Source organism: Nitrosomonas sp. Nm58 (assembly GCF_900107335.1).
Lineage (GTDB): Bacteria > Pseudomonadota > Gammaproteobacteria > Burkholderiales > Nitrosomonadaceae > Nitrosomonas.
Window position 1 is genome coordinate 1 of sequence record NZ_FNPQ01000013.1, and the last position, 57,671, is coordinate 57,671.

General features: G+C 45.8%; 54 protein-coding genes, 1 tRNA gene and 2 pseudogenes. 39 read left to right on the top strand and 18 right to left on the bottom strand.

From position 1 onward, the window contains the following. Nucleotides 1-141: 141 nt before the first annotated feature. From BLW34_RS15550 to BLW34_RS06815, 6 genes and pseudogenes are all read left to right on the top strand, one after another. Nucleotides 142-342 (top strand): hypothetical protein, encoded by a 201-nt coding sequence (locus BLW34_RS15550; RefSeq protein WP_143037879.1) that lies wholly within the window; start codon nt 142-144, stop codon nt 340-342. After that, entirely contained in the window at nt 308-658 is a 351-nt protein-coding gene (locus tag BLW34_RS06785; protein ID WP_090577328.1) for an IS66 family transposase, read from the top strand. The genes BLW34_RS15550 and BLW34_RS06785 overlap by 35 nt, the downstream gene beginning before the upstream one ends. 97 nt (nt 659-755) lie before the next feature. Beyond that, nucleotides 756-1,109 (top strand): annotated as a pseudogene (locus BLW34_RS16845) (transposase); the annotation flags it as partial. A gap of 692 nt (nt 1,110-1,801) precedes the next feature. Beyond that, entirely contained in the window at nt 1,802-1,918 is a 117-nt protein-coding gene (locus BLW34_RS17350) for a transposase (protein WP_090577337.1), read from the top strand. After that, nucleotides 1,899-2,183, top strand: a pseudogene (locus BLW34_RS17355) (transposase). Before BLW34_RS17350 ends, BLW34_RS17355 begins: the two are co-directional and overlap by 20 nt. A gap of 132 nt (nt 2,184-2,315) precedes the next feature. Next, nucleotides 2,316-3,464 carry a class I SAM-dependent RNA methyltransferase gene (locus BLW34_RS06815; RefSeq protein WP_090577347.1) on the top strand — a complete coding sequence of 383 codons (1,149 nt, stop codon included), beginning with the start codon at nt 2,316-2,318 and terminating at the stop codon, nt 3,462-3,464. Nucleotides 3,465-3,503: 39 nt separating this feature from the next. Here the strand turns inward: BLW34_RS06815 and hpnA (BLW34_RS06820) are convergent, their stop codons facing one another. The 6 genes from hpnA (BLW34_RS06820) to BLW34_RS06840 form a co-directional block, all read right to left on the bottom strand. Further along, the gene (gene hpnA, locus BLW34_RS06820; RefSeq protein WP_090577350.1) at nt 3,504-4,490 is read right to left on the bottom strand and encodes a hopanoid-associated sugar epimerase; all 987 of its coding nucleotides are present in this window, start codon (nt 4,488-4,490) and stop codon (nt 3,504-3,506) included. 43 nt (nt 4,491-4,533) lie between these two features. Next, complete coding sequence (locus BLW34_RS06825) at nt 4,534-5,595, bottom strand: phytoene/squalene synthase family protein (RefSeq protein ID WP_256203651.1); 1,062 nt, start codon at nt 5,593-5,595, stop codon at nt 4,534-4,536. Between the two features lie 65 nt (nt 5,596-5,660). Continuing rightward, complete coding sequence (lysA, locus tag BLW34_RS06830) at nt 5,661-6,914, bottom strand: diaminopimelate decarboxylase (protein WP_090577353.1); 1,254 nt, start codon at nt 6,912-6,914, stop codon at nt 5,661-5,663. Further along, the gene (locus BLW34_RS15555) at nt 6,911-7,054 is read right to left on the bottom strand and encodes an LPS translocon maturation chaperone LptM (protein WP_143002242.1); all 144 of its coding nucleotides are present in this window, start codon (nt 7,052-7,054) and stop codon (nt 6,911-6,913) included. Before BLW34_RS15555 ends, lysA begins: the two co-directional genes overlap by 4 nt. 64 nt (nt 7,055-7,118) lie before the next feature. After that, on the bottom strand, nt 7,119-7,733 hold the full coding sequence (locus tag BLW34_RS06835; protein WP_090541275.1) for an ABC-type transport auxiliary lipoprotein family protein: 615 nt from the start codon (nt 7,731-7,733) through the stop codon (nt 7,119-7,121). Then, nucleotides 7,730-8,638: an MlaD family protein gene (locus BLW34_RS06840; protein ID WP_090577356.1), complete on the bottom strand. Its 909-nt coding sequence runs from the start codon at nt 8,636-8,638 to the stop codon at nt 7,730-7,732. The genes BLW34_RS06835 and BLW34_RS06840 overlap by 4 nt, the downstream gene beginning before the upstream one ends. A gap of 229 nt (nt 8,639-8,867) precedes the next feature. On the opposite strand from BLW34_RS06840, the gene BLW34_RS06845 reads away from it, so the two are divergent. The 5 genes from BLW34_RS06845 (at nt 8,868) to BLW34_RS06865 (ending at nt 15,602) form a co-directional block, all read left to right on the top strand. Then, entirely contained in the window at nt 8,868-11,192 is a 2,325-nt protein-coding gene (locus BLW34_RS06845) for an acyl-CoA dehydrogenase (RefSeq protein WP_090577359.1), read from the top strand. Nucleotides 11,193-11,256: 64 nt separating this feature from the next. Continuing rightward, on the top strand, nt 11,257-13,077 hold the full coding sequence (locus tag BLW34_RS06850; RefSeq protein ID WP_090577362.1) for an AMP-dependent synthetase/ligase: 1,821 nt from the start codon (nt 11,257-11,259) through the stop codon (nt 13,075-13,077). Between the two features lie 50 nt (nt 13,078-13,127). Next, the gene (locus tag BLW34_RS06855) at nt 13,128-13,550 is read left to right on the top strand and encodes an acyl-CoA thioesterase (RefSeq protein ID WP_090577365.1); all 423 of its coding nucleotides are present in this window, start codon (nt 13,128-13,130) and stop codon (nt 13,548-13,550) included. Between the two features lie 163 nt (nt 13,551-13,713). Further along, the gene (locus BLW34_RS06860; protein ID WP_218138802.1) at nt 13,714-14,499 is read left to right on the top strand and encodes an LEM-3-like GIY-YIG domain-containing protein; all 786 of its coding nucleotides are present in this window, start codon (nt 13,714-13,716) and stop codon (nt 14,497-14,499) included. 182 nt (nt 14,500-14,681) lie between these two features. Continuing rightward, a complete protein-coding gene (locus BLW34_RS06865) occupies nt 14,682-15,602 on the top strand; it encodes a sulfotransferase domain-containing protein (protein ID WP_090577371.1) in 921 nt (306 codons plus the stop codon). A 249-nt stretch (nt 15,603-15,851) separates the two neighbouring features. Here the strand turns inward: BLW34_RS06865 and BLW34_RS06870 are convergent, their stop codons facing one another. Next, nucleotides 15,852-17,084: a CAP domain-containing protein gene (locus BLW34_RS06870; RefSeq protein WP_090577374.1), complete on the bottom strand. Its 1,233-nt coding sequence runs from the start codon at nt 17,082-17,084 to the stop codon at nt 15,852-15,854. Between the two features lie 812 nt (nt 17,085-17,896). Here BLW34_RS06870 and tpiA point away from each other — a divergent pair. The 17 genes from tpiA (at nt 17,897) to nuoN (ending at nt 33,992) form a co-directional block, all read left to right on the top strand. Continuing rightward, nucleotides 17,897-18,652 (top strand): triose-phosphate isomerase, encoded by a 756-nt coding sequence (gene tpiA, locus BLW34_RS06875; protein ID WP_090577376.1) that lies wholly within the window; start codon nt 17,897-17,899, stop codon nt 18,650-18,652. 18 nt (nt 18,653-18,670) lie between these two features. Beyond that, complete coding sequence (gene secG / locus BLW34_RS06880) at nt 18,671-19,045, top strand: preprotein translocase subunit SecG (RefSeq protein WP_090577379.1); 375 nt, start codon at nt 18,671-18,673, stop codon at nt 19,043-19,045. Between the two features lie 73 nt (nt 19,046-19,118). Then, nucleotides 19,119-19,203, top strand: a tRNA-Leu gene (locus BLW34_RS06885). A 68-nt stretch (nt 19,204-19,271) separates the two neighbouring features. Then, nucleotides 19,272-19,628, top strand: a complete 357-nt coding sequence (locus BLW34_RS06890; RefSeq protein ID WP_090542579.1) for an NADH-quinone oxidoreductase subunit A — start codon at nt 19,272-19,274, stop codon at nt 19,626-19,628. Nucleotides 19,629-19,632: 4 nt separating this feature from the next. After that, nucleotides 19,633-20,103: a NuoB/complex I 20 kDa subunit family protein gene (locus tag BLW34_RS06895; RefSeq protein WP_090577382.1), complete on the top strand. Its 471-nt coding sequence runs from the start codon at nt 19,633-19,635 to the stop codon at nt 20,101-20,103. Nucleotides 20,104-20,111: 8 nt separating this feature from the next. After that, nucleotides 20,112-20,738: an NADH-quinone oxidoreductase subunit C gene (locus BLW34_RS06900; protein ID WP_090577384.1), complete on the top strand. Its 627-nt coding sequence runs from the start codon at nt 20,112-20,114 to the stop codon at nt 20,736-20,738. Between the two features lie 47 nt (nt 20,739-20,785). Further along, entirely contained in the window at nt 20,786-22,039 is a 1,254-nt protein-coding gene (locus tag BLW34_RS06905; protein WP_090577387.1) for an NADH-quinone oxidoreductase subunit D, read from the top strand. Between the two features lie 9 nt (nt 22,040-22,048). Further along, on the top strand, nt 22,049-22,525 hold the full coding sequence (gene nuoE, locus BLW34_RS06910) for an NADH-quinone oxidoreductase subunit NuoE (RefSeq protein ID WP_090577391.1): 477 nt from the start codon (nt 22,049-22,051) through the stop codon (nt 22,523-22,525). Further along, the gene (gene nuoF / locus BLW34_RS06915) at nt 22,522-23,799 is read left to right on the top strand and encodes an NADH-quinone oxidoreductase subunit NuoF (RefSeq protein ID WP_090577394.1); all 1,278 of its coding nucleotides are present in this window, start codon (nt 22,522-22,524) and stop codon (nt 23,797-23,799) included. The genes nuoE and nuoF overlap by 4 nt, the downstream gene beginning before the upstream one ends. A gap of 59 nt (nt 23,800-23,858) precedes the next feature. Continuing rightward, the gene (nuoG, locus tag BLW34_RS06920; protein ID WP_090577397.1) at nt 23,859-26,267 is read left to right on the top strand and encodes an NADH-quinone oxidoreductase subunit NuoG; all 2,409 of its coding nucleotides are present in this window, start codon (nt 23,859-23,861) and stop codon (nt 26,265-26,267) included. 21 nt (nt 26,268-26,288) lie between these two features. Beyond that, nucleotides 26,289-27,389, top strand: a complete 1,101-nt coding sequence (nuoH, locus tag BLW34_RS06925) for an NADH-quinone oxidoreductase subunit NuoH (RefSeq protein WP_090577400.1) — start codon at nt 26,289-26,291, stop codon at nt 27,387-27,389. A 13-nt stretch (nt 27,390-27,402) separates the two neighbouring features. Next, nucleotides 27,403-27,891 (top strand): NADH-quinone oxidoreductase subunit NuoI, encoded by a 489-nt coding sequence (gene nuoI, locus BLW34_RS06930; protein ID WP_090542557.1) that lies wholly within the window; start codon nt 27,403-27,405, stop codon nt 27,889-27,891. 19 nt (nt 27,892-27,910) lie between these two features. Continuing rightward, on the top strand, nt 27,911-28,516 hold the full coding sequence (locus tag BLW34_RS06935; RefSeq protein ID WP_090542555.1) for an NADH-quinone oxidoreductase subunit J: 606 nt from the start codon (nt 27,911-27,913) through the stop codon (nt 28,514-28,516). Between the two features lie 66 nt (nt 28,517-28,582). Further along, nucleotides 28,583-28,888 carry an NADH-quinone oxidoreductase subunit NuoK gene (gene nuoK, locus BLW34_RS06940; protein ID WP_090542553.1) on the top strand — a complete coding sequence of 102 codons (306 nt, stop codon included), beginning with the start codon at nt 28,583-28,585 and terminating at the stop codon, nt 28,886-28,888. A 72-nt stretch (nt 28,889-28,960) separates the two neighbouring features. Further along, nucleotides 28,961-30,907: an NADH-quinone oxidoreductase subunit L gene (gene nuoL, locus BLW34_RS06945; protein ID WP_090542551.1), complete on the top strand. Its 1,947-nt coding sequence runs from the start codon at nt 28,961-28,963 to the stop codon at nt 30,905-30,907. Nucleotides 30,908-31,009: 102 nt separating this feature from the next. Then, on the top strand, nt 31,010-32,494 hold the full coding sequence (locus BLW34_RS06950; RefSeq protein WP_090577403.1) for an NADH-quinone oxidoreductase subunit M: 1,485 nt from the start codon (nt 31,010-31,012) through the stop codon (nt 32,492-32,494). 52 nt (nt 32,495-32,546) lie between these two features. Further along, nucleotides 32,547-33,992, top strand: a complete 1,446-nt coding sequence (gene nuoN / locus BLW34_RS06955; protein WP_090577406.1) for an NADH-quinone oxidoreductase subunit NuoN — start codon at nt 32,547-32,549, stop codon at nt 33,990-33,992. A gap of 205 nt (nt 33,993-34,197) precedes the next feature. Here the strand turns inward: nuoN and BLW34_RS06960 are convergent, their stop codons facing one another. Further along, complete coding sequence (locus BLW34_RS06960) at nt 34,198-35,301, bottom strand: PQQ-dependent sugar dehydrogenase (RefSeq protein WP_090577409.1); 1,104 nt, start codon at nt 35,299-35,301, stop codon at nt 34,198-34,200. A 156-nt stretch (nt 35,302-35,457) separates the two neighbouring features. Between BLW34_RS06960 and htpG the strand changes: the two genes are divergently transcribed. The 3 genes from htpG (at nt 35,458) to xerD (ending at nt 38,895) form a co-directional block, all read left to right on the top strand. Further along, nucleotides 35,458-37,380: a molecular chaperone HtpG gene (gene htpG / locus BLW34_RS06965; protein WP_090577412.1), complete on the top strand. Its 1,923-nt coding sequence runs from the start codon at nt 35,458-35,460 to the stop codon at nt 37,378-37,380. Nucleotides 37,381-37,480: 100 nt separating this feature from the next. Beyond that, on the top strand, nt 37,481-37,987 hold the full coding sequence (locus BLW34_RS06970; RefSeq protein WP_090577415.1) for a methylated-DNA--[protein]-cysteine S-methyltransferase: 507 nt from the start codon (nt 37,481-37,483) through the stop codon (nt 37,985-37,987). Beyond that, nucleotides 37,984-38,895, top strand: a complete 912-nt coding sequence (gene xerD, locus BLW34_RS06975; protein WP_090577418.1) for a site-specific tyrosine recombinase XerD — start codon at nt 37,984-37,986, stop codon at nt 38,893-38,895. Before BLW34_RS06970 ends, xerD begins: the two co-directional genes overlap by 4 nt. Nucleotides 38,896-39,000: 105 nt before the next feature. Here the strand turns inward: xerD and BLW34_RS06980 are convergent, their stop codons facing one another. The 4 genes from BLW34_RS06980 to xseA all read right to left on the bottom strand — a co-directional run bounded on the left by BLW34_RS06980 (nt 39,001) and on the right by xseA (nt 42,608). After that, nucleotides 39,001-39,477: a disulfide bond formation protein B gene (locus BLW34_RS06980; protein ID WP_090577421.1), complete on the bottom strand. Its 477-nt coding sequence runs from the start codon at nt 39,475-39,477 to the stop codon at nt 39,001-39,003. Nucleotides 39,478-39,551: 74 nt separating this feature from the next. Continuing rightward, nucleotides 39,552-40,748, bottom strand: coding sequence for a THUMP domain-containing class I SAM-dependent RNA methyltransferase (locus BLW34_RS06985; RefSeq protein ID WP_090577425.1), 1,197 nt, complete (start codon nt 40,746-40,748; stop codon nt 39,552-39,554). 32 nt (nt 40,749-40,780) lie between these two features. Beyond that, nucleotides 40,781-41,155, bottom strand: coding sequence for a DUF423 domain-containing protein (locus tag BLW34_RS06990; RefSeq protein WP_090577428.1), 375 nt, complete (start codon nt 41,153-41,155; stop codon nt 40,781-40,783). Nucleotides 41,156-41,264: 109 nt separating this feature from the next. Continuing rightward, nucleotides 41,265-42,608, bottom strand: coding sequence for an exodeoxyribonuclease VII large subunit (gene xseA / locus BLW34_RS06995; protein ID WP_090577431.1), 1,344 nt, complete (start codon nt 42,606-42,608; stop codon nt 41,265-41,267). Between the two features lie 416 nt (nt 42,609-43,024). On the opposite strand from xseA, the gene BLW34_RS07000 reads away from it, so the two are divergent. The 5 genes from BLW34_RS07000 to BLW34_RS07020 all read left to right on the top strand — a co-directional run bounded on the left by BLW34_RS07000 (nt 43,025) and on the right by BLW34_RS07020 (nt 48,532). After that, complete coding sequence (locus BLW34_RS07000) at nt 43,025-43,633, top strand: MotA/TolQ/ExbB proton channel family protein (RefSeq protein WP_090542529.1); 609 nt, start codon at nt 43,025-43,027, stop codon at nt 43,631-43,633. Between the two features lie 141 nt (nt 43,634-43,774). Further along, entirely contained in the window at nt 43,775-44,791 is a 1,017-nt protein-coding gene (gene hpnA / locus BLW34_RS07005) for a hopanoid-associated sugar epimerase (RefSeq protein WP_090577434.1), read from the top strand. 196 nt (nt 44,792-44,987) lie between these two features. Continuing rightward, nucleotides 44,988-45,677 carry an MlaA family lipoprotein gene (locus BLW34_RS07010; RefSeq protein ID WP_256203652.1) on the top strand — a complete coding sequence of 230 codons (690 nt, stop codon included), beginning with the start codon at nt 44,988-44,990 and terminating at the stop codon, nt 45,675-45,677. 159 nt (nt 45,678-45,836) lie between these two features. Continuing rightward, nucleotides 45,837-47,813, top strand: a complete 1,977-nt coding sequence (gene shc, locus BLW34_RS07015) for a squalene--hopene cyclase (protein ID WP_090577440.1) — start codon at nt 45,837-45,839, stop codon at nt 47,811-47,813. Then, nucleotides 47,813-48,532, top strand: a complete 720-nt coding sequence (locus tag BLW34_RS07020) for a phosphorylase family protein (RefSeq protein ID WP_090577443.1) — start codon at nt 47,813-47,815, stop codon at nt 48,530-48,532. The genes shc and BLW34_RS07020 overlap by 1 nt, the downstream gene beginning before the upstream one ends. A 4-nt stretch (nt 48,533-48,536) precedes the next feature. Here BLW34_RS07020 and BLW34_RS07025 read toward each other — a convergent pair whose 3' ends face one another. After that, nucleotides 48,537-49,721: a class I SAM-dependent methyltransferase gene (locus BLW34_RS07025; RefSeq protein ID WP_090577446.1), complete on the bottom strand. Its 1,185-nt coding sequence runs from the start codon at nt 49,719-49,721 to the stop codon at nt 48,537-48,539. Nucleotides 49,722-49,805: 84 nt separating this feature from the next. On the opposite strand from BLW34_RS07025, the gene BLW34_RS07030 reads away from it, so the two are divergent. Further along, nucleotides 49,806-50,546, top strand: a complete 741-nt coding sequence (locus tag BLW34_RS07030) for a pteridine reductase (RefSeq protein ID WP_177165979.1) — start codon at nt 49,806-49,808, stop codon at nt 50,544-50,546. Nucleotide 50,547: 1 nt separating this feature from the next. On the opposite strand, the gene BLW34_RS07035 is transcribed toward BLW34_RS07030, so the two are convergent. Next, complete coding sequence (locus BLW34_RS07035; protein ID WP_090542517.1) at nt 50,548-50,886, bottom strand: YraN family protein; 339 nt, start codon at nt 50,884-50,886, stop codon at nt 50,548-50,550. A gap of 84 nt (nt 50,887-50,970) precedes the next feature. Here BLW34_RS07035 and rsmI point away from each other — a divergent pair, with 84 nt between their 5' ends. Continuing rightward, entirely contained in the window at nt 50,971-51,831 is an 861-nt protein-coding gene (gene rsmI / locus BLW34_RS07040) for a 16S rRNA (cytidine(1402)-2'-O)-methyltransferase (RefSeq protein WP_090577452.1), read from the top strand. Between the two features lie 18 nt (nt 51,832-51,849). Then, nucleotides 51,850-52,893, top strand: coding sequence for a dihydroorotase (pyrC, locus tag BLW34_RS07045; protein WP_090577455.1), 1,044 nt, complete (start codon nt 51,850-51,852; stop codon nt 52,891-52,893). A gap of 94 nt (nt 52,894-52,987) precedes the next feature. Here the strand turns inward: pyrC and BLW34_RS07050 are convergent, their stop codons facing one another. Genes BLW34_RS07050 through BLW34_RS07065 form a run of 4 tightly spaced genes read right to left on the bottom strand, consistent with a single transcriptional unit; the run spans nt 52,988 to nt 57,429 of the window. Then, complete coding sequence (locus tag BLW34_RS07050) at nt 52,988-54,502, bottom strand: efflux transporter outer membrane subunit (protein ID WP_090577458.1); 1,515 nt, start codon at nt 54,500-54,502, stop codon at nt 52,988-52,990. Continuing rightward, nucleotides 54,477-55,565 carry an HlyD family secretion protein gene (locus BLW34_RS07055; RefSeq protein WP_090577461.1) on the bottom strand — a complete coding sequence of 363 codons (1,089 nt, stop codon included), beginning with the start codon at nt 55,563-55,565 and terminating at the stop codon, nt 54,477-54,479. Before BLW34_RS07055 ends, BLW34_RS07050 begins: the two co-directional genes overlap by 26 nt. Then, a complete protein-coding gene (locus BLW34_RS07060; protein WP_090542506.1) occupies nt 55,562-56,257 on the bottom strand; it encodes an ABC transporter ATP-binding protein in 696 nt (231 codons plus the stop codon). The genes BLW34_RS07055 and BLW34_RS07060 overlap by 4 nt, the downstream gene beginning before the upstream one ends. 35 nt (nt 56,258-56,292) lie before the next feature. After that, on the bottom strand, nt 56,293-57,429 hold the full coding sequence (locus tag BLW34_RS07065; RefSeq protein WP_090542504.1) for an ABC transporter permease: 1,137 nt from the start codon (nt 57,427-57,429) through the stop codon (nt 56,293-56,295). Between the last annotated feature and the right edge of the window lie 242 nt (nt 57,430-57,671).

A 57,671-nucleotide genomic window follows, 5' to 3' on the forward strand; every position in this document is an offset into this window, starting at 1 on the left:
TCAATTCTATCAGGAGCGAACTTCTGACTGTTGATGTGAATACTCGGCATGCTAAATCTATATTAGCAGCCGGGTGAATTTTGCAGGGCCGACTATTTATTGTATCCTCACTGCAGTCATGGACTGTGCGGATCACATTTATTGCGTGAACTGACTTTTATCGTTGACACGCATAACTATGCCTGGGCACACAATATGAAATGCCTGCTACAGGCGGCCTGCAAAGAAGCCTCCAAAAGCACGGAAAAGCGTTTGAGCGACAAAACGTTCGCCAATCTGCAAAGACGTTACCGGAATATCTTAACGCGTGCTGAAAAGAACTCTGCCGATCAGCCTACCTAAACCCCATGGTAAACGCGGTAAGTTTGCCAAATCTGATGCACATAATCTTTGGGAAAGACTGAAAATTCATGAAGCAGCGGTGCTACTGTTTGCTAAAGACCCGCATGTATCGTTTACCAATAACAGAGCAGAGCGTGACTTGAGAATGTCAAAGGTCAAACAAAAGATCTCGGGTTGCTTCAGCGTCAGCGAATACGCTCATACCTGTTGCCGAATTTCGAGCTACCTGCAATCCATGGCCAATAGAGGATATAACCCTCTTATCGCTATTCAAATAGCGTTGGCTGGCGAAGCTCATAAAATATGGGGTAAGTAGTTACGGATAGATTACCATAATAGAGAATCTTTTTGCGTTCACTCGGTTTGATTCTAAGAGCCTGTTCACGATCGTGTGAATGTCGTAGACTCTGGGGATGACGAAGAGATACCCAAGCGATATTAGCCGAGAGGCATTTGAAGATGTCCGGCCTCTGTTGGAGAGCGTGCGCAAGCAGGCGAAGCCAAGAACGGTTGATTTATATGAAGTATTTTGCGGCATCCTGTATTTGCTGAAAAATGGGTGCCAATGGCGAATGCTGTCTAGTGAGCGAGCTTTTTGACCGTGTCTACGCATAAAGTGTAAAAAAACACGGATAGTGCTAATGTGAAGGGCTATAATGTAGGAAAGAAAGTGTTGGGGATCAAGCTCCACATTGCGGTCGATACACAAAGACTTCCCCATGCGATTGCCGTCACAACCGCTGAGGTAACGGATCGTCTGGGCGCTCTTCTTGTGCCCGGAGGCTGTGCAGCAGAATTGCGGCAAATGCAATGTATTCTGGCCGAGGCTGGAACCAAGGCCAACCTTTCGCTAAGGTGGTAGAGGCGCTACTCGGAGCTAAGGTACAGATCCATTCGTTGTGAAATGTGACGCTGCATCGGGTACGTTGTCTAGCGCACTCTCTCAAACAGGATATCGTCCCTGCGGCTATAAACCGCCGAGCCAATTCACCAATGTCGATAACGTCACCCATGACCACGCTATTCTGCGGGCAATATGCACCATCGCTATATCGGTCTTCTGCAGCGCCACATCTCACTTTGTTATAATCTAGCTACTTTGTGTTTCTTCGGCACGATTTGCGGCATCCGGCCGATTACTTCGCTATTCTTGAACAGCGAAAATGCCTCTATGATATGAGAATGCAAAAAAGAAACATCCGAAACGTTGGCCGGGAAAAACCAGAGACTGGTTGTACGTGCCTACAGTCAGGCTTAATCCCAGTAATGCGCAACCAGAAACTACGATGAAAAAAGTGGCTTAAATGATGTATTCAGGCGAAAAGTACGTTGACACCTACCGCTGGCGCCCTTGAGCTGTTTTCTGATCAGCCGCTTTGGGCGCTGCAGTGGGATAAGCTTCATTGATTCGACCAGAATCAGTGCATGTCACAATCGCCGCATTTAGTCATATAAAGTGATGGCGGCGTTTGCTGCCAGGGGAAAGACCAGCGTGGATTGGTTTTATGGATTCAAGCTGCACTTAATCATTAATCACCAGGGGGGAATTACTGAGCGTGAAAATAACGGCAGGTAATGTCGATGATCGTGATCCGGCGCCAGAGCTGGCACGTTCCTTATTTGGGAAACTATTTGGTGACCGGGGCTACATCTCCCAGCCGCTCTTTGGGTAACTCTGGGAGGAGGGCATGCAACTCGTCACCAAGCTGCTGCCGCTGTTTGACAAACTTTTGTTGTGTAAGCGTTCGATCATGGAGACTGTCAACGACCAACTGAAAAACATCTCGCAAATCGAGCATTCTCGTCATCGCCGCGCCTATTTAACTTTTTTGTTAATCTGATAGCTGGACTGATAGCTTACGCATTCCGGGAGAAAAAAACCTCACTTAATATCAGACCCTCTCAAGCTTTTCCAGTCGTGCTGATGTGATCCTTATGTCGAACTCACGTTAAATAGAAACTCATAAGCAATAATGAAATTTACAAGTGAAGTAACTCATTTATCACAAAAAGGGCTGGGTGTGGCCAGAAATGAAGAGGAAGGCATTTCCTATTTTGTGTTTGGTGCATGGCCAGGAGACAGGGGTGAATTTGAGATCATCAATCGACCGCTGAACAATAAGAAATATGGCTATGCCAAACTGCTTCAACTCATTAGTGCATCTGCTCAGCGGCAACAACCGGAATGTACTTTTCTTGGCTCCAATGAGGATTCTTGTTCGGGTTGTCCCTGGATGATCGCCAATTATGAAAGTCAGCTTGAGCAAAAGCGAAATCGCCTGATTTATGCAATGAAGAGAATCGGATTCGAGACGAGACAATTGAATGTGTCTAATGTACAACCTTCTCCCCATCTGTATGGTTATCGTAATCGTTTCCAAGTTAAAACTGATGGTGAGAAATTAGGTTTTGTAGTTGAAGGCTCCCACAATATCGCGCCGGTGGGAGATTGCATGGTGCTCAATGATACCTGTAGGAATCTTTTGAAAGGGATGCTGGCGAGTTTGCCGCGCGAAGATTGGTTACCTGGCACTGGCTATGATTGGAATTTCATTGATCTGGATGATGATTTTCCGGCTGAGCTCATTCGACTCAATCAAAAGAGACCTTTCAAGCAGGGTAATACCACACAAAATGAATGGATAAAATCTTGGCTGCGTGCCAAGCTCAAGGAAAATTCCAGAGTAGGTAAGGTCGTTGAGTTATTTTGCGGCTCCGGAAATTTCACCGAAGTAATTGCAGAGTCGGCATGTAGCGAAGTGATTGCTTATGAATCGGGACTTGATGCCATCAAACTGCTCAGAGCAAAGAATTTGGCCAAAGTGGATGCCCGACCGGTTGATTTGTTCAAGCCCTTTATCTGGAAGATCCTGCGAAAGAGGATTGCAGATGCGGATACATTGGTGCTTGATCCCCCGCGCGCTGGACTCAAAAACATGAAAGGTTTTTTTGAGCATTTTATTGCATTGAAAACGATTTACTACATTTCTTGCGATCCTGAGACGTTTGCCCGCGATGCCTGGGCTTTTTCAAAGAAAGGCTGGTCGATCACTGAGATTCAGTTGGTTGATCTTTTTCCGCATACACCCCATGTTGAAACGCTTGCGGTGTTGAAAAAATAAAGAGCTTGATTTCGGCCAGAGGAAGTTTTCTGACAAATCTTAGCAATAACCGGCACGCCTAAACCAGTCTATTGCATCTTTAATGGCATCTATGGCTGGTCGGGATTGATATCCCAATTCACGAGCCGCTTTGGCGCTAGTGAAAAACATTTTCTTTTTTGCCATCCGAATACTATCAACGGTGGCGCGAGGTTCAGTATTGGTAATTTTTGCGACTATCTCCATCGTATGAGCGATCGGTAGCATGACTTTGACCGGAATGTTTTTTCGCTTAGTTGGTTTACCAGTGATTTCATCGATGGTCTGGAGTATTTGCAGCAATGTCATATTGTCACCACCCAGAATATAACGTTCGCCAGGTTTTCCGTATTGATGTGCAAGTAGGTGGCCATAGGCGATGTCATCAACATGAGCGACATTTAACCCGGTATCGACGTAGGCAGGCATTCTCCCGTGCAGCGTGTCAAGCACAATGCGTCCTGTCGGGGTGGGTTTGACATCGCGCGGACCAATTGGCGTGGATGGATTGACCGTGACCAATGGCAATTGATGTTCACGCACGAGTTCTTGTACGGTTTGTTCAGCTAGAAATTTTGAACGCTTATAGTGCCCGGCTATTGAGGCAAGGTTGGAGGGTGTCTCTTCGTCTGCCGGTAAGCTGTTTGGATTCAATCCCAGGGTGGCAACACTGCTCGTATACACCATACGGTTCATGCCCGCTTCTGCGCCGGCGAGTATCAATGCTCTGGTACCGCTGACATTTACGTCGTACATGATGGCTGGATTGGGTACCCAAAGACGGTAATCGGCTGCGACATGGAACAGGCTATCGCAGCCTGTTACTGCACGCTTTAATGAAGTGACATCGCGCAAATCACCTTCCACAGTCTCAATAGGGAGTTTCGTGAGATTTTGCTGATCACTCCCCGGTCTGACGAATGCACGTACTTCATGGCCAGCGGCTAATAAGCATCTTATAACTGCTGAGCCAACGAAACCATTTGCGCCAGTTACCAGAGATTTCATAGTAGTTATAAGCAAATATGAAGTTAATAGTATAGTTTAGAGCTTATACCTCATTGCCTAAAATATCTACTTCGGGGAGTTGTCTTGAGGTAAATGTAAAGATTTGTTGCAACGCCCAGTCTTGACTGGCCAGTGCGCTGGTAATTAGAACAGTTGCTTTGACACTCCGGCGTGAAATCTTGACTTGAGTGCCTTCGATGAAAGAGCGGTTTTGGTTGATTTTATTCAGAGTCAGAATGGCCATACCCAGTGCCCACAGGCAGAAGCGGCGTATTCCCGTTTCCCTTGGGGGGATCATGCAGGTATAAGTAAGCGCATTGCGCAAATGGGCTTTAGCAATTCCAATCAATACGCCAAGACCATCATGAAATCGATGGTCAGTGCACCCTGGCTGCAAGTCATTGAGATCAAAACCCTTTTTCTTAAAAATGTCTTGTGGCAACCAGCATGCTCCGCGCTTTCTATCTTCCCAGATATCTTTCAGGATATTGGTCATCTGTAATCCTTGGCCAAACGAAACGGCTAATTTCATGAGAGTAGGCTTGTTGCGATTGATTTCTTCCGAATAATCACAGAATAATTCGGTTAACATTTCACCCACAACACCTGCAACATGGTAGCAGTACCGATCAAGCGCCGCTAAATCCTTTAATCCTGCCAGCGATTCAGTGTCCTGATAATCAGCCATGCCTTGTCCCATGATGCGAACACAGCGTTCTAATACCTTGCGCTGAATAGGATTGAAGCTATGAGTAATGCGTATCACCGCAGGCGTATTTTTGATCAGATCCTGCTCGGCAGGAATCGTATGCTCAGAGAGCAATGGAAATAATTCTTTTGAAAATGCTTCTGCAGTAACATTTCCACCAACAACTTGTATAAACATTTCAGCAAACTTGCGGGTTTGCTCAGACGATAAACCATTATCATCTTCCACGGTATCGACAATACGACATAATAAATAAGCATTGCCGATGACTTGATAGAGTGAGAGGGGAAGTTGTGGGATCGTTAGTGCAAAAGTACGTGAAACCCCCTGCAGAATGCGCTCCTGATAATGATTATCTTCAATGCTGGCAGGGTTAGTCATAGTATGGGTTGTCATAAATCAATGCAGCTTTTTGTCACAAATACAACAGGGGATTTATTTATACTGATTCATGGCTGGTTTCAGTCCAGTATCTTTTCAGAGGCAATAAGCTGTTCTATTGTTTCACGTGCACGAATCAAATGGGCTGTGTCACCATCCACCATGACTTCCGCTGCACGTGGGCGTGTATTGTAATTCGAGCTCATACTCATTCCATAGGCGCCCGCAGACATGACGGCCAGCAAATCCTCTTTTGTTAAGTTTAGCTTACGGTCGTGTCCAATGAAATCACCGGTTTCACAGACAGGACCTACAACCTGATAAGTGTTGACATCGCCTGGTTTTTTAACGACCGGTAATATCTCATGGTAAGCATCGTACAGAGCTGGGCGCATCAGATCGTTCATCGCAGCGTCCACAATGGCAAAATTCCGGTGGGGAGCATGCTTAAGGTATTCGACACGAGTCAGTAATAGACCTGTATTGCCGATTAACGATCGGCCAGGCTCAATGAGTATGCGTTGTTTACGTTGACCAACGCTGTTACATAACGCCGTCACATAATCTTTGATTGATGGTGGCGATTCTTGGCTATAGCGTATGCCCAAACCTCCTCCCAGATCCAGATGCTCAATGTGTAATCCCTGTTTTTCCAGATGATCCAGTAAATTCAGCATTTTATTGCTGGCTTCAATAAATGGATCGATTGCAGTGAGCTGCGAGCCGATATGGCAATCCAAACCGGTGATGTGAACATGGGTGAATTCGTGGGCTGCTGCATAAATTCGTTCGGCTTCAGTCATGGGAATACCGAATTTATTTTCCTTGAGGCCCGTTGAGATATAAGGATGGGTTTTAGCATCGACATCAGGATTTACCCGTAGACTTACCGGCGCAACTTTATTCATTTCCTTTGCAAGCTGGTTAAGACTCAATAATTCCATTTCTGATTCGACATTGAAGCAAAGGATGCCTGCAGCTAATGCCGCACGCATCTCATCCTGATTTTTCCCTACCCCCGAAAACACGATTTTTCGGGGATCACCGCCAGCTTTCAATACACGCAGCAATTCACCACCCGAAACGATATCAAAGCCACTACCCAGACGGGCAAGCATATTGAGAATGGCGAGATTGGAGTTGGCCTTGACTGCGTAGCAGATGAGATGATCATGGTCTGCAAAGGCGCGGTCGAATTCCTGGTAAGCAGCAATCAATGCTGCACGCGAATAAACATAGCAAGGCGTGCCGAATTCCTTGGCAATATCGACCAAGGAAGCTGCTTCAGCGTAAAGCTGGCCATGTTGATATGTAAATGATGTAAACCCGCTCATTGATTTGTTTGTTCATCCTGAGACGATTGTGATGCTGGAGGGGCTTCGTTTTGTGGAAGGTAAAGCGGCCCTTTTAGACCGCAAGCAGTCAACCAGAGAGGCAATAAAACAACGATATAAAGTAGGTGCACGTGATGCATATAGAAAAATAAGGAAGTAATGGATATTATCACAAGAGCGTCACTGAAACGCGATAGGCGACCATTATTTCTTGACAGAATTCTTCTCTGCTAGGTTGTCTATAAGCCATTTGATTAACTCATTCGATATCGTATCGCTTGCTGAGATCAATGCGGCAACTGCCCCAGCAGCATCTGCGGAAGGAGCCTCTTGTATGCTGGAAAACTTTTCTTGAGCGAGTAACATGCGTGTATTTCGTTCGATTAGGCTTGCACGCAATCGAATAATGACCCGGCTATTGTCTGGATGATCAAATACCTGAGTAAATTCCTCAAGCTCAGTGAGCAAAGCATAGTCTGCTTTTAAACCATCGTGACTACTAGTAATACCTTGATGAGTAACAAGGTAGTCTTTGATTCGTCGGGTGAGCAGTTTTGCAGGTGAAGCAGCCCAGCGGCTGTTGGCGTAGGCATAGGATCGTGCCGGATCATGATAGGTCAGGCGATACTGTATTGCTTGATTATCCAGCCATATGGGGGCGGTTACGTCTGCTACCAGAATACTCGTGTTAAAGGGGATTGAGCTATGATGTTCGGTAGATTGCTGCAGGCCTAAATCATAGATGGCCATTGGAAGATTCTGTTTAGGTGTTAACGTACAGCCAGCAAGCAACAAGAACACGATAACGAATTTGATCATGGCGCTATTTTCCGAGGTGGCACAAAACCGCTTTCTCCTGGACCAGGCAAAGCGGGAGGGCTGCCGAATAGCAAGCTTTGCGGTTGCTCTTCTAGTTTAAGCAGCATACGGTCGATGTGGTGGGTACTTTGCATAATGGCGGTGCTGATCTCTCGTAATTTCGGCAAAGTATCAGCGATTTCTTGGCTATTTTGTGTCAATCCATCTACCAGACCATCTTGTTGATTGATTTTTACTACGGCCTGATTGATATCTGAGAGGAGTTGATGGGTCTGCTTCAGTGCCAGGCTTGCTTCGGTGGCTAGCTCAGGTAGAGATTTGATGCCTGAGTGCAACTGATCTGCCAAACTGTCGTAACGGCGGATAGCTTGTGCAAGATTTGTCAGAATAGCGTTGATTTGTGTTTGGTTTTTTTCACTTAATAGTGAATTGATGCGCTCGATTGCCCGGTTGGAATTTTTGACTAAATCCTCGAATGAACTGGATAATTCCTTGATAAAAGAAGGACGCAAAGGGATGCGCACATCAGGGGATAGCCGTTCGTCATGTGGTTCTTTGCCCTCGATATTTAATTCGATGAAGGCTAGTCCGGTAAATCCTTGAGTGGCTAATTGTGCATAGATATTTTTAGGGAAGACAATATTGCTGCTTACGGCAATGCGGATCAAGATTAGATTTGGATTATTCGGGTCGAACCAAATGTCTTCGACTTTACCCACGGGCACACCACGATAGCGGACCGATGATTCAGGATTCAATCCCGCCACGGATCCCTCTTCCGATACCAGTAAATAGTGGTCATGCAGGATCTTCTGGTCACTAAACCACATGACAGCAGCTGCCACTGCCATGCCAAGGATAATTACGAATAAACCCGCTGCAAGCGCATGGGCTCGATTTTCCATTTACAGTCCTAATGAAATGAATACTGAAGTATGTAGGTATTATGACGCTAGGTCAGGGGGTAAATCAGACATTGATACTTACTACTTACTTGTGTTCTTGGTCTGAGTTGATTCTACAATACCTCAGTAGAATTTTATAGATTATTGAAAACTTCTATGCAGTGAGGCTTGACACAAGCATTTTCTACGGTAGTGTAGTCAGAATCTTAATCCTTACAGGAAAAAAATGATGCTCCTGTCTTTTTTATTGCTGATTCTTTCGCTGATTGCGATCGTAGTGGCTATTCTGGTGATTCCCTTCTTGCGTCGTCACATTTTTTCCAATCTTATAATGAGAATTTTCCGGAAAATTCTTCCTCAGATTTCGCAGACTGAGCAGGAAGCGCTTGATGCGGGTACGGTATGGTGGGAAGGAGATTTGTTTAGCGGTAAACCAGACTGGCACAAATTACTGGCTTATCCCAAACCTGTACTCAGTCCAGAGGAGAAGGCATTTCTGGAAGGGCCTGTCGAGCATCTCTGTGCGATGCTGGATGAATGGCATATTACCCATGAGCGCTATGATTTGCCACCGCAAGCCTGGCAATTTATAAAGGATAATGGATTCTTCGGTTTGATCATTCCTAAGGAGTATGGAGGATATGGATTCTCAGCACTCGCACATTCCGAGGTGGTGATGAAAATCAGTTCGCGTAGCAACACGGCAGCAATAACGGTGATGGTGCCCAATTCACTGGGCCCAGCTGAATTATTGTTGCATTATGGAACGGAGGAACAGAAAAATCATTATCTTCCTCGTTTGGCAAAAGGATTGGAGGTGCCCTGTTTCGCTTTGACAGGACCTGAAGCAGGTTCTGACGCTGGATCAATACCTGATCTGGGTATCGTATGTCGAGGTGAGTACAATGGCCAGCAAGACGTGCTAGGCATGCGTGTTACGTGGGAAAAGCGCTACATTACATTGGGGCCGGTCGCGACCATCCTGGGGTTGGCATTCAAGTTACGTGATCCAGATAGACTACTCGGTGATGAAGAAGATCTCGGCATTACGCTGGCGTTGATTCCTACCAATACACCAGGCGTCAATATCGGTCGTCGTCATTTTCCGTTAAATGGGGCATTTCAGAATGGGCCGAATTCTGGCAAGGATGTGTTCATTCCAATGGACTGGGTAATTGGTGGACGTGAGGGAGTGGGTAGCGGCTGGCGGATGTTGATGAACTGTCTGGCTGCAGGACGTTCGATTTCTCTGCCTGCTACCAGTACTGGTGCGGCTAAGCTGGCTGCACGTACGAGTGGTGCTTATGGGCGGGTGCGTGTGCAATTCAAGATACCCATTGGTTTTTTTGAAGGCGTAGAGGAAGCACTGGCGCGAATTGCTGGCAATACCTATATGATGGATGCTGCCAGAGTCATGACCGCAGGTGCAGTCGATCTGGGTGAAAAGCCTTCGGTGATTTCAGCCATCGTTAAATACCATTTGACTGAGCGCAGCCGCCAGGCAATCAATGACGCCATGGATGTGCTGGGTGGTAAAGGCATTTGTATGGGGCCGGGTAATTATTTAGCCCGCACTTACCAACAGACTCCGATTGGGATTACGGTTGAAGGCGCCAATATCCTGACGCGAAACATGATTATTTTCGGCCAAGGTGCGATTCGCGGCCACCCTTATGCGTTGCAAGAAATCAATGCGGCTAATGATCAAGACAAGAAGCGTGCTTCGATTGCATTCGATCAGGCATTGATGGGACACATCGCTTTTGGTATTCGCAACGTTTTCCGTAGTTTCTTTTTTGGTCTAACCAGCCGGTATATTAAAGAGATACCAGAGGGTGTTCTGAGTGATACGGTTGATTATTACCGGCAATTAACCCGATTTTCTGCTGCGTTTGCTTTAGTGACTGATATTGCCATGCTGAAGCTGGGAGGATCGCTCAAGCGCAAGGAGAGATTATCCGCAAGACTCGGCGATATTCTCAGCATGTTGTATTTGTGCTCTGCCACATTGAAGCGTTTTGAAGATGATGGGCGTCCTGTTTCAGATCTGCCGCTGCTGCATTGGTCTATTCAGGATGCACTGTATCGCATACAGCAAGCCTTCGATGAATTTCTGAGAAACTTCTCTGGTCACTTTTTAATGCGTGGTTTGATGCGTTTCCTGATATTCCCATTGGGTAAACGATATTCGCTTCCTGCAGATGAGCTCTCGCATAGAGTTGCCCGATTAATCCTGGAGCCTGGAGAGGTGCGTAATCGTCTGACAGCAGGGATTTATATTCCAACTGCTGACAATGAACCATTAGTTGTTCTGGAGCAGGCGCTGGAATGTGCTATTGCATGTGAGGCGATCGAAGCTAAGTTGCGTAGCGCTGCCAAGGCGGGACAGCTTGTCGCACGGAACGAGGAAATAATCACCGAGGCGTTAGAACGAGGCATTCTCCTTCAGGAGGAAGCGGTATTGCTTGAGAAAATGAAATTATTACGACGCCAGGTCATCATGGTTGATGATTTTCCGCCAGATTTTGGAAAAACGGCAAAGGCAACATCATAGAAACAGGAGGCGAGATCGGGCTCCTGTGAATATCGCAGTTAGTTAATAGAGGCAGGGAGAAAACGTGAGGGGTAGTCAGCATACGAATGTCATTCCAGTGGAGGTTGCTAAAACACTTGATGGTTTATTCGGAGAGCGGGTGCGTCGTTCTCCTGAATCAGTGGCGTATCGTGACTACGATGATACTACTGAAGAATGGCGTGATTATACCTGGGCTGAGATGGAAAGAGCTGTCGCAAGGTGGCAAGCTGCGTTGTCACGAGAAAATTTATCTCTCGGTGATCGGGTTGCAGTGATGTCCAGAAACTGCTCACAATGGGTAATGTTTGAGCAGGCAGCTTTAGGGTTGGGCCTGGTTGTTGTGCCGCTTTATACCGAAGATCGCGCTGAGAATGCAGCTTATTGTCTGCAGAATGCGGGTGTCAAATTGCTGCTGGTGGAGAAACTGGCCCAGTGGGAGGTGTTTTCGTCAGTACAGGATCAGCTCACAGCGCTGTCGCGCATCGTAATCATGACTTTATTGGAGGAAAATAGGTATAAAGCGGAGGATGATCGAGTGATTGCATTGAGTAAATGGTTGCCGGAGCAGGGGAGCGATGCTCAGCATCTGAATACGGATCCACATGCCCTGGCAACAATCATCTATACCTCCGGAACGACTGGTCGCCCCAAAGGTGTCATGCTTAGTCACCATAATATCCTGACCAATGCATATGGTTCTGCCCAGGTTGTCATCGTGACACCTGATGATCTCCTGCTTTCGTTTCTGCCGCTCTCGCATACTTTCGAGCGTACTTCTGGTTATTATGTGCCAATGATGTGCGGCGCCACAGTTGCTTACGCTCGTTCAATTCAATTATTGCAAGAAGATTTACTCACGATTCATCCAACCATTCTTGTCTCCGTTCCCCGCATCTATGAACGCGTGTATGCGGGGATACGCGCGAAACTGGCAGAAGGGCCGGCGCTGGCTAGAAAGTTATTCGATTTGGCAGTAGAAGTAGGTTACAGCCGGTTTGAGTATCAGCAAGAGCGTGATTCCTGGCATTTATCCCATTTGCTGTGGCCACTGCTGGACAAGCTGGTGGCGCGTAAATTGATGGATAAACTGGGGGGGCGTTTACAGCAGGCGATGAGTGGGGGAGCAGCATTATCGCCTGAAATTTCGCGTGTCTTTATTGGTCTAGGATTGCCGATATTGCAGGGCTATGGAATGACTGAAAGTAGCCCGGTGGTCTGTGCCAATCGCTTGGATAATAATCTTCCTTCCAGCGTGGGTCAGCCTATTCCGGGTGTGGAAGTTAAGCTGGGTGAACATGGTGCCTTGCTGGTTCGCGGCCCTAATGTCATGCTGGGCTACTGGAATAATCCGGAAGCCACTCGAGCGATCATCTCCGATGATGGTTGGTTGAATTCGGGGGATATTGCCAGTATCGATGAGCAAGGGCGAATCACGATTACCGGACGCTTGAAAGATATCATCGTGACGTCCACAGGTGAGAAGGTGCCGCCAGCAGATATGGAGGCAGCTATTCTGCAGGATCCAATGTTCGAGCAAGTCATGATTATAGGGGAAGGACGCTCTTATTTGAGCGCATTGGTGGTATTGAGTAAGCGTGGCTGGGAAAGGGTTGCTGCACAATGCCAAGTGGCGGCAGACCCAGAGCAGCTGGCGAAAAATGAGCAGGCAAAAGAAGTCGTGCTGGAAATAATTACCCGGAAAATTCATGAATTTCCCGGGTATGCCAAAATATATCGTGTTGCTTTAATCCCTGAACTATGGACAGTGACGAATGAAATGCTGACACCTACCTTGAAATTGAAGCGATCAAAAATTCTGGAGCACTATAAGGATGAGATAAAGCATCTATATGCTGGGCACTGATAGAAAATGGACGATTTTCCGAATCATATTGAGTGAGTTTTAAGCCAACAATGCACAACTTTCCGAATGACCCGGCACTGCATGTTTCTTTACCAGAAGGTCAACCCATATTGCGTACGGTACCGATGCCAGCGGATACCAATTATGCAGGTGATATTTTTGGCGGCTGGATTATGTCGCAAGTCGATATGGCTGGCAGTATCCCCGCTATTCGGCGCGCGCACGGACGCGTCGCAACCGTGGCCGTCAATTCCTTTGTGTTCGCACAGCCTGTGTTTGTGGGTGATATCGTCAGCTTTTACGCCGATATCGTTAAGATAGGGCGCACCTCGATCGCTGTCGCTGTGTCGGTCTATGCCCAGCGCGGTGCACGGGAAGGGGGGGAAGAGATTTGCATCAAAGTGACCGAAGCGGTGCTGACTTACGTGGCTATCGATGATAATCGGCGACCAAGAGTGGTGCCGAGGGAATAATTTGGCTTGTTCATCGTATCTGTGGATCTAACAAGATTTGTTATTGAAAGTTAATTCGACTCATTGTTATAGGAAAATAAGGAAATATCATGGAATTTGCTGTAATAGATTGCGTCATTTCGGACGTTTATTCGCTCGGCGGGCAAGGAATATGAGGACACGAGTGACTGACTCCTTTCCTGCGGACGTGGCTGCCGAGCTGAAGACTTACGTCTACAGACTGATCGACCCGCGCAACGGTGAGACGTTCTACGTTGGCAAGGGCAAAGGCAATCGTGTATTCAGCCACATCCGAGACGAGCAGGGCCTCGAGGGTGACAAGATCGACAACAAACTGAAGCGAATTCGAGAGATTCGTCTTGCTGGGTTCGAAGTTGCTCACGTCATTCATCGCCATGGCATGGATGAGAGAACTGCCATCGAAGTTGAAGCCGCCCTCATCGACGCGTACCCGGGCCTCACCAACATCGTCGACGGAACCGGTGGCGGCGACTACGGGGTCATGCACGCCGAAGAGATCATTCGCCGCTACTCTGCGAAACCGGCCGTGTTCTGTCACAAGGCGCTGCTCATTAGCGTCAACAGAAGCGCCACGGAGTGGTCGCTGTACGACGCCACCCGCTACGCGTGGAGGATCGACGTCACAAGGGCGAAGGAGGCGGAAGTCATCCTTCCCACTATCCAAGGACTGATCATCGACGCCTTCATCGCTCATAAGTGGCTGGAGGCGACGCCGACGAACTTCCCCGGTCGTGCAGAAGGCAACGGAGTGCCCGGTCGCTTTGGGTTCGTCGGAGTCGAGGCGCCAAAAAACATCAAGGATCTTTACGTTAGAAAGCGTGTGCCCGACAAATTCAGCAGGCGCGGTGCAGCAAACCCGATCAAGTACACTTGGGGACACGACTCCGTTAAATCGTTGATCGCTAATGTATTAGGCCGAGAACCATGAAACTAGAGGATATGCTTCTTCTTCAGCATGTCTGTCTCTATTGCACTATAGCATCACAAGGTGAATGAATCGGTGATAAAACCATTGCTCTATAAACACTTTTATTTTTATCCATAGATGCCTGCTAAACTGGAAGCGTCCTTAAGTTAGCAATAAATCATTTTTCATAATAGGTCACAAAGATGTCGATCTTGCCTGAACGAACACGTATCTATCAGAACCATCATTTTGACAGTACTCGCTGGAATTATTTCGAGCCGCGCGATGACGATATTATCGTCGCGACGTCATACAAGGCGGGCACGACGTGGACTCAAGCCATCGTTGCTCATCTTCTCTTTCCAGAAGGAAATTTTCCGGCCGCACCTGCGGAAATGTCACCGTGGCTAGATATGCGGATCATGCCCCTTGAAGTGATACTGAACAGACTAACAGCGCAGAAGCATCGTCGCTTTATCAAAACGCATTTGCCGCTCGATGGCATGTTATACAACGAGAAATTTAAGTATCTCTACATCGCCCGAGACGCGAAGGATGTTTTCATGTCTTTGTGGAATCACTATACAGGCATGAAGGATGAGTTCTTTATGTTGATGAATCTGCTGCCTGGTCGTCAGGGTGATGAATTCCCACGCCCACCGGATGATATCCATACCTTCTGGCGAAATTGGATGACGCGTGGTGGATTCGGGTGGGAGGCTGATGGCTGGCCATACTGGTCGCATCTTTCTAACGTACAGTCCTGGTGGGATTTTCGTCACCTGCCGAATATTCAGTTGTTTCACTATAGCGATATGCTTGAGAATACTGAGCGAGAGGTCCGCCGCATGGCTGCATTTTTGGAGATCGATGTGTCCGAGAGCTCCTGGGCTGGGATCATCAAGGCAGTTTCGTTCACTGAAATGAAACGTCAAGGTGAGCTATACGCACCTGGGGGCGGTCATTTTTGGAAGGGCGGCGCAAATACCTTTCTCCACAAGGGTACGAATGGTCGCTGGCGTGATATCTTGTCTAAGGAAGAGATGGCTCTGTACGATGCCGCTTGCAAGCGGGCTCTTAGCCATGAGTGTCGCGAATGGCTCGAGAATGGCGGGATGATCTAATCGCTTAGAGTTTAAATCGGGTAAGCGCTAATCGTGTATCTCGCTGACGGTGATAAGAAATGAGTGCGTCATGGTCTCATCGCATGGTGAGGGAAATCGTGCCGAATGAATATTGCTATAAGGAGCACCAGCCTCTATCCCAGATATATGATCCAATCGATAACTGCTTAGCTTCAAACAAGAGGCGATGATCTGGAGCGCGGTGATGACTCGTGGTTACCTATTGCTCCAGCTGCAATTTCTACTTAATTAGATAATGTAAAAATCCGTATTGGTTAGCGTAAGCCCGCCGGTTAGTTGGGCGAATTGCTGGGCACTTGCGCCACCGATGCCGTCGGCGTCATAGTTGAGAGCACCAGTTTGCATATTGTAAATGATCCGGTCTGTGGCATCGTGCGCTGCAGTGCCGATGTGGAAAGCTGCAGCGTTGAGGCTGCCGGTGGTTAGACTGGTAAAAATAGCGTTCTCTAAATGGATAATGTCATCGACTGGAGAGAAGTCGGTAATTTTATCGATGGCGCTGATAAAGGAAGCGTTGAATACGAAAATATCGTTGCCTGTTCCACCCGTTAAAGTATCTGCTCCTGCGTTACCCCATAGTTTATCGCTATTGCTACCCCCATCAATTTTGTCGTTGCCTGCATTACCGTAAAGTTTGTCGTTGCCACCCGAACCAGAGATGACATCAGCGCCAGAAGTTCCCATCAGTATATCTGAGCCTGATGTACCAAAGATTGTGTTAGATACTGGCTGGGATGGGGTGCTGCTGCTGATTGGATCGACCAGATCGAGTTTTATATTTTTACTATTAATGCTAACTTGTTGAGTCGTTGTAGTAAATCCACTACTAGAAAAACTGACTGTATAACTTCCGGAAGCGAGTTCTAGTTCGTAACCACCAGCTGGGCTAGTCTGCGTCGTTGTGATGGTACCGGTTGTATTATTTTTGGCGCTGACAGTGAAGCTACCTAATCCTTCATTGATATCATAACGATTATCACCATCCAAGTCGTCAAATGCAACACCCGTTAAGAAAGAATGAGATGCAGTCCGGGCAAAGTTTTGTGTCACAAAAGCCCCTTCGTAGCTACTGTACTGACCAACCGCCAGACCGACTCCAATTTCGCGGTAGGTGTCATTTAGTATGTTTGTCCTATGACCTGTTGAACTCATTAATGATGCATGCAATTGTTCCACTTCATCCAGTAAACCTGCCGGTGCGCGGGTGCTCATCCAGGCAATATTTTCTCCCCAAGCCCAAGAGCCAGAGAATACATAACCCGCTGCTTTCATGCGATCACCCGGATTGGATCCACCTGCGCCGGTATGAGAGAAAGTATCGGTTGCGATCATCCAGCTACTATGATTCTCTGCCGATTCATTCAAATCACCATCAAAGGCAAGAGGTTGAGCGCCAACCTTAGCACGTTCGACATTGATTAGTTCTAGCATGTATTGTTCGTAAGCGCTAGCTTGAGACATAAGAGTAACTCCTGTCTGTTCGACTTGTGAAATTTGAATAGGGAAAGGGACAGTACTAAAGACTCAATAACCTGTCAATCATGATAAGGAACGTGATGATGATGTCATCATCGTAACTTTGGACAAGGTGGGCACGATGTAAATTCTGGCTATTGCTACGCATTTTGTTGTGATGCACGGGATGTCTTCGTGTCTTTATGGAGTTACTACACAGCTATGAAGAACGAAATATCCATGCATCTGACGAGGAGCCAATTTTCTATAGCGCTGCTTGTGAACGAGAGCTTGCTCCTGGATACCATGAGTGGCTCAAGAATGGTAGTGTGTGATCTAGCTGACCAGAAATCTGGCACGGATGAGTGAATGTCTCTTGAGATTGCGGTGGAGGTTGTCACATTAGGTGAATTCCTATTAATGTAATGTATTTAAGCTTCACTGGGGCTGATAAAGTTTTAACTATTGAGTAAAGCTTATAGGAACAAACATTGCTTCTATGCGGTATCGGCGCAAGCGCTGTCTTTTAAACGGCTTGGTCAAATAAGACAAGATTGGTATATTGGAAGCAAGAACTTGCAATTGCCAAGTGGTATGGGACTCAGTTATTGCAATATTTCAGCAATCAGTTCAGAATTAATAGATCTCGTCACTAAAAAGTCGTGTTTTTCTATAGGGTTGACTTTGTCAATTTATAAGTTTTACGAGGGAATCTTTCATCCCGGTTGTTTGAATTGCTAAAATCATGGTTTGTCAAGAGATTGACGCAGTGCTTATTCAAGGGTAGCATGCCGTGTTCTGATATTTGGGGAAAGAGGATGCGCGCAAAGTTGGTTGTCGGTAACTGGAAAATGAATGGTAATTTGGCTCAGAACAGGGAGTTACTGAATGCAATTATTACGGGAACCACTGAGTTACCGGATATCGTTTGTGCGGTTTGTGCGCCATACCCTTATCTGCCAGCAGTGCAGCTCATTCTGAAAGATACTCATGTTGTTTGGGGAGCGCAGAATGTGAGCCAATTTGATTTGGGTGCCTATACGGGAGAAGTAGCGGCAGAAATGTTATTGGATTTTGCATGTCGTTATGTAATTGTTGGGCATTCCGAGAGGCGGTCTTTATTTGGTGAGGATAACCATACAGTGGCCGAAAAATTTAAGAAAGCTCAGTGTGCTGGATTGATACCCATTTTATGTGTCGGTGAGACGTTGGCGCAGCGCGAAATTGGTGAAACAGAACGGATAATAGAAGAGCAGCTCGATGCAGTGATTAAATTAATGAGCATTGATTCGTTAGCGCAATCAGTTATTGCTTATGAGCCAGTATGGGCTATTGGTACGGGTAGAACGGCTACTCCCGCGCAAGCGCAGAGTGTGCATGCATTCATACGCAACAAGATTGCTCAGCAAAATGCAGGTGTGGCGGCTAGCGTGCAGATCCTTTATGGGGGAAGTGTCAAATCCAGTAATGCAAGTGATTTGTTTGCAATGTCCGATATCGATGGGGGGTTGATAGGAGGCGCCTCATTGATTGCTAACGATTTTATTTCAATCTGTTCGGCTGCACAGCATTGATTTGTATATAGAGAGAAAATGGAAACAATAGTTTGGTCGATTCATTTGGTGGCAGCATTGGTAGTTATTATTTTAGTTCTGTTACAGCACGGAAAAGGTGCAGATATGGGGGCTGCGTTTGGCAGTGGCTCGGCGGGAAGCCTATTTGGTGCAAGTGGCTCGGCTAACTTTTTAAGTCGAACAACAGCTTTGGCCGCTACAGTATTTTTCATCACTAGCTTATCACTGGCTTATTTCTCTGGTAGTGGAAATGAAAGTGCCAGTGTGATGAGGCGTTTTGAGATGGAGTCTGTTGAAGTTCAAGATGCAAAAAAATCATCAGATGCGGCGCCTTCTTCTGAAATGCCAGAAAAAAATGATGCTGCCTCTAAGGCCCGAGAAATACCTGAGTAGTTAAGCCGTTGTTTATGATTGTGTGTTGAATGCCAGTATTGAGCGGATTTTATTATCTGCTCGGAAATAAGTGGCCGATGTGGTGGAATTGGTAGACACGCCGTCTTGAGGGGGCGGTGGCGAAAGCTGTGCGAGTTCGAGTCTCGCCATCGGCACCATTTCTTACTAAGAGATTGGTGGCTACGCAAATAAATCAATAACGAGAATAATGATTATGCTAGATACAATGCTTGGTAATTATTTCCCAGTTTTACTTTTTATTTTGGTTGGATTGTCAGTAGGTGTGTTATCCATGTTGGCCGGTTGGTTGTTTGCACCTAATCGACCCGATAGCGAAAAATTGTCCCCCTACGAGTGTGGTTTTGAGGCATTTGAAGATGCACGTATGAAATTTGATGTGCGCTACTATTTGATTGCGATATTGTTCATTCTATTTGATCTGGAAATTGCATTCCTTTTCCCTTGGGCGGTTGTATTAAATGAGATCGGTATGTTTGGCTTTGTTGCGATGCTGATATTTCTCGGCATACTTATTGTAGGTTTTGTTTACGAATGGAAGAAAGGTGCCTTGGAGTGGGATTGATATTATGGATGGTACAGTAGATAAAGGTTTTATAACCACTAGTCTGGATTCTGTGATTAACTGGGGGCGTACTGGGTCAATGTGGCCAATGACTTTTGGGCTTGCTTGTTGTGCGGTGGAAATGATGCAAACTGGTGCCTCACGTTATGATTTAGATCGATTCGGTATCGTTTTTCGTCCTAGCCCGCGGCAGTCAGATGTGATGATTGTGGCAGGAACGTTGTGCAACAAGATGGCACCTGCGTTGCGTAAAGTTTATGATCAAATGGCTGAACCACGCTGGGTAATTTCTATGGGATCCTGTGCGAATGGTGGGGGCTACTATCATTATTCATATTCCGTAGTACGTGGATGTGATCGAATTGTGCCGGTTGATATTTATGTTCCTGGATGTCCGCCTACTGCTGAAGCTTTGCTTTATGGAATCATCCAACTCCAAAATAAGATCAAAAGAACGAATACTATTGCGCGCTAGGCTCTAACATGTCGATCAGTCGTTTTGAAAAACTCTCCTCATCTTTGCGGGATGCGCTTGGTGATAAGTTGGTTGGTTTAAACCAGCACTTAAAAGAAATAACTATCGTGGTGCAGTCACGCGATTTATTAGATGTAATGGAAGTGCTACGGGATCACCCCAGCTTAAATTTTGACATGCTCATTGATTTGTGTGGCGTGGATTATTCTGCCTATACCAATGACTCTTTTGCAGGGGAGGGGCGTCAGAACAGGCGTTTTGCCGTTGTTTATCACTTGCTCTCGATAAATCTCAATCATCGATTAAGGGTAAGGATATTTGTCGATGATGATGAATTTCCGATCGTGGATTCAGTAATGGGCATTTGGCCATCAGCTAATTGGTTTGAGCGTGAGGCATTTGATCTTTACGGCATCATTTTCTCGAATCATCAGGATTTACGGAGAATTCTTACTGATTATGGTTTTATTGGTAATCCCTTTCGCAAGGATTTTCCCTTATCCGGGCATGTGGAGATGCGCTATGATGCTGATCAGAAGCGAGTCATTTATCAACCCGTCACAATAGAGCCCCGTGAGATAACGCCTTATGTAATCCGTGAGGAATATTACGGTGAGGAAGATAAGGTCGATTAAACATGAAATCAAAACATATCTTTTTTAATATCGGGATTGCTTAGGGTATGGCCGAAATACGCAATTATACCATGAATTTTGGGCCGCAACACCCTGCTGCACACGGTGTTTTGCGGCTGGTGATGGAATTAGATGGTGAAGTGATAAGGCGAGCCGATCCGCATATTGGGTTGCTGCATCGTGCCACGGAGAAATTAGCTGAAAACAAAACCTATATTCAGTCAGTACCTTATATGGATCGACTGGATTATGTTTCCATGATGGTGAATGAGCATGCATATGTAATGGCAATAGAGCGGTTATTACAAATCGAGGTTCCTTTGCGGGCTCAGTATATACGTGTCATGTTTGATGAAATAACGAGAATACTGAATCACCTACTTTGGCTAGGAGCGCATGCGCTAGATGTGGGGGCAATGACTGTATTTCTCTATGCATTCCGTGATAGAGAAGATTTGATGGATTGCTATGAAGCTGTCTCGGGCGCCAGAATGCATGCAGCATATTACCGTCCGGGTGGGGTATATCGAGATCTACCTGATACTATGCCTCAATACCAGTCATCACATATTCATGACGAAAAAGAAACGAAGAAAAGAAATGAGAATCGCCAGGGATCATTGCTTGATTTTATTGAGGATTTCACCAACCGTTTTCCGCAATACGTCGATGAGTATGAAACGCTTCTGACAGATAATCGTATCTGGAAACAAAGGTTGGTCGATATTGGTGTGGTTCCACCAGAGCGAGCTAAGGCTTTGGGTTTTACAGGGCCAATGCTGCGTGGTTCTGGAGTGGAATGGGATTTACGTAAGAAACAGCCGTATGAAGTTTATGATCAAATTGATTTTGATATACCTGTAGGGGTCAATGGCGATTGTTATGACCGCTATTTAGTGCGTATTGAAGAATTTCGGCAATCCAATCGTATCATCAGGCAGTGTGTTGAATGGCTGCGCAACAATCCTGGGCCAGTCATTGTTGATAATCATAAAGTAGCTCCGCCTTCGCGTGTAGCCATGAAGCAAAGCATGGAAGAGATGATTCATCACTTCAAGCTTTTTACTGAAGGTATCCACGTTCCACCGGGTGAAGCCTATGCAGCGGTTGAGCATCCCAAAGGGGAGTTTGGTATCTATATTATCTCCGATGGCGCCAACAAACCTTACCGTTTAAAAATTCGTGCACCAGGGTTTGCTCATTTAGCAGCCTTGGATGAAATGTCACGTGGTCACATGATTGCCGACTTGGTTGCAATTATTGGTACACAGGATATCGTTTTTGGTGAAATAGATAGATAAATAAAAGAAATGTTAAGTGCTGAATCCTTGGAAAAAATAAATCGAGAGATTGCAAAGTACCCTGCCGATCAGAAGCAATCGGCAGTCATGTCCGCACTCGCTATCGCACAAGACGAGAAAGGCTGGCTCGCTACCGAAACCATGGATTTCATTGCCAAATATTTGGGCATGCCGGCTATCGCGGTTTATGAAGTTGCGACATTTTATAATATGTACAATCTGAGGGAGGTGGGTAAGTATAAAATCACAGTTTGTACCAATCTCCCCTGTGCTTTATCGGGCGGAAATAATGCGGCAGATTATTTAAAGCAAAAGCTTGGAATTGGGTTTAACGAGACTACTGCTGATGGGCTATTCACCCTAAAGGAAGGTGAATGCATGGGGGCATGTGGAGACGCGCCTGTTTTGCTGGTTAATAACAAGCGAATGTGTAGCTTTATGTCCAATGATCAAATAGATCAATTGTTGGAGGAATTGCGCAAATGACTCAGTCTGTTCAGGTGATCCTGGCTGGCGTGGATCCTGCTAATCCTGATAACTGGAGGTTGAAAAGTTATCTCAAGCGAGATGGCTATACTGCTCTCAAGAAAATTATTGCTAACAAGATATCTCCTGAAGAGGTCATTGAGGAGGTTAAAAAATCCGCTTTGCGTGGTCGTGGGGGTGCGGGGTTTCCAACTGGTTTGAAATGGAGTTTCATGCCGCGTCAATACGAGGGGGATAAGTATCTGGTATGTAATTCAGATGAAGGCGAGCCGGGTACGTTTAAGGATCGCGATATCATGCGATACAATCCGCATATCTTAATAGAGGGTATGTTGATTGCAGCCTACGCCATGGGCGTCAAAGCTGGATACAACTATATTCATGGTGAAATCTGGGAAACCTATGAGCGCATGGAAGAAGCTGTCGAAGAAGCACGCTCGGCAGGTTTTCTTGGAAGCAATATTCTAGGTTCAGATTTTAGCTTCCAACTTTATAATCATCATGGTTATGGCGCATATATTTGCGGCGAAGAAACGGCATTACTCGAATCGATAGAAGGAAAAAAGGGACAACCTCGCTTCAAGCCTCCCTTTCCTGCAAACTATGGTCTTTATGGTAAACCAACAACGATTAACAATACTGAGACATTTGCGTCAGTACCCTGGATCATTCGCAATGGTGGAGAGAAGTATTTACAGCTCGGAAAGCCCAATAACGGTGGCACCAAGATTTTTTCAATATCAGGTCATGTGAATAAGCCAGGAAATTATGAAGTGCCATTAGGAATTCCATTTGCGGAGTTACTGGAAATGGCTGGTGGTATGCGTGGCGGCAGGAAGCTAAAGGGGTGTATTCCAGGCGGATCATCAATGCCAGTTCTGCCTGGTGATATCATGATGAAAACAGATATGGATTATGACTCAATCGCTAAGGCTGGATCGATGCTTGGTTCTGGGGCGGTAATTATCATGGACGACACAACATGTATGGTAAGAGCACTAGAGCGCCTCTCTTATTTTTATTATGAGGAATCATGTGGTCAATGCACACCGTGTCGAGAAGGTACGGGCTGGCTGTATCGTATCATCAATCGTATAGAGCACGGGAAAGGCCGGTCAGAAGATCTGGATCTGCTCGATAACCTAGCTGACAATATTCAAGGACGCACTATTTGTGCACTAGGTGATGCTGCGGCAATGCCTGTACGCGCAATGCTGCAGCATTTTCGAGATGAGTTTGTATATCACATTGAGCATAAGAAATGTATGGTGTGATGTGTGCCAAGTCGATGTAGTTCTTTTTTATATATGATTAATCCGAGAGTTTGTAATCGATGGTCAATATCGAAATCAATGGTAAGCAAGTAACTGTGCCCAAAGGTGGCACTGTGATGGACGGTGCAAGGCAGCTTGGGATCTATATTCCTCATTTTTGCTATCACAAAAAATTGTCGATCGCTGCGAATTGCCGTATGTGTCTGGTGCAAGTAGAGAAAGCACCTAAGCCTTTACCCGCTTGCGCAACACCCGCAACAGAAGGAATGAAAGTATTTACCCATTCTCAGCAAGCGGCAACGGCGCAAAAAGGCGTCATGGAGTTCTTGCTGATCAATCATCCATTGGACTGTCCTATTTGCGATCAAGGGGGTGAATGTCAATTACAAGATCTTGCCGTCGGCTATGGAGGCAGTGAATCGCGTTATCAGGAAGCAAAGCGGGTAGTTGTTAACAAAAATCTTGGGCCGCTTATTTCAACTGATATGACTCGTTGTATTCACTGTACACGCTGTGTACGTTTTGGTCAGGAAATTGCCGGAATTATGGAATTAGGCATGGCCGGCCGTGGCGAGCATTCTGAAATTTTATCATTTGTAGGTAAAACAGTCGATTCTGAATTATCAGGCAATGTAATCGATCTCTGTCCGGTGGGCGCTCTGGTCAGTAAGCCATTTCGTTATTCGGCACGTACTTGGGAGCTATCACGTAGAAAGTCGATCAGTCCTCATTGTGGTTTGGGTAGTAATTTAATCGTCCAGGTAAAACAAAATCGAGTGATGCGAGTTTTACCTCGTGAAAATGAAGAAATTAATGAATGCTGGTTATCGGATAAAGATCGTTTTTCCTACGAAGGATTAAATTCGGAAGATCGCTTGACGACTCCCATGATCAAGCGCGATGGCCAGTGGCATTCGTGTGATTGGCAGGAAGCGCTGATATTTACCGTAGATGGCCTAAAATCGGTGATGGAAAAACACGGTGTAAACAGTATCGGCGCTTTAGGATCGGCTCATAGCACCTTGGAGGAGCTCTTTCTGTTGCAGAAATTGATGCGAGCACTGGGAAGTGGAAATATCGATCATCGTTTGCGTCAATCAGATTTCCGGGCTGACGGCAACTTGCAGGGAGCGCCCTGGTTAGGAATGAGTATCGCCGATATTCTGCAGTTAAAATCAATTCTGATTATCGGTAGTACCTTGCGTAAGGATCATCCTCTTCTGGCTCATCGCTTCCGTCAAGCAGTGAAAAAAGGAGCACAGCTTAGCATTATTAATCCAATAGATGATGATCTGCTGATGAGAACTGCTCATCGTGCAATCGTAGCGCCTTCTGAAATGGTGAATATGCTAGCGCAAATTCTTAAAGTGATTGCTGGGACTAAACCTGTTGAAGGGATTTCTGCGCATATCAGGCAAGCAATAGCATCAGTAAGTACCACCGATGTGGCACGAGCAATTGCAGAAAGCATGCTCGCTAATAATCCTGCTGCGATTTTTATGGGGAATGTAGCTCAACATCACCCGCTCTACGCAGATATTCATGCATTCGCGCAGGCGATTGCAAAGTCAACCGGAGCAAACTTTGGGTTTCTGGGTGAAGCAGCCAACAGTGTAGGCGCTTATCTCGCAGGAGCAGTTCCAGGTCGAGGTGTATTAGGAACTGAGATTAAGCGCGATGAACGAAGATCTCAATACAATGCTGCGCAAATGTTTAGCGATGATTCAAATAGCGCTGTATCCTCTTGTCGCGCTTACGTGCTTATGAATCTGGAACCGGAACTGGATACACATAATCCGCAACAGGCGATGAAAGCAATTAATAATGCAGAATTTGTTGTTTCTTTAAGTACTTTTAAAGGCAATGCCACAAATTATGCTGATGTGGTTTTACCGATTGCTCCATTTACTGAGACTTCAGGAACTTTTGTGAGTGCAGAGGGGCGCGTGCAAAGTTTCAACGGTGTAGTTTCACCCTTGGGAGACACGCGTCCTGCGTGGAAAGTTTTACGTGTACTGGGTAATTTGTTGCAGTTGGATGGTTTTGATTATGAAACATCAGAGCAAATTCGTGCGCAAATCATTCCTGCTGAAGAAGCCATCACAAGATATCTCAATAATAATTTAAAAGAATATGAAGCCACTATATTCATACAAGAAGTAAGTGGTCTGCAACGTATTGGCGAAGTTCCCATATATCAGGCAGATCCCATTGTGCGACGTGCTGAATCATTGCAATTGACTCACGATGCGGCATCGCCAAAAGCATGGTTGCCTACTGCGCTGCTTAAACAGCTTAGCGTGAGGGAGGGTGAGGTAATTAGATTAAAGCAGGGCGGTGGCGAAGTACAGCTTGAAGTGGCTGGTGACGATGGGCTTCCCTTTAATTGTGTACGAGTAGCTTGCGCGCATCCACATACTTCTACCTTGGGCGCAATGTTTGGGGAAGTTTCAGTAGAAAAATTATAAAAATACGAATGGGATTTGTTGATGGATTATACACAACAACTGTTTGAGCAGATGTTTGGTGCGGAGTGGGGCGCGACGGTTTATATAGTGGCAAAGAATTTATTCTATATCTTTGCGATCGTTGTGCCATTGCTCTTAGCAGTTGCCTATCTTACATTTGCCGAGCGCAAAATCATCGCTTATATGCAGATTAGAGTAGGGCCTAACCGAGTAACTTTTTTCGGAATTCCATGGTTGCGTGGTTGGGGACAACCCATCGCAGATGCGGTAAAAGCGATCATGAAAGAGATCATCATTCCCACCGGTGCGAACAAGTTTTTGTTTTTACTTGCGCCTATTCTCACGATCGCGCCTGCTTTGGCAGCATGGGCGGTGGTACCTTTTTCACCAGAGTTAGTACTTGCGGATATCAATGCCGGTTTGCTCTATATTTTAGCCATGACCTCTTTAGGCGTTTATGGCGTGATTATAGCTGGATGGGCTTCCAATTCTAAATATGCGTTTTTAGGATCAATGCGATCAGCGGCGCAGGTTGTTTCATACGAACTGGCAATGGGTTTCGCGCTAGTTTGTGTATTAATGATGTCAGAAAGTCTGAATTTAGGCGATATTGTTAAGGGGCAGCAAGGCGATAGTCTACTGAATTGGTACCTGATTCCATTATTTCCAATGTTTCTAGTCTATTTCATCTCGGGCGTGGCTGAAACGAACCGTGCTCCATTCGATGTTGCTGAGGGTGAGTCGGAAATTGTGGCTGGGTTTCATGTTGATTATTCGGGAATGGCATTTACTGTCTTTTTCTTGGCAGAATATGCCAACATGATACTGGTTGCTACGCTTACCAGTATCATGTTCCTAGGTGGTTGGCTTCCTCCAGTGAATATTGCGCCATTTACCTTAATACCCGGAATAGTATGGTTGTTATTAAAAATAGCATTTATGTTATTTTTCTTCTTATGGTTCCGTGCTACTTTCCCGCGCTATCGTTATGATCAAATTATGCGTCTTGGCTGGAAGATATTTATTCCCATCACGCTGGTGTGGATTGTTTTATTGGGTGCTTTGATGCAACTGCCAGAATCAATCAAGGCACTGTTCCCACTTAATCTATGGTTTAACTAAAGGAGGAAGTGAAATGGAACGTATTAAGCATTTTTTTAAATCCTTTCTGCTGTTTGAATTACTAAAAGGAATGAAAGTCACTGGGCGCTATCTGTTTGCGCCTAAGATCACAGTTCATTATCCAGAAGAAAAAACGCCCCAATCGCCGCGATTTCGTGGATTGCACGCCTTACGGCGTTATCCTAATGGTGAAGAACGTTGCATTGCTTGTAAATTATGTGAAGCAGTTTGTCCTGCATTGGCGATTACCATCGAATCGGAACAGCGTGAAGATGGGACTCGGCGTACCACTCGTTATGATATTGACATGATTAAGTGTATATTTTGTGGTTTTTGTGAGGAAGCGTGTCCAGTGGATGCGATTGTTGAAACACGCGTACTCGAATACCATGGCGAGGTACGTGGTGATCTCACTTATACGAAAGAAATGCTCCTTGCTGTTGGAGATCGCTATGAGGAGCAGATTGCTAAAGACAGAGAAGCTGACGCGCCTTACCGATAAATATATTCATTAGACACTCATGAATTTTCAGGATTTTATTTTTTATTTTTTTTCTGGAGTATTGGTGCTGTCTGCACTGGGAGTTATAACGCTTCGTAATCCAGTTTATGCTGCATTGCTGCTGGTACTCGCCTTTTTTACTTCTGCCGGAATATGGTTGCTTTTGGAAGCTGAATTTCTTGCGATTACATTGGTTCTGGTTTACGTAGGTGCAGTAATGGTTTTATTCCTTTTTGTGGTTATGATGCTGGATATTAATCTTGAGCGATTACGTGAAGGTTTCTGGAAATGGTTTCCATTTGGTGCGTTACTTGCGCTAGTTTTGGCAATAGAAATCGGTATGGTTTTGATGGGAAGGCAATTCAATTTAGATAATATGCCTATTCCTCAACCGCATGAGGCTGGTTATAGTAATACCAAAGAACTGGGGCGCTTGATATATACTGAGTATGTATACGCATTTGAATTGGCAGCAGTTATTTTATTGGTGGCGATGGTAGCTGCCATTGCGCTTACTTTACGTTATCGTACCGACAAAAAATCTCCTAACCCTTCAAAGCAGATTGCAGTTAAACGAGATGATCGAATACGAATGATTTCTATGTCTTCTGAAAATGAAGAATGAAAGCTATTACACAGATATAGAAGATATAGTTATTTTTCATATACGTTCAGTTTAAAAGGTGATTAATTGATATCGTTATCCCATTATCTCGTGCTCGGTGCAATTTTATTTGCGATAGGCGTAGTTGGCATTTTTCTCAATCGGAAAAATGTGATTATTTTATTGATGTCTATTGAATTAATGCTGTTAGCAGTCAATATAAACTTTGTTGCTTTTTCTCATTTTCTCCAAGATGTGGCGGGACAGATTTTTGTTTTCTTTATCCTTACCGTGGCGGCGGCAGAAGCAGCTATTGGGCTTGCAATATTGGTCGTGCTCTTTCGTAATTTGCGTACCATTAATGTGGACGATCTGGATGAGTTAAAAGGGTAAGAAAACTAATACTTGCCTGTTGATGGAATACAAAACTGTTTAATAACTGACAATTAATATTTTATAACATAGATGGAAAAACTTTATTTATTGGTTCCGCTGGCACCACTGCTGGGTGCGATAATTGCGGGACTATTCGGTCGTTTTATAGGGACAACCTGGAGTCATCGAACAACGATCTTATTGGTTTTCATATCTCTAATCACTTCTTTGGTTATTTTTGTCGATGTTTTCCAGGGAAATATCTATAACGGTACTGTATATACCTGGATGGCTCTGGGGGAAACTCACTTCGAGGTTGGTTTCTTGATCGATCCACTTTCAGCGACCATGATGGTGGTGGTGAATTTAGTATCGTTAATGGTTCATATTTACACTATCGGCTATATGCATGGCGATCCTGGTTATCAGCGATTTTTTAGCTATATTTCGCTGTTTACTTTTTCCATGTTGATGCTGGTCATGTCCAATAATTTCTTACAGCTATTCTTCGGCTGGGAAGCAGTAGGGCTTGTTTCCTACTTACTTATTGGTTTTTGGTATACCCGACCAACAGCAATTTATGCCAACATGAAAGCTTTTTTAGTCAACCGAGTGGGTGATTTCGGGTTTTTATTGGGCATTGGACTAGTTCTTGCGTATTTTGGGACGCTCGATTATGAAATCGTTTTTGCCCATGCGGATTATATGGCTTCGCACACTATTGAGATCATACCGGGACAATCCTGGATGTTGTTGACAGTCATATGTCTTTTATTATTCGTTGGCGCTATGGGAAAATCTGCTCAGTTTCCTTTACATGTGTGGTTGCCTGATTCAATGGAAGGCCCTACACCGATATCTGCTTTAATCCATGCCGCCACAATGGTAACTGCCGGTATCTTTATGGTTGCTCGTATGTCGCCTTTGTTTGAATTATCTGAAACGGTACTTTCAACGATCTTGGTAATAGGGGGTATTACTACCTTATTTATGGCGTTGGTTGCCGTGGTGCAAAATGACATTAAACGAGTTGTTGCTTTTTCCACATTATCACAGCTTGGCTATATGACTGTAGCATTAGGTGCATCGGCTTATTCTATCGCTATTTTCCACCTCATGACGCATGCTTTTTTTAAGGCAGTATTATTTCTTGGAGCTGGCTCAGTGATCATAGCCATGCATCATGAGCAAGATATGCGTAAAATGGGTGGATTAAAAAAATACATGCCGATTACATATTGGACGATGTTTATTGCTGCGTTGGCAAGCGCGGGCGTACCTGGTTTTTCAGGTTTTTTCTCTAAAGATGCGATTATTGAAGCAGCCAAATTTACTGATATTCCAGGCAGTGGATTCGCTTATTTTTGTGTATTAGCCACAGTGTTTGTTACCGCGCTGTATACATTCCGATTAATGTTCATGACGTTTCATGGTGAGGCACGGATGGATGATCATACGCGAGACCACTTACATGAATCGCCATGGGTTGTGACGGTGCCACTCATCATACTTGCAGTCCCTACAATTGCTGCTGGCTGGATGATCGGAACGATGGTGTTTGGTGATTATTTTGGTGGAGCTATTCAGATACATCCGGAACATGGAGCAATTGCAAACTTAGAAGCGGAATTTACAGGTGTCGTAGGCATGATGTTGCATGCGTTCTCAACAGTGCCTTTCTGGCTTTCGTTAGGTGGAATCTTCACTGCTTGGTATTTATATTTATATAAAACTGAATTACCTGGGAAAATCAAGAAATTATCAGGCCCTATCTACATCCTGCTTGACCGCAAATATTATATTGATGAGTTTTATTCATGGGCATTTGCAGGGGGTACTAGGATGTTAGGTACTGCCTTGTGGAAAATTGGTGATGTCAAAATCATTGATGGTATTTTTGTCAATGGCACTGCTAGCGCTGTTGCCTGGATAGCGGCAGTAGCGCGGAAATTTCAATCTGGTTACATTTATCATTATGCCTTTACCATGATTGTAGGTATTTTTATTTTAATGAGCTTGTGGCTTTTCTATTTCTGAGAAGAATTGATTGAGAAAAGAATATAAAGTACCAGATGGTAGGCCTTCATGGTGCTCTAAAAAAACAAAAACGCATTTACATGTAAACGAATTGGAATAATCATGTTGTTTGGATTCCCGCTATTAAGTTTAGTTATCTGGTTGCCTATTTTCTTTGGTTTAATCGTTCTGGCAATTGGCAATGATCGTAATTCATTATTGCCACGCTGGCTCTCACTGATTGGATCAATAATCGGATTGATGGTGGCTCTTCCACTTTATGCACGCTTTGATCCTACTTTAAGTACGATGCAATTCGTCGAGCAATATATTTGGTTTGAACGATTGAATGTTCACTATCATGTAGGTATTGATGGTATATCCATGCCATTGATTCTACTGAATTGTTTTGTTACACCATTAATCGTAATAGCCGGATGGGAAGTCATACGTGAACGCGTCTCCCAGTACTTAGGCGCATTCCTGATCATGTCAGGTATTGTTAATGGTGTATTCGCTTCATTGGATGCTGTACTTTTCTATACTTTCTGGGAAGCTTCACTGATTCCCATGTTCATCATCATCGGTGTCTGGGGTGGTCCAAATAGAGTGTATGCTGCAATCAAATTCTTTTTATACACACTACTTGGCTCACTTTTGATGTTGATTGCCCTGATTTACCTATATCACGTCTCCGATGGCAGTTTCTCAATACTAGAGTATCATCAACTGCCACTTCCGATGACGCCACAAATACTCATATTTGTTGCCTTCTTGCTAGCATTTGCGGTTAAGGTGCCGATGTGGCCAGTACATACTTGGTTGCCGGACGCGCACGTTGAAGCGCCTACGGGTGGTTCAGTCGTCTTGGCTGCGATATTGTTGAAACTAGGTGGTTATGGTTTCTTGAGATTTTCTTTACCGATTGCGCCTGATGCGAGCCTGTATCTTGCCGATTTGATGATTCTGCTGTCTTTGATTGCGGTTGTATATATTGGTTTGGTGGCTTTGGTGCAACAAGATATGAAAAAGCTTATAGCTTATTCATCGGTATCTCATATGGGATTTGTAACACTTGGTTTTTTTCTGATAAATTCCCTCGGAATAGAAGGTGCCATGGTACAGATGATTTCACATGGATTTATTTCCGGCGCGATGTTTTTATGCGTGGGCGTGCTGTACGATAGATTGCATTCACGCCAGATTGCTGATTATGGTGGTGTAGTTAATAAAATGCCTGTTTTTGCTGCCTTGTTCATGCTGTTTGCCATGGCTAATGCTGGTTTGCCAGGCACTAGTGGCTTCGTAGGAGAGTTCATGGTTATTATGGGCACTATTGAAGTTAACTTCTGGTATGCATTTTTTGCTGCAATGACACTTATTTTGGGAGCATCTTATACACTATGGATGTATAAGCGTGTCATATTTGGTGCTGTAGCAAATTCCAATGTAGAAGGATTAGAAGATATTTCCAAACGTGAATTTATGTTGTTGGCAATTCTCGCATTTGCGGTGTTATGGCTGGGGGTTTATCCGTTTCCCTTGACTGAGATAATGCATGCTACCGTTGATAATTTGCTGCTACATATGACACATAGCAAGCTATAACAAACTTTTTAATAATATATTAGATTAACTCCCCAGAAACTGAGGACAATTAATGGATTTTCTGCAGCCTGATTTTACTCCTGCGTACCCAGAGATGTTTTTACTGGTAATGGTCTGTGTAGTTATGCTTGTTGATTTGATTGTGGGAGAGAAGAGACGTTATTTTGCCTTTTTTCTGGCACAATCCGCGTTGATCGGTTGTGCAGTACTCACATTTACTACTTTCTCGCCAGATATTAGACATACCTTCTCGGGTATGTTTGTTGATGATGCGATGTCGGATATACTCAAATTGATGGTTTATGCAACTGTAGCTGCCGTGCTGATCTATTCACGTACTTATATCGGTGTACGAGGCATGTTCAAAGGTGAATTTTTTAGCCTTGCCTTATTTGCAACACTCGGCATGATGGTCATGATTTCAGCCAGTCATTTTATGACTCTCTATTTGGGATTAGAGCTGCTATCACTTTCTCTTTACGCAATGGTGGCTTTGCAGCGGGAATCAACGGTCGCTACCGAAGCTGCTATGAAATTCTTTGTGTTGGGTGCGCTGGCTTCTGGTTTTCTGCTTTATGGCATGTCCATGGTTTATGGCGCTACAGGAACCTTGCATACTGCACAGCTATCCGAGATTATTCAATCAGGCATGATTGATCATGCAGTATTGGTAGTAGGCTTAGTATTTATCGTCGCAGGAATCAGCTTTAAGCTAAGTGCAGCTCCTTTTCATATGTGGGCGCCAGATGTTTATCAGGGTGCGCCTACCGCGGTGACACTTTTTGTGGGTTCTGCTCCAAAATTGGCAGCATTTGGATTCGTTATGCGATTGTTGGTAGATGGACTGGGTGAGATGGTAGCTGATTGGCAGGGCATGCTAGTCATCCTATCAGTAGCGTCTATGGCTATTGGTAATGTAGTGGCTATCGTGCAATCCAATATTAAACGTATGTTGGCCTATTCAACCATATCGCATATGGGCTTTGTGTTGCTCGGCTTTATTGCAGCTGGAGAAGATGGTTATAGCTCATCGCTATTTTATATTGCCGCTTATGTGTTAATGACACTAGGCGCTTTTGGCATCATCATGATACTTGCACGAGAAGGCTTTGAGTCTGAGAATATTAGTGATTTCAAAGGATTGAATCAACGTAATCCTTGGCTTGCGCTGATCATGATGTTCTTGATGCTTTCCATGGCAGGTATTCCGCCGATGATTGGCTTTTATGCGAAATTATCCGTACTGCAAGCTGTATTAAGTGCCGGCTATATATGGTTGACTGTCGTGGCTGTAATGCTTTCGTTAATTGGCGCATTTTATTATTTACGTATCATTAAGTTTATGTATTTCGATGCTCCTGAAAGCGATATGCCCATTTTGCCTGGAATGGATATCAAAGTCCTGATCAGCATTAATGGCTTGGCAGTGATCATGTTGGGTATTTTTCCTCAAACGCTCATGGGGCTCAGCCTTTACGCCATACGGCAGTCGATGTAGATTGTTGCTGAAACTCTGGCATGATTTGAAGTAGCAACGGTACTCCAAGGTTAACCTCTTCAATTTCAATTTCTCGTTTCCTGAGATGAAAGGTTAACTAAAACTAGTAGATTGAGTGAGAAGATGAGAAAGGAAAGTACTTCGCCACAAATGCGGCAAAGTACTTTAATTGCTAAAATTCTATTTGCTAGAGATTTCTTTCTTTTTACGGTATGGAATAGCTGATTCGATAAATGGCTCCAGCTTGATCGTCAGAAACTAATAGTGCACCATCGGGCATCACGAGCACATCCACAGGTCTACCCCAGGCGTTACCATTTTCTAACCAGCCATCCGCAAATACTTCTTTTTTAATTACCTTATTATTTTCAATGTGTACACGTTTCAGCTGATAACCACTATGTGTTCGCTGATTCGATGAACCATGTTCAGCAATGATTATTTGGTTTTTGTATTCCAATGGAAACATGTTACCCGTATAAAATCGCATTCCCAACGGAGTGGCGTGTGCATCTAATTCAATGACGGGTGGGACTGATCGATCACAACCGCGCTTTGCTCCAAATTTAGGATCAAGGATACTGCTGGCATGACAATAGGGAAAACCAAAATGCATGCCCTTATGGGGCGCATGATTAAGCTCATCGGGTGGCATATTATCGCTCATCCAATCCCGGCCTATATCCGTAAACCACAACTCTTTTGTTTCAGGATGCCAGTCGAATCCAACGGAATTGCGTACGCCCTGAGCATAGATTTCATAATTCGTTCCATCAGGTTTGATACGAGAAATGAGTGCATAATGTGATTGGTCCGCTTCACAAGCATCACAAGGAGCGCCTACGGAAACGTAGAGTAAATCATCAGGACCAAAGGCAATAAAACGCCATCCATGAAAGGTTTCCCTAGGGTAACTATCGATCACAACTTGAGGTTGAGGTGGTTGATCAAGATTTTCTTCGATATGGCCATAATGAAGAATACGGTTTACTGCTGAAACATACAAAGAGCCGTGATGGAATGCTACACCCGAAGGCAGTTTAAGCTTGCTGGCAATGACTCTAACGCGTCGTTTTCCATTATGATCCGTGATAGCATAAACATTGCCAGCAGAATTGGAGCCAGCGAATACGGTTCCTTTATCACCCAATGTTAAAGTGCGTACGTCAGGTACTCTCGCCCATAAGCTGATGGAAAAACCAGGCGGTAATTTGATTTTTTCAAGGGGTAAATTCTCGTCTTGTGCAGCGGCTTGTGTTCCATTACAAAAAACAAGAAGAAATAGAGTGAAGAATAACAATAATTTCATAACTTAAGTTATTACGATAGTTTTTATCTATAAGTGGTTTATATAGATCATGGAAAAAATTTAAGGAATTATCAATGACTATGCACTTTTATATGAGTGACTTGAAATTTATTAATTCATCCCCACAATGTTACCGCATTTTTTAAGGAGAAAACTATGCAGGCTGCAATAAACAAAGAACATATGAGTTTTCAAGCTGAAGCTAAACAGCTTCTAAAGCTAATGATCCATTCCTTATACAGCAATAAGGAAATATTTCTACGTGAGTTGATTTCTAATGCCTCAGATGCTGCTGACAAGCTACGCTTCGAAGGGCTAACAGATGCTGCTTTGTATGAAAACGATACAGAATTGAAAATTCGTATTAGCTATGACAAGGAGGCGCGCACGATTACTATTTCTGATAATGGTATTGGCATGTCTAGGCAGGAAGTCATCGATAATATTGGTACGATTGCCAAATCGGGAACCCGTGAATTTTTTAATTCATTAACTGGCGATCAAGCCAAAGATGCACATTTGATCGGGCAGTTTGGAGTGGGTTTCTATTCTGCGTTCATCGTAGCAGATAAAGTGACACTGATTACACGGCGTGCTGGCTTGACATCTGAGCATGGAGTTTGCTGGGAATCGACTGGTGAGGGAGATTACACGCTGGAAACAGTAGAGAAAAAAGATCGTGGTACTCAAATTATTCTGCATTTACGAGAAAATGAAGATGAGTTGTCGAGCGGTTTTCGATTGAAATCGATCATTCGCCGATATTCTGACCATATCACTTTACCGATTGTGATGAAAAAGGAGGAATGGTCGCAAGAAAGCAATGAATATAAGATTACCGATGAAGATGAAACCATCAATCAGGCAAGTGCGTTATGGGCGCGTTCTAAAAGTGAAATTACGCAAGAACAGTATGAAGAATTTTATAAACATGTAGCCCACGATTTTGAGCCACCGCTGGCCTATGTTCATTCAAAGGTAGAAGGAAAGCAGGAATACACGCAGTTACTTTACATTCCCTCGCGTGCGCCATTTGATTTATATGATCGCGAACGCCGTCATGGCATCAAATTGTATGTTAAGCGCGTTTTCATCATGGATGATGCGGAAAAATTACTCCCCAATTATCTGCGTTTTGTTCGTGGGGTCATCGATTCGAATGATTTGCCGCTGAATGTTTCGCGTGAAATCCTGCAGGAATCAAAGGATATTGACAATATCCGGGCGGGATCAGTGAAAAAAATCCTAGGGTTGATCGAGGATCTGGCCAGCAGCGATAAAGAAGAAGATCGTGAGAAATTCAAGACATTCTGGAAGGAATTCGGACAGGTATTGAAGGAAGGGGTTGGCGAAGATTATACCAATCGTGAGCGTATCGCCAAGCTGCTTCATTTCGTTTCGACGCATAGTGAAACTGACGAGCAAACAGTATCCTTTGATGATTATATCGCTCGTATGAAAGAAGGGCAGGAAAAAATTTATTATGTAACTGCCGATAGCCTGAAAGCAGCGAGAAGCAGTCCCCATCTGGAGATATTCCGCAAAAAAGGGATTGAGGTCCTGCTGCTGTCTGAACGAGTGGATGAATGGCTAGTAACCAATTTGTCAGAATTTGCAGGTAAGGCACTTCAATCGGTTGCAAAAGGTAGCCTCGATCTCGGCAAACTAGAAGACGAAGCAGAAAAAAAAGAACAAGATAAAGAAGTAGATGAGTACAAGGAGCTCATCACGAAAATGAAAGAGGTGTTGGGTGAACGCATCAAGGATGTACGGATTACCTTCCGTTTGACCGAATCTCCTGCATGTTTAGTGGTGGATACTTATGACATGAGCGGTAATCTGGAACGGTTGCTTAAATCTGCGGGGCAGAAGGTGCCCAATACCAAACCCATTTTAGAAATCAATCCATACCATCCGATGGTACAGCGCCTAAAATACGAAGAAGCAAAATTCTCAGATTGGAGCAATATTCTCTTTGATCAGGCATTGCTTGCTGAGGGTGGGCAACTCGAGGATCCAGCAGCTTTTGTCAAAAGACTGAATGATTTGCTCTTGCAGAACATACTGAATGGAAAATAACGAAAGAGATACAGAACGGATGGTCGGAGGACATGATTCTGTTGTTAGTCCTCCACTGGCTATCAGAGGTTTGGGCGTGTGAATTGAAGTGGAGGAACGAATGAGTAGTAAGTCAAAGGTAAGCTCGGAATCCAGGTTAACCAAGGATTACCAGGCAAGATTGGTCACTCCTTTTGCTGTATTGGGTATACGTACGGAAGAAGATTGGCTAACCGATATCGATTATCTGCCGTTGGATATTCCTCCACTTGCGCCGACCAACCTACTCGCAGAAGAGGTTTGCCGGCAATTGCTAGCCTATCTGGATGACCCCGCGTTTGTTTTTGATCTATTGCTTCATATCGGTGGTACATCGCATCAACAGCGGGTATGGCAAGCTATTCAGCAAATTCCTAGCGGATCGACGCGCAGCTATGCGGATATTGCTCACCAACTCCATTCAGCACCACGCGCAGTGGGTCAGGCGTGCGGTGCCAACCGACTTCCCATTATCGTTCCTTGTCATCGTGTCATCGCCAAGAACGGTGGCCTAGGGGGGTTCATGCATGCGAGCGATGGCATGCCGCTCAATATCAAACGCTGGCTGCTCAAGCATGAATGTACATGAATCCATCCGATATCAATGCGAAATTATTGGATGAGTTCACCGATACGCTGTGGCTTGAAGACGGATTATCTCGTAACACGCTGGCAAGTTATCGCAATGACTTGTGGCAACTGGGTGAATGGTTAGCTAAGCAAAGCCAAGGTGCAAGATCGCTAATAGAAGCAACCCATGCTGATTTGTTGGCATTCCTTGCCAACAGGGTTTCTTCCTTGGCCAAGGCCAGCACGACGAGTCGCGAATTATCAAGTATGAAACGGTTTTATCGTTTCTTGTTGCGCCAGGGGAAAATTCGGCTTGATCCCAGCCTCAATATCAATAGCCCCAAACTGCCACGTTATCTGCCCGAGAGCTTAACTGAAACAGAAGTCGAGGCATTGCTCAGTGCGCCAGATATTGTCCAACCATTGGGCTTGCGAGACCGCGCAATGCTGGAGATGCTTTATGCAACGGGACTGCGAGTATCAGAGCTCGTCAGCCTCAAGGTCACTCAAATCAGCTCGGATATGGGCGTAGTGCGTGTGATGGGTAAAGGAAGTAAAGAACGCCTGGTCCCTCTCGGAGAAGAAGCGCTTTATTGGATCAATGATTATGTCAAGAAGGCTCGTCCTGCTCTACTGGGTAACAAAGCGACAGATAAATTATTCGTGACCGCCCGCAGCGATTCCATGACACGCCAGACGTTCTGGTATCTCATCAAACGCCATGCACAACAGGCCGGTATCATCAGATCGTTATCACCCCATACCTTGCGCCATGCCTTTGCAACCCATCTTCTCAATCACGGTGCCGATCTGCGAGTCGTGCAGCTCTTGCTGGGGCATGCAGATATTTCTACTACGCAGATTTATACCCACGTCGCACGGGAAAGGCTAAAGCAACTGCACGCTAAACATCATCCTCGAGGCTAGTCAGTTTAGAGGGCGCACAACCAACGATAACGTATTGTATCAGCAACTTGTGTAATATCATGCAAAGTCACTGTTTTGTAGCGATTACACCCCGCGGCTCTCGAATTAACTTCTTTTGGCTATCAACAGAAAAACGGCAGTTCCAGCCAGCAGTAAAAAAGAAATCAGCGACCAATCTGGAATGGTGAGCGATAGAAACTGCCAGCTGACATCTGCACAGTCGCCATTGGCTTCGAACATACCGGGCCACCACTCGGCGATAGGTAATGCATTCAGAAAAGCTTCTTCAGGGCTGATACCACATTCAAAGGATTCGGGATAACGTATCAGCCAAGCATGCCGTCCAGCGACAGTGGCACCAAGCAATGCAAAAATGAGCATCAGACTGCTATATACGCTATGCCCGGTTTTTTGGGGATTGTGCAGGAAAGCAAATAGTGCAGTCAATCCCAGAAACCAATAAGCGATTCGCTGCGCTACACACAGTGGGCATGGCAATAGCCCTTCTACCCCTTGCAGATACAGCGCATAGCCAATCAAACCGGCGCAGCCAAGAAAAATCAACAAAAAGATCGCTCGCATACTTCTCTCTTTTACTTGTGTTCTCAATAAATTAGGTAAGTACAGTTAATAAGCAGAGGTAGGAGATTACTTTTCTAAGATATAACCGTACCTGATTGTATGGCATCATCTGCTTTTTTCCGATCCTTCCGCATGCTGCCTGCAACCATTTTATATTCGAGCAAGCGGCATTCCAATGCACCATTAAATAAGGGAATACGACGTGATACAGTGAGTCGTATGGATTTGGGTAACATTGGGTCGGCTGTAAAAATATAAGCATTCCAGCCACTAAATTTCTTTTTTAGCACATCGCCTAGTTTGGGATAAAGCTGTGCAAGCGTTTTTTGCTCACCAATACGTACGCCATAAGGCGGGTTAGTCACGATGATGCCGCTTGCAGTTGGGGCAGTGATTTCCAATACATTGGCTTGCTTCAGACTAACGACATCGATTAATCCTGCAGCAGCCAGATTGTTGCGGGCGTGGGCGAGGGCATAGCCGTATAAATCGCTACCGAAAATGGGTTGGGGTGTGAGCGGTGATTGTTGAGCCTGAGCTGCTTCTTGCTTGAGGTGCTCCCATAATGCAGCATCCAATAGTTTGAAATTTTCAAATGCAAAATGCCGACCCGATCCTGGTGCGATACGACAGGCCATTTGGGCTGCTTCCATTAAAAATGTACCACCGCCACACATCGGGTCAAGCAGTGGAATGCCGGGTTGCCAGCCAGCAAGATGTAAAATGCCTGCCGCCAGATTCTCACGTAAGGGCGCTTCCCCGGCGTTCTTTCTTAAACCGCGTTTAAACAGCGCATCACCCGAGGTATCCAGATAGAGGGTAAATGTTTGCGCATCAAGAAAACCATGAATACGGATTGCGGGGTTGACGGTATCAACATTCGGGCGTTGACCGCAAGCGTTACGGAATTTGTCACAAATGGCATCCTTGATTCTGAGCGTGGCGAAATCCAGGCTACGCAGCGGGCATTTTATCGCAGCCAAATTGACCCGAATAGACAATTCCGGTCCAAACCATTTATGCCACGGGAGCCCATGGGTGATGTTATAAATATCAGTTTCATTATGGTAGTGTTGACTGGCAACTTGCCATAGGATACGGCTTGCGATACGGCTTTCCAGATTGGCGCGATAACCGATGCGCCAATCCCCTTGGAACGCAACCCCGCCTTGCGACGTTTGAATGGCTGTTGCGTTGAGTTGTGCGAGCTCAGTGGCGAGAACAGATTCAAGTCCTCGTGGGCAAGGCGCAAAGAAATGCTGAGACTTCATGTAATAAACCGATTAGATTGTATCGTGTTTTCTTATTTCCCTGTCCATGCCGCATAGGCGAACAGTAGCCAGGCGCTCATGTAGGATAGACCACCCAGCGGCGCGATCATACCGAGCCCACGTATTCCAGTGAGGCTTACAATGTAGAGTGTGCCTGAAAATAACACTATTCCTGCAAACATGACCCAACCTGACAGCTTCAACAGCCGCGAGTGCGGGAAATTGAGCAATACCAATCCGATCAGGATCAGCCCCAGTGCATGATAAAAGTGATATTGCACGCCCGTTTGGAAGGTGGCGAGCATGTCAGTGGCTAGTTTGTGTTTCAAACCATGGGCACCCACAGCCCCGAGGAGGACGCATAAAAATGCATTGATTGTACCGAGCGTGAAAAAGATTCTGGGCATTATCGATTAAATTCCTTTTAAATTGCGAATAAATGAGAGTAAGGTGATTTTTGTGGTAAAGCAAGACTGCCACAGTCTGCATCACTGTTGCAAAAATGTCTATAAAGACCTATTTTCCTGTGTCAGTCACTTTAGCTTGAGCCCAGCCTTGAGCAAAAGTAACTCGAATATCATCACCTGAGTGAATCCGTTCCGAGTCGCGCAGGATTTGCCCATCAGCTGTATAAGTGATGCTATAGCCCCGCGCTAGCACCGATTGCGGATTGAGATGCGTAAGATGTGCCTGTTGATGCTGAAGATTATTTTTCAGAATTTCGAGACGCTGCGCGGCAGTGCGACGTAATCGGAGCGCCATGTCATATTGCTGTTTGAGCAGGAAAGGAATATGGGGCGTGCTGGCGTGTAGGCGTCGATTAAATTCACTTAACTGCCAGCGGCATGCTTCTGTACGCCTTAGCCCGGCATTGGAAAGCCTTTCTCGCAAGTGTTGGAGGTGTTTCAGTTGATTAAGGACACGTTCGCCAGGATGTAGCAGGCGGTGCGCATGTAAATCGATCATTTGCATGCGCCGTTCAATGCCACGTTGCATTCCATGCTGCATGCGAAGGCTTAAATGGCGCAGGTGATTGGAGATTTCTTGAGCATTGGGAGAGACAATTTGTGCGGCGCCTGTAGGGGTGGGTGCGCGAATATCAGCGACAAAATCGGCAATAGTGAAGTCGGTTTCATGCCCAATACCTGTTACGATAGGAATTGAGCAAGCATAGATGGCTTGCGCGACCATTTCCTCGTTGAATGCCCATAGGTCTTCAATTGATCCGCCACCACGGCAAAGTATCAACACATCACATTCCGCTCGTTTCACGGCTAACTGGATCGCAGTAGCTATTTTGGCTGCGGCACCCTCTCCTTGCACGGGCGCAGGATAAATAATCACCGGTAATGAAGGCATGCGGCGGTGCAAGGTGGTTAACACATCACGTAGTGCAGCAGTATTGAGAGAGGTAATGATACCGACTTGCCTGGGGAAACCAGGAAGTGCCTTTTTGTGAGCTGGATCAAATAATCCAGCTTGCTCCAGTTTGGCCTTAAGACGTTCAAATGCTTCATAGAGTAGTCCTAGTCCGGCACGACGAATGTTCTCAACGGTCAGCTGGAATTCACCGCGCGCTTCATAAAGTGTTGCCAAAGCGTGAACCTCTACTTGCATGCCATCTTTGGGTTGCCAGCTCAGATACTGATTTTTGTGATGGAACATGACACAGCGTACTTGGGCGTTTGTATCCTTAAGAGAAAAGTACCAGTGACCAGAAGGGTATTGCTTAAGATTGGAAATTTCACCACATATCCATAGTAGCGGCAGGGTATGCTCTAGTATCTCCCTCGCACAGCGGTTTAATTCGGTGACGCTTAATACTGACTGAAAGCTAATAGGCTGAAAGGAAAAATTCATGCAACGATTCTACAATAATCCACATTTTTTCTGATCATTCTTTAGCATACTAAAAATCTCCATGAAAACAGTGTCATAATATAACATATTGTTATTAAATATTTTTTATTAAGACCAAGAATTAGGCAGGTTAGAAAATAATGTTTTAATAAGGCTACTTATTCGCTATATCCATAGTTTATTCACAAACTTATCCACAGAAATTGTGAACAAGAAAAGCTGCTGCACTTTCTTGCCGAAAATACATTGACACGCTACATTACAGCCTGATTTGCATCTATATTTTGACAATATTGAGCAATCGAACTGATCGTTTAATATCCTCGTGTTTTTCGCAAGCTATCGGATCTATTGAACAAAGTATTCTGCAATTGCAGAATAGATTAAATGCCACTATCTATCTGGGAGAATAACGCGTGTTTTCAATCATTCAAGCCGCCGGTTGGCCGATATGGCCAATCATTTTTGCTTCCATCGTCGCCGTTGCCATTATCGGTGAGCGCTTATGGAGTCTTCGACAGAGTAAGGTTGCTCCACGGGATTTGCTGCCAAGAGTGTTACAGGAATATCGTAGAACGGGAATAAGCGCTGAAATGCTGTCGCGCCTGCAGAACAACTCACCGTTGGGGCGTATTTTGGTAGCGGGGCTCAGGAATGTTGGCAGCTCACGTGAAATTATGAAAGAGTCCATTGAAGAAGTGGGCCGTGGAGTGGCACATGAGCTTGATCGTTATCTTACGACATTGGGAACGATTGCTTCCTTGAGTCCATTAATGGGGTTATTCGGAACGCTCATTGGTATGATCGAAATTTTTGGTTCCAATGCGCCCACAGGGAGTAATCCGGCACAACTTGCCCATGGTATATCTATAGCGTTGTATAATGCTGCGTTTGGCATACTTGTGGCGATACCGAGCATAATCTTTTACCGGCATTTTCGTGCCAAAGTAGATGCTCTAGTTATGGAAATGGAATTGCAAGCTTTAAAATTGGTTGAGATCGTCCACGGTGAGCGACAAATTTAAACAAGGCAAGACATGATATAGGCTAAATTCAGTCGTTGTGATTACAGCCAAAGCGGAAATTTGGCCAAGCTTTCTTTACTGCTTCTGTTTTGTCATGAAAGTTGCACTATTTTGTCTAGTATCTGATTTAAAGGAGTTGTTTTGTCAAATCGTGGTTGTTCCCTTGTTACTGGGGGAGGAGGCTTTATTGGGACGCATCTAGTGAGGCAATTGCTGGAACAAGGCGAAGCAGTGAAAGTATTAGAGCTTGCAGATGTATCTCTACCAAGTGATGTGGAAGTGATACAAGGCTCTGTGAACGATGCCGATAGGGTACGCCGTGCCCTAAAAGGTGTGCAGCGCCTCTATCACCTGGCAGCAAATCCGAATTTATGGGCGCAAGACAAGCGTTTGTTCAAGCAGGTGAATTACGAAGGGACGTGTACTGTATTGTCAGAAGCGGCGCGAGCAGATCTGGAAGTGGTGGTATATACTTCTACCGAGTCGATTCTGACTGGCAGGCGCCAAGGAGATCGCCCTATTGATTCATCGGTCATGCGAGAACTGAATGAAATGCCTGGCCCTTATTGCCGTTCAAAATTTCTTGCGGAGCAAGCAGCTTTCAAGGCTGCAAAGGGTGGATTGCCGGTAGTGATCGTTTCTCCGACATTACCGATAGGCCCTGGAGATCGTAGGATTACTCCCCCCACACGCATGATTCTAGATTTTCTAAACTGTAAAATACCAGCCTATCTCGATTGTAAATTTAATATGGTGGATGTACGGGATGTCGCCAGAGGGCATATTCTGGCAGCTCAGCATGGACGTCCAGGAGAGCGTTATATTCTGGGCAATGAGAATCTGACTTTGGGCAATTTGCTGCTAATGATTGAGGAGATCACTGGCTTAGCCATGCCAAAATTCCGCATTCCTCACTGGCTAGCCTTAATTGTGGGAGTGCTTTCTGAATTGACCGCTGACTATATCACTCGTAAACCTCCCCAGGCGCCATTGACAGGTGTCAGACTCGCAGCACGTTCCATGGTTTTTGAGAGCGATAAAGCCGTGCAAGAATTGGGTTTCAAGCAAACCCCAATACGCCAGGCGCTGGTCGACCAAATTGAATGGCTGGTTAAAGAAGGGTACGTGACGCGTTCCTTACCGCAACAACTAAAATAGTTGATAATCCATGCTTATCGAATTCTGTTTCGTTTTTTCTGCAAGGTATTTAAATGGCTGCTATCCAGGTCATATACTTTAGTAAGATAAAAATCTATTTCTGGATATGAGACAAAGTCATTTTGCAGTTATATTGCTATATTTCCTGATTATTCTCTGTACAGGCTGCGCTTCTACGCCAAAGAACGAGTACGGTATGGATGCGGGTGATCCTTATGAATCCACTAATCGTAAATCCTATTGGTTTACAGATGTGATTGACCGGAATATTTTAGAGCCTGTGGCAGATGTTTATCTCGAGCATGTTCCTCATGCCATACAACGTCCTATTGGGAATTTTTATCGAAACCTTGCTTATCCTAATGTGGCATTGAATGCTTTTCTACAGGGAAAAGTACGTCAGGGGTTTGAAGACAGTCTACGCTTTGTGATCAATTCAACCATTGGCTTATTTGGACTTGCTGATATGGCAGGCCATATGGGCTTTAAGGAAAATAACGAGGATTTCGGGCAGACATTGGCTGTTTGGGGTCTAAGCAGTGGTTCTTATATTTTTATCCCTGTTTATGGGCCAAGTAATCGTCGCGATATAGCGGATTTGCCGGTTAGTTTCTTCGCTGATGCATTGTTTTTTGCAAGTTATGTGATCAGTGGACCTGCCCTGGTTCCTCTTCTTTTTTTGAGAGTGGTGGACAAACGGGCAAGACTTTCAGGGCCCATGAAAATTCGTGATCAATCGGCTTTGGATCCCTATTTGTTTGTCCGCGAGGGTTATTTGCAGCAACGTGAATTTTTGATTCATGATGGTAACCCTCCTTCTGGTCGCTATAATGATCTTCTCCTTGAAGAGGAGGATGAAGAGATAGGGGATAATAATGCTAAATAAATCAGTTTCATGAGTGATTTATTGTCGCGCTCAATACTATTTCGTTATTCTCAACCGGATATCTGAGTTTTGTATTTAAACCGAATAGCAGAAAAGAATTTCTTATAAAATGAATATATTTCAATATGTTGAATATAGGTTCTAATATCTATGTCTAGAATGTCACAACAAATCTTTGACTTTATCAGTATAAAAAAGACAGCTTTGATAGGTCAATGGTTGAAATCAAGCAATACAACTGTAGACGGAATTAATACATCAAGGTTGAGTAATACAATCTCTTCAGCACGCAACACACTGCTTGCTTTACAAAAAAAAGATGGTCACTGGTGTTTTCCCTTGGAAGCAGATTGTACGATTCCCGCCGAATATATCCTGATGATGCATTTCATGGATGAAGTGGATGTCACTTTGGAAAACAAACTGGCTCGCTTCATTCGTGAACAACAAGATATGACACATGGTGGCTGGCCACTTTATTATGGTGGCGCATTTGATCAAAGCTGCAGCGTCAAGGCCTATTATGCATTGAAGCTTGTCGGAGATTCTCCCGAAGCACCGCATATGGTACGTGCCCAGTCTGCTATTCTGACACATGGCGGGGCAGCACGCGCCAATGTATTTACCCGATTAATGCTCGCCATGTATGGCCAGATTCCCTGGCGTGGTGTTCCATTCGTTCCCGCAGAGATCATTTTGTTTCCGCGCTGGTTTCCTTTTCATCTCAGTAAAGTGGCGTACTGGTCGCGTACCGTCATGATCCCGCTTTCTATTCTGTGTTCTTTGAAAGCCAAGGCAGCTAATCCAAGGAATATTCATGTCCAGGAATTATTTACGGTGCCACCTGAAGAGGAACAGAACTATTTTCCAGTCCGTACTCCGCTTAATCGGTTGCTTTTGTGTTTAGAGCGTTTTGGCTCGAAACTTGAACCCCTGATTCCATCCTTTATACGGAAAAAGGCTTTATATCTTGCAGAACAGTGGATGATCGAGCGGCTCAACGGAGTATGTGGTCTGGGAGCAATTTTTCCTGCCATGGTTAACGCCTATGAGGCGCTGGCGCTGCTTGGCTACGATTATGATCATCCTTATCGCCAGCAATGCCGCTTGGCGCTTCAGGGCTTGCTGGTGGATGAAGGTGAGCGCGCATGGTGCCAACCTTGCACTTCGCCAGTTTGGGACACCGTTTTGACCTGTCTTGCCTTACAGGAAGATCGAGACGCAGACCAGCAGCCCATTCGACGCGCTCTTGATTGGCTCATTCCTAATCAAATACTCGATGCACCCGGAGACTGGCGCGAGAGCCGTCCGGATTTGCCAGGTGGTGGCTGGGCATTTCAGTATGCTAACCCGCATTACCCGGATCTGGATGATACTGCGGCAGTAGCCTGGGCGTTACATCAGGCTGATCACGTTGACTATCAGGTAAGTAAGACGCGTGCGGCAGAGTGGTTGGCGGGCATGCAATCAAGTAATGGTGGATTTGCCGCTTTCGACATTGATAATACTTATTATTATCTGAACGAAGTTCCTTTTGCTGATCACGGTGCTTTGCTTGATCCTCCTTCCAGTGATGTGACCGCTCGCTGTAGCGGTTTTCTGGCCATGCATGGCGATCAACGGCATAAGCAAGTAGTAGAGCGCGGACTGGCCTATTTATTTAGAGAACAGGAACCCAATGGCGCCTGGTTTGGGCGATGGGGAAGCAATTATATTTATGGCACCTGGTCTGTGCTGGAAGCCATGCGACTCGCCAGCGTCGATATGGAGCATCTGGCTATACGCCGCGCGGTTCAGTGGTTGAAATCCGTTCAACGTGATGATGGTGGCTGGGGTGAAACTAATGACACGTATTTAGATCCCGAGCGAGCCGGACAGTTCGAACAGAGCACTTCGTTCCAGACTGCGTGGGCATTACTCGGACTGATGGCTGCCGGAGAAGTACGCAGTGATGCAGTGCAGAAAGGGATTAAATATTTGATGGAGATACAGAGCGCTGATGGATTATGGTATGAACCATGGTTTACGGCACCAGGCTTTCCACGGGTGTTTTATCTGAAATATCATGGTTATTCAAAATATTTCCCGCTGTGGGCGTTGATACGATATCGTGCGCTGACTGGGGAGCAAACTTAGTGAGTCTGGTAGGTATTGTCACCGCAATGCGCTTGGAAGCGAAATGTATCACGCCGCGCAGGTTACCTTTCAACGAAATGGTGCACCTTAGAGAAGGTACCGCAATCTGGGTATGTGGTATGGGAAACGATGCCGCCCGGCAAGCAGCAGCTGGGCTGCGCGATAGAGGCGTATCGGCGCTCATGAGCTTTGGTGTAGCTGGCGCGCTGGATGAAACCTTGCGCCCCGGCGACCTTGTCCTCCCTGAACGCATTCATGCGGAATATTTGCATCCTGTCGCCTTGGAATGGCGTGCACGCATCATGCATCATCTGCCTAAGCATGTGAAGGTTGCTGGAGGCACATTGGCTACCAGTCATCAGGTCTTGACTTCGGAAGCCGAGAAACGGGAGTTTTCTGCAAAAAATGGTGCGTGCGCGGTCGATATGGAAAGTGGGGCTATTGCCGAGATCGCGGCCAATGCGGGTATTCCATTTGTAGCGGTGCGTGCCATTACTGATCCCGTCGAATTTTCACCGCCACCGACCTTATTGGGTGCGGTCTATCCTGATGGTAGTGTCAATACGCTGCATTTGCTGACTTTGCTCCTTCGCCGGTCTGTTAATGTAACTACTTTGCTGCGTCTTGCCCCGAGCATGCGTGCGGCCTGTGCCACGCTTCTGTCAGTGGTAAAGCATGCTGATACCGAGCTGGGTGGCGCATTCTCGCCTCAATATTGATTTTTTATAATAACCGGCTTTTGTCACCGCGGCTAAATCCCATGAGCGATTGATCAATCTGCCTGCCAAAGGTGATTACCTTGAATAATTCACCCATTTCAGCGGGACTGACCAATCTTTGTAATTGATTGGCCAATGGCAAATATTGATGGGTATTGTCCGCGGGTATACGAGACAAAATCTCAGTGATGCCGCAGTTGATCAGGAAGTGCGCTTGGTTGGTGTAGCCAAGTAATTGGAGATCACTATCCAGCGCAACTCGGCTGATTGCGCTAAAGTCAACGTGACTGGTGATATCTTGCAATCCTGGTAAATAAAAGGGATCATCATGCGCATGGTGTCGGTAATGACACATCAGCGTTCCCTGACTGCGTTGGGGGTGATAATACTCGCTTTGTCCGAACCCATAGTCAATCAGCAGAATCACCCCCTGGCGGAGTATCTGCGCCAGACTGCGCATGAAATGCCGAGTGGCCAGGCTGATCTCGCTGGCGTAGCGGAATGAATCGTGATCCATCGCATCTCTGAATGGTATTAATTCCTGGGCAATTTCAAACAGCTCTCCGCCAATCAAAGGGCGTTCCTGCCATTCAAAAGCTTGCTGATTGCAGCTAACCCCCCTCTCATAGACATGATGATTTTGCCACACCACCAGATGGACTGGCATAGCATCGAGCACTTCATTGGCCAGGATGAGGCCGTTAAATTCATTCGGGAGACAGGTTAGCCAATGAATGGATGAAACAAGATGTGACGCGTATTTTTCGAATAATTCGCGTTGTCGCTGCTGTAAATCAGCGCTGACTTCGAGGATAAAGTATCGTTTGGGTAAACAACCTCGCTGTTCCAGTTCAAGCAGCAAATCGAGCGCCAGCTTGCCGGAGCCTGCACCAAATTCCAGAATATCGTTGTGACCGATCAGCTCGAATACCTGAGCAGCCTGTCGCGCAATGGTTTTGCCAAATAATGAAGATATTTCTGGCGCCGTGACAAAATCCCCGGCTTGACCGAGTTTGGCGGCGCCAGCACTGTAGTAACCCATGCCAGGCGTGTAGAGCGCCGCTTCCATAAAATCGGCAAAAGAAATCCAACCACCTGCAGCATTGATTCTTGTGCGAATCGCATTTTGTAATGCGTGGCTGTATTGGAGTGCGGTTTCACTGGGGGTAGGTAAAGTAACGGTAGGCATCTAGAGTGAAGCAGTTTTATGGTAGATTGTGAAAAAAGGTAATAGCTAAGTGTAGCGTATGTAAAAGGGGAAAAGCGGATGACTGTGAAAAATAAAGTTATTCTGGTCACAGGCGGAGCCAAGCGCGTCGGAGCGGCTATTTGTTGTAAGCTGCATGCCCAGGGTGCAAATCTGATGGTGCATTACCGTTCTTCACAGAATGACGCGCAAATGTTACGACAAACCCTCGAACAAACCCGCCCCGATTCGGTTGCGCTGATTCAGGCTGATCTGCTGGATATTGATCGATTACCGGATTTGATTGAGGAGACCGTACGGCGATTCGGTAAACTGGATGCCTTGGTGAACAATGCTTCGAGCTTTTTCCCTACACCGATCGGCCAACTTACTGAACAAGCTTGGGTGGATTTGATGGGCAGCAATCTTAAAGCACCCTTGTTTTTATCGCAGGCAGCGGTGCCTTATCTGGAAAAGCGGCATGGTTGTATTGTCAATATCGTGGATATTCACGTGGAACAGCCTTTGAAAAATTATGTGATTTATAATGCAGCCAAAGGCGGGTTGGCTGCGCTTACCCGATCGCTCGCATTGGAGCTTGCGCCGCTCATTCGCGTCAATGGCGTATCACCAGGCCCTATTTTGTGGCCAGAGCATGAGGAATGGATCGATAAATCGTTGCGCAAGGAGATCATAGACAGGACGTTGCTCAAGCGTATGGGAGAACCTGAGGATATTGCCAGGGCCGTGCATTTCTTGATTGCGGATGCGCCGTTTATTACCGGTCAGATTATCGCAGTGGATGGCGGGCGCAGTATTAATTTGTAACTCATTCGCCAAATGCATCCTTAATCCATTCTATCTCCTGACTATGATGGCCCGTCAGCAGCACAGCATCGAACCGGCAGGGAGGGAGGGTATTAAGTCCAGACAGGTAGTGCCGGGCAGCGCGGATAAGTTTGGCTTGCTTGGCCGTTGTAATACTGGCTGCAGCGCCGCCAAACCAATTGCTTGATCGCATTCTGACTTCGACAAAAACCAACGTTGCGCCATCACGCATGATCAGATCGATTTCACCGAAACGGCAACGATAGTTTTTTTCAAGCAAAATCAGGTGCTGGCGTTGCAGGAACAGAGCGGCCAGGTGTTCTGCGCTACTTCCTTTCATGATGACTTATTCTTCCTGAGTCTGAATAATGTTTAAGTTGTGCGACAATTCATATTGAAAATTATAAGAAACCAGCCATAAGAAATGCTGACCAAAAGTACATTATATGTAGTGGCTACTCCAATTGGAAATTTGCGTGATATCAGTTTGCGCGCGCTGGATGTATTGGCCGCAGTGGACGTGATTGCGGCTGAACATGTTCATATCACGCAACGCTTGTTGGTGCATCACGCCATTTACACCCGTATGATCACGCTGCATCAGCACAACGAACGCGCTGCTACCGAAAAAATTATCGCGATGCTGGCAGCGCAAAAATCGGTCGCCCTGGTAACGGATGCAGGCACCCCTGGCGTTTCCGATCCAGGTGCCCTGTTGATTCATCAAGTCAGGGAACAGGGCTATCAGGTCGTGCCCATCCCTGGCGCAAATGCAGCGATGTGCGCACTCTCAGCATCAGGCATGGTTGCGCCTCATTTTTTATTTTATGGCTTCCTGCCGACCAAATCTGGCGAGCGCACACGCAAACTGGAATCATTGAAATCCTTATCATCCTGTATCCTGATTTTTCATGAAGCGCCGCATCGCTTGCTGGAATGTGTGACCGACATGATTGCAGTATTTGGGGAGCAGCGTCAGATAACGATCGCCAGGGAACTCACCAAGCTATTCGAAACGATTCATACAGCCGATCTGAGCAATACCCTGACATGGCTGCAATCTGACGAAAATCAGCAAAAAGGTGAATTCGTATTGTTACTGTCTCCGGCAGTAACAGAAAATAGCAAAGCAATCACCGATCAGGCGGAGCATACGCTGCATATCCTGATGGAAAACCTGCCCTTGAAGCAGGCGGTGCAACTGACAGCCGAGATTACCGGTGAAAACAGGAAAAAGCTCTATACGTTCGCATTATCAAAAAAAGAAATGATGTCCAACCATTGAAGATTTAAGACAATTAACATGCAAACAACCCTAACACTTACTCGCCCCGATGATTGGCACCTGCATCTGCGTGATGGCAAACAGATGCAGGATGTGTTACCTGATACCGCTAGACGGTTTGCCCGAGCGATTATCATGCCTAATCTCAGGCCGCCGATTGTCACCGTTGATATGGCAGTAGCCTATCGTGCCCGTATTCTCGCGGCTGCGCCGGCTCCTCTACAGGGATATTTCGAACCGCTCATGACGCTCTACCTGACTGACAATACGTCGCCTGCTGAAATCAAGCGGGCCAAAGAGAGTGGCGTTGTGCATGCAGTCAAACTCTATCCTGCTGGTGCCACGACTAACTCTGATGCCGGGGTGACGGACATTGCCAGATGCTTTGCTACGTTAGGCATGATGGAACAGCTTGGCATGCCACTGCTGGTGCATGGCGAGGTAACTGATCCTGATATCGATGTATTCGATCGGGAAAAGATCTTTATCAGCCGCGTGCTGCTGCCGCTGACGCAGCGCTTCCCCGGGTTACGCATCGTATTCGAGCATATCACGACGTGCGAAGCCGTCGAATTTGTGCGTGCAGCCTCAGAAAACGTCGCAGCTACTATCACCGTTCATCATCTATTGCTCAATCGCAATGCCCTGTTTTCAGGCGGTATCCGGCCCCACCATTACTGTTTACCCGTTCTCAAGCGGGAAACCCATCGCCTGTCCCTGATTGGGGCCGCGACCAGCGGCCATCCCAAATTTTTTCTCGGAACCGATAGCGCGCCGCATCCAGTGTCGGGTAAAGAAAGCGCTTGTGGCTGTGCCGGCATTTACACTGCTCATGCAGCGATTGAATTGTATGCAGAGGTTTTTGAACAAGCAGGCACCCTGGATAAGCTGGAAGCATTCGCCAGTTTCCATGGCGCGGATTTTTATCGACTACCGCGTAACACCGATCGTATGACATTGAAAAAGGAAAGCTGGACAATGCCAGAGCAACTGAAATTTGGGGAAGAATCCCTGGTTCCGCTACGGGCAGGTGAGCGCGTTTCCTGGAAGATATCCAACTGAATTGATTCGACGCAGAGAAAAAAATGAATCAGTGCCCTGTTTTTACTTTATCGGTTTCTGGTGGTAACTCGACATTGAATAATCCTTCGCTGCCTTATGATGGCAGTTCTTTTCCTTCCCTATTCCACCAGCCGCCACCCAGTGCCACAAATAAGGCGGCGGTATCCTGAAAGCGCTGAGCCAATGTTTGCAGATAATTTATCCTGCTCTGATAATACTGATTCTCGGCAATCAAAACTTGCTGGTAATTAACCAGACCCGCCTGATAATTCGTCTGCACCAACTGCATCCTTTCTTGCGCCAAATCGAGCTCTTGCGATTGGTGTTGTAATGCCTCGGCGCCATGCTGCAGTGCAAGCAAGACATCAGCCACCTGCGTCAAGGCGTCAAGGGTGGTTTGACGATAATATGCCAGGGATTGTTGATAGGCATCGATTGCTGCCTTGCGCTGTAACCACAATGTCCCGCCATGAAATAACGGCGCAACGAAGTTGGTACCGATACTCCAGAAATTACCGTTACTCAGAAAAAGATCCAGGAAATTACGGTTATTTTGACCATAGACGCCACTCAGGGTAAAACTGGGAAACATTGCGGCGGTAGCAACGCCGATATAAGCGCTGTTTTCATGCAGCTGTGCTTCTGCCAGCAAAATATCAGGGCGCTGGCGCACCAGGCTGGAAGGCAGCGTTACGGGCAGACTGGTTGGTAACGAGAGATCAGCTAAATCAATCTTGGGTAATGCATGCTCCCCAGGAGCGTGACCAATCAATGTGACAAGCAGGTGTTCAGCTTGGCTGCGCTTTTGCTCAAGCAATGGGAGCGAAGCTTCCAGTGCTTCGAGTTGAGCTCTCAGATTGACCAGACTGGTGTATGCAACAATGCCTGCTTGCGTCTGCAATTCGCTAAGCTTGATTTGCTCTTGCTGCGAATCAATCATTTGCTGAGTCGCTTGAATCTGAGCTTCGTATGCTGCCCGGGCAATCACGGTATTCACTATATTGCCAATCAAAGTCAAATAAGTGGCCAGCACCGTATAGCGTTGAATATCTCTTCTGGCGCTGAGACTCTCCACCGTACGCCGCTGGATTCCAAACACGTCCAGCGCATAACTGACTGTGGCGGATAATGTGAAAAGGTTGAAAATGCTGCTGGTAGGACTCCCGAAGCGAGCAGCTGAGAACTTCTGGCGACTTGCCCCTCCTGCAAGGTCAATCTGAGGATAGAAAACGCCGTAGCCTGCCCGCAAGTTCTCCTGGCTTTGCTCCAGACCGGCCTGTGCCGCCTGCAGGGTTGAGTTGTTGGCGATGGCTTCCTTCACAAGCGCATCTAGCTGGGGGGATTGGAATAACTGCCACCAATCGGCTGCGATCTCAGCGCCTTGCTCAAAATATTGTGTCTGACCATCAACTGGAGCGGTCTTCTGCAGTTGCTTGCCAGGCAGGTAGCGATCAGTTTCGGGGGGGGGGGGGCGAATAAAGTCAGGTCCAACCGCACAGCCGGTTGATGTCAGTAACCAGACTAACCAGAGTCCGGCCAGCAGAATTCTTTCCTTAATATGAGAAAACTGCTGCAGATCTTCGCTATTCGTTCTCTTCGATATAAACATCTACTAGCTGGCCTGGGTATAGCTGAATATTCTTTGGTTTTTCAAACTGAAAAAGTACCGGCAATACCCTGACATCCACTCGCTCTGTTCGTTGATTCGATAATTGGATCTTGGGCGAAACATAGGGCTGCAAACGAATGAATTCCAGAGGGATGCGAATGTTGGTACCGCGAATCGACATTTGCGCATTCATTTTAGAAACATCAGGCAGCCGGTGAATTAGAATCTCATCGACATAGCACCTCACAGCCAGGTTGTTTTCTGAATTTCCCATCACCATGACGGGTTTGAAATTTTCTGTGTACGTGCTATAGATACCCTGAGGCGAGATATAACTACCCACTGCAGCTCTTATTGACAGTATGACGCCATCGACCGGTGTGCGGATAGTATATTTTGCCAGCAAGGCGTTGCCTGCTTGATAAGCTTTGGATAAAGCGATGTATTGTCGTTCCTGGCTTTGGATATCGTAACTCCAGGCTCCTGCCTTGGTCAGATTGTAGTTCCTCTGAGCAATCTCAAGACTGGCCCGGGCGACCTTGGCAGCATTGATTGCATTATCCAGACTATCCTTGCTGACCGATTTGGTATCCATGTCATAGGCGTGTTGCAGTTTTTCCAATTGGGTTTCGGCAGTTTTCAGATTTGCTCTCGCAAAATCCAGTTGTGCTTTAGAAACATCCAAAACTTCTTTCCTCGGTTGGGCTTTCAGTTGTTCCAGCAGCACATGCGCTGCTTCGGACTGCGCACGTTGCTGGTCTACCGTTGCGTGCTGAATGGAATCATCCATCTGAAGCAAAGGTTCTCCCTGCTTGACCGTTTGTCCTTCGGTCACCAGAATTTGAGTGATGACGCCAGCGACTTCAGGATAAAGATTGATATTCTCTCCAGTGGGCTGGTAGCTTTCGATAATACCCGTCGAGTAGATCCCTTTGGCATAGGGATTGGATGCAGGGTCGAAAACAGGTGGCGGCGGCACCTTTCGCTGACTGAACAAATAGGCGCTTACTAAACCAACAATCATGCCGCCTATGGCAATGGCGATAATGATCTGGTTTCTCAATTATTCCTCCCGTTCTCAAAACCAATAATCCTGCCATCCTCCATTTTCATGATTCTGTCGGCATAATCGAGAATCCGGCTATCATGAGTGACAATCAAAATACAGCGCTGGTCGCTGAGGATGTTGTTTTTTACAAAATCCATGATACGCCGTCCGGTCTCGCCATCCAGCGACGCGGTGGGTTCATCAAAGATCATTAAATCCGGTTGGCTTACCAAGGCTCTGGCCAGGGCAACGCGCTGCTGCTCGCCACCACTTAACTTCATCGGTGGGAGCTCTGCCTTATTCTTGAGCCCAACAATTTCCAGATAGTGTGCTGCTTCGCTGATAGCTTCATCCCAGCTTTGCTTCCTCAGAATCAGAGGGATAGCGACATTCTCGACCGTCGTCAGGCGTGGGAAAAGATGATAATCCTGAAAAACAAAACCCACTTTGTTTAACCGAAATTCAGCAATCTGATCAGATCCCAATTGCCAGATATTGACATTATCTATCGCCACAGTTCCAGAGCTTGGACGCAGAACACCCGAAATCATGCTCAATAATGTCGTTTTTCCACTTCCTGATGGACCAACAATAAATAATATTTCACCAAAATAAGCTTCAAAACTAACCTCTCTTACCGCAAAGGTTTTGAGATTGCCTTCACCAAACCACTTGGTTAGTTCATTGACTGAAATTGCAGGTTTCACAGCATAAATATAAAAGAGGTCGCAGTCAGTTTGAATTAGCTACGGAAGATGTCAAAGGGTTCAATCTTCAGCACCTTTCGTATGCCAATATAACTCGAGATGCCCGCGATAATCAGCACCATAACTAAAGCAAAAGTCAGGGTAGTAAAAGTGATATTAGCAGAGTATTCTGGAATTCTGAGCTTTGCGAGCGTGATGACAAAAGCGCAAAGACCCACTCCCAATCCATAGCCAATTAGCGCCGAAAAGGTCGCCTGAAAAAGAATCATATAAACGAGTTCATTTCCCTTGGCGCCAATTGCTTTCAAGGCACCAAATTTTTCCAGATTCTCCAGTATGAAGGTATAGAACGTTTGTCCTGAGATGGATAGGCCAACCAGGAAACTTACGGCTGTCATGATCAGAATATTGGTTCCCAGTCCGGTTTGATATTTATAGTAATCGGCAATTTTTTGCATGAATTCCTGTTTGGTGAGCGCCTCATAACCCAGCAGTCTGACTTGATCCTGAATATAGGCAATGGCGTCATGACTTTTCGGCTCAACGAGAATATAAGCAACCGTGAATCGTGTTGATGGGATGTACTGAATCGCTTTACTGTAAGTAGTATAAAGAGTGGGAACTCCGAACAATCCGCTCACTGACACCCTGGCTAGTCCCACGATAACGCCGCGATGATCGTTAATCTCAAATTCTGTGCCGAGACGGGGATTTCCCAATTTAGAAATTTCTGTATCCTGAACGGCGATAAAGGCATTCTCAGCATAGATATCCTCGATCTTGCCCTCGATAAGTTCGGGGCGGCCGAGCAGACTGTTATCATCCAGTCCTAACACAGTGACGAATTGAAATACTCCACTTTCAAGCTTGACTAACGCACCTCCGGAATACAATGGGACAGCGTATTTGACACCATCGATGCTGCGAACAGCATCCAGCACGTAGCTTGGCAAAGGAATGCTGCTAGCGACGTTAGTCACCGACGGATCCATCACCCAGACTTGAGCCCCCAGGTTAATGACCGTCGATGAAGCTTTGGTAAGAATGCCCGAGAAAATGGATGTCATCTGGACCATGAGAAATACAGCAAAGGTAATTCCCACCAATAAAGCGGCATATTTACCTTTGTCGTTTACGAGAAGCTTAAAGGCAAGTTTCAAAATCCCTTTCATTTGCCACTCCCTTTAACACACTCATTTTGAGAATTATCGATGGATAAGGATGCGCTGAGAAGTGAATCCATCATGTGCAATGAGCCTTGGTTATCTTAAGGCGATTATCGCACTTTTTTCACTAGATGTTGGTAGGGTGTTTTTCTCATAGCATTTGCAGCTTGCAGGACGCAGATTTCTATACCGGCCGCGTAATACTGATGGTATTACATTTGCCAAAGAAAACTGGAAAACCGTCGAGT

What these genes read in the sequence shown, in the direction of transcription:
- tpiA (WP_090577376.1), top strand. Translation starts at nt 17,897, where the DNA reads ATGCGCGCAAAGTTGGTTGTCGGTAACTGGAAAATGAATGGTAATTTG.
- nuoI (WP_090542557.1), top strand. Translation starts at nt 27,403, where the DNA reads ATGGAACGTATTAAGCATTTTTTTAAATCCTTTCTGCTGTTTGAATTA.
- BLW34_RS06900 (WP_090577384.1), top strand. Translation starts at nt 20,112, where the DNA reads ATGTCGATCAGTCGTTTTGAAAAACTCTCCTCATCTTTGCGGGATGCG.
- BLW34_RS06935 (WP_090542555.1), top strand. Translation starts at nt 27,911, where the DNA reads ATGAATTTTCAGGATTTTATTTTTTATTTTTTTTCTGGAGTATTGGTG.
- BLW34_RS06870 (WP_090577374.1), bottom strand. Translation starts at nt 17,084, where the DNA reads ATGTCTCAAGCTAGCGCTTACGAACAATACATGCTAGAACTAATCAAT.
- BLW34_RS06865 (WP_090577371.1), top strand. Translation starts at nt 14,682, where the DNA reads ATGTCGATCTTGCCTGAACGAACACGTATCTATCAGAACCATCATTTT.
- BLW34_RS07025 (WP_090577446.1), bottom strand. Translation starts at nt 49,721, where the DNA reads ATGCCTACCGTTACTTTACCTACCCCCAGTGAAACCGCACTCCAATAC.
- pyrC (WP_090577455.1), top strand. Translation starts at nt 51,850, where the DNA reads ATGCAAACAACCCTAACACTTACTCGCCCCGATGATTGGCACCTGCAT.
- rsmI (WP_090577452.1), top strand. Translation starts at nt 50,971, where the DNA reads ATGCTGACCAAAAGTACATTATATGTAGTGGCTACTCCAATTGGAAAT.
- BLW34_RS15555 (WP_143002242.1), bottom strand. Translation starts at nt 7,054, where the DNA reads ATGCATCACGTGCACCTACTTTATATCGTTGTTTTATTGCCTCTCTGG.
- BLW34_RS07065 (WP_090542504.1), bottom strand. Translation starts at nt 57,429, where the DNA reads ATGAAAGGGATTTTGAAACTTGCCTTTAAGCTTCTCGTAAACGACAAA.
- BLW34_RS06890 (WP_090542579.1), top strand. Translation starts at nt 19,272, where the DNA reads ATGCTTGGTAATTATTTCCCAGTTTTACTTTTTATTTTGGTTGGATTG.
- nuoH (WP_090577400.1), top strand. Translation starts at nt 26,289, where the DNA reads ATGGATTATACACAACAACTGTTTGAGCAGATGTTTGGTGCGGAGTGG.
- BLW34_RS07035 (WP_090542517.1), bottom strand. Translation starts at nt 50,886, where the DNA reads ATGAAAGGAAGTAGCGCAGAACACCTGGCCGCTCTGTTCCTGCAACGC.
- nuoL (WP_090542551.1), top strand. Translation starts at nt 28,961, where the DNA reads ATGGAAAAACTTTATTTATTGGTTCCGCTGGCACCACTGCTGGGTGCG.
- BLW34_RS17350 (WP_090577337.1), top strand. Translation starts at nt 1,802, where the DNA reads ATGGCGGCGTTTGCTGCCAGGGGAAAGACCAGCGTGGATTGGTTTTAT.
- BLW34_RS06825 (WP_256203651.1), bottom strand. Translation starts at nt 5,595, where the DNA reads ATGACAACCCATACTATGACTAACCCTGCCAGCATTGAAGATAATCAT.
- xerD (WP_090577418.1), top strand. Translation starts at nt 37,984, where the DNA reads ATGAATCCATCCGATATCAATGCGAAATTATTGGATGAGTTCACCGAT.
- BLW34_RS06985 (WP_090577425.1), bottom strand. Translation starts at nt 40,748, where the DNA reads ATGAAGTCTCAGCATTTCTTTGCGCCTTGCCCACGAGGACTTGAATCT.
- BLW34_RS07010 (WP_256203652.1), top strand. Translation starts at nt 44,988, where the DNA reads ATGGATGCGGGTGATCCTTATGAATCCACTAATCGTAAATCCTATTGG.
- nuoE (WP_090577391.1), top strand. Translation starts at nt 22,049, where the DNA reads ATGTTAAGTGCTGAATCCTTGGAAAAAATAAATCGAGAGATTGCAAAG.
- BLW34_RS06835 (WP_090541275.1), bottom strand. Translation starts at nt 7,733, where the DNA reads ATGATCAAATTCGTTATCGTGTTCTTGTTGCTTGCTGGCTGTACGTTA.
- BLW34_RS06905 (WP_090577387.1), top strand. Translation starts at nt 20,786, where the DNA reads ATGGCCGAAATACGCAATTATACCATGAATTTTGGGCCGCAACACCCT.
- BLW34_RS06990 (WP_090577428.1), bottom strand. Translation starts at nt 41,155, where the DNA reads ATGCCCAGAATCTTTTTCACGCTCGGTACAATCAATGCATTTTTATGC.
- BLW34_RS06840 (WP_090577356.1), bottom strand. Translation starts at nt 8,638, where the DNA reads ATGGAAAATCGAGCCCATGCGCTTGCAGCGGGTTTATTCGTAATTATC.
- BLW34_RS07050 (WP_090577458.1), bottom strand. Translation starts at nt 54,502, where the DNA reads ATGTTTATATCGAAGAGAACGAATAGCGAAGATCTGCAGCAGTTTTCT.
- BLW34_RS06960 (WP_090577409.1), bottom strand. Translation starts at nt 35,301, where the DNA reads ATGAAATTATTGTTATTCTTCACTCTATTTCTTCTTGTTTTTTGTAAT.
- BLW34_RS06845 (WP_090577359.1), top strand. Translation starts at nt 8,868, where the DNA reads ATGCTCCTGTCTTTTTTATTGCTGATTCTTTCGCTGATTGCGATCGTA.
- nuoG (WP_090577397.1), top strand. Translation starts at nt 23,859, where the DNA reads ATGGTCAATATCGAAATCAATGGTAAGCAAGTAACTGTGCCCAAAGGT.
- BLW34_RS06950 (WP_090577403.1), top strand. Translation starts at nt 31,010, where the DNA reads ATGTTGTTTGGATTCCCGCTATTAAGTTTAGTTATCTGGTTGCCTATT.
- shc (WP_090577440.1), top strand. Translation starts at nt 45,837, where the DNA reads ATGTCACAACAAATCTTTGACTTTATCAGTATAAAAAAGACAGCTTTG.
- BLW34_RS06980 (WP_090577421.1), bottom strand. Translation starts at nt 39,477, where the DNA reads ATGCGAGCGATCTTTTTGTTGATTTTTCTTGGCTGCGCCGGTTTGATT.
- lysA (WP_090577353.1), bottom strand. Translation starts at nt 6,914, where the DNA reads ATGAGCGGGTTTACATCATTTACATATCAACATGGCCAGCTTTACGCT.
- htpG (WP_090577412.1), top strand. Translation starts at nt 35,458, where the DNA reads ATGCAGGCTGCAATAAACAAAGAACATATGAGTTTTCAAGCTGAAGCT.
- nuoF (WP_090577394.1), top strand. Translation starts at nt 22,522, where the DNA reads ATGACTCAGTCTGTTCAGGTGATCCTGGCTGGCGTGGATCCTGCTAAT.
- BLW34_RS06855 (WP_090577365.1), top strand. Translation starts at nt 13,128, where the DNA reads ATGCACAACTTTCCGAATGACCCGGCACTGCATGTTTCTTTACCAGAA.
- secG (WP_090577379.1), top strand. Translation starts at nt 18,671, where the DNA reads ATGGAAACAATAGTTTGGTCGATTCATTTGGTGGCAGCATTGGTAGTT.
- BLW34_RS06895 (WP_090577382.1), top strand. Translation starts at nt 19,633, where the DNA reads ATGGATGGTACAGTAGATAAAGGTTTTATAACCACTAGTCTGGATTCT.
- nuoN (WP_090577406.1), top strand. Translation starts at nt 32,547, where the DNA reads ATGGATTTTCTGCAGCCTGATTTTACTCCTGCGTACCCAGAGATGTTT.
- BLW34_RS06970 (WP_090577415.1), top strand. Translation starts at nt 37,481, where the DNA reads ATGAGTAGTAAGTCAAAGGTAAGCTCGGAATCCAGGTTAACCAAGGAT.
- xseA (WP_090577431.1), bottom strand. Translation starts at nt 42,608, where the DNA reads ATGAATTTTTCCTTTCAGCCTATTAGCTTTCAGTCAGTATTAAGCGTC.
- BLW34_RS06815 (WP_090577347.1), top strand. Translation starts at nt 2,316, where the DNA reads ATGAAATTTACAAGTGAAGTAACTCATTTATCACAAAAAGGGCTGGGT.
- hpnA (WP_090577350.1), bottom strand. Translation starts at nt 4,490, where the DNA reads ATGAAATCTCTGGTAACTGGCGCAAATGGTTTCGTTGGCTCAGCAGTT.